The sequence below is a fragment of the Chloroflexota bacterium genome (assembly GCA_014360825.1).
In the GTDB taxonomy this organism is placed as follows: Bacteria; Chloroflexota; Anaerolineae; order UBA2200; family JACIWT01; genus JACIWT01.
Genome location: JACIWT010000009.1, coordinates 1 through 55,862 on the forward strand (window position 1 = coordinate 1; position 55,862 = coordinate 55,862).

Below are 55,862 nucleotides of genomic sequence, written 5' to 3' on the forward strand. Positions count from 1 at the left end.
CCCCATAAAGACCTACGCCGTGCCCGGGCCGCGGCCCTCAACATCATCCCCACCACCACTGGAGCTGCCGAGGCAGTGGCTCTGGTCATCCCGGAACTGAAGGGCAAGTTCACTGGTTTGGCGCTGCGTGTGCCCACCCCCACGGTGTCCATCGTGGATTTCGTGGGTGAGGTGCAGAAGAAAGTCACCGCGGCCGAGGTGAATGCGGCGTTCAGAGAAGCAGCGGAGGGCGAACTGAAAGGCATCCTGGGCTATACGGAGGAGCCGCTGGTATCTATGGACTTCAAAGGCGATACCCGTTCCTCTATTGTGGATGGTCGCACCACCGCTGTCATTGGTGAGACCATGGTGAAGGTAGTTGCCTGGTATGACAATGAGTGGGGCTATTCTTGTCGCGTCGCCGATCTAACCCACTACATGGCATCGAAGTTCTAGGTCGTATTGAAGAGCATTTAAGGGGGTGGGGTGCGTCTTCCCATCCCCTTTTAGTGTCTAATATCTTGGTCAACGGTAGGGACGAATGTATCGTATTGCTATGCTCAGTGTGCATACCTGTCCTCTGGCTGCACTGGGCGGCAAAGAAACCGGCGGGATGAACGTCTACGTGCGCGAACTTAGCCGCCACCTCGGTCCGCGTGGCTTCAGCGTGGATATTTACACGCGTTCGCAAAACCCGGATTTGCCCAAAGTAAGACAGTTATGGCCCAACGTCCGCGTCATTCATTTGCCGGCCGGACCAGAGAGGCCCTATGACCGGAGGCTTGTCTACGACCATCTACCCGAGTTTCTTCAGAACCTGCGCGATTTCGTGCGCAAGGAAAGCGTACAGTACGACTTGCTACACAGCCATTACTGGCTTTCGGGCTGGGTAGCGCGAGAATTGAGCAGGGAGTGGGTTAGCATTCCAATTATCCATATGTATCACACACTGGGGCGAATGAAAGATCTCGCTGCGCCTGCGGGGACTGAGCCCGAACCTAATATCCGCATTCAAGTTGAGGAGGAAATCGCCCATTTTGCCGACGTGATTGTGGCCGCGACGCCACTGGACAAAGAACAGATTATTAATTTATGTGGGGCTGACCCTCAAAAGGTGCGTGTCATCCCGCCGGGCGTGGATCTGGAGCTGTTTCGCCCCATCCCTTGTGCTCGGGCACGGATCGAACTAGGGCTGGAAGAGCCTAATCGACAGATGATCCTCTTTGTGGGGCGACTTGATCCAATGAAGGGCTTGGAGACACTGCTGGAAGCCATCTGTCTTTTGCGCGAGAGACACAGCGAGGAGGGACCGGCCAGCCCTTATCTCGCCATTATCGGTGGGGAGGAGGATGAGGGTGAGACACTGAGTGAGGCAATCGAATGTTTGGAGAAACTCAAGCGTGAGGTCGGTGCCGAGGATGTACTGTCGTTTCTGGGTTCCCGGGCGCAGGATACACTGCCGTACTATTACTCGGCCGCTGCAGTAACTGTGGTACCTTCCCGCTATGAGTCATTTGGGATGGTGGCGTTGGAGTCTATGGCCTGCGGCACACCCGTCATTGCCTCCCGGGTCGGCGGCTTGATGCACACAGTCATAGACGGGAAAACAGGATTCCTTGTGCCAGAGAACGACGCATCCGCTCTAGCGGATAAATTGCAACTTGTGCTCAATGACGCTGCTCTGCGCGAGCGTTTATCTGTGAATGCACTGCAGCATGCACAGGGGTTTGGCTGGCCTTTGGTGGCGGATCGGATTGCAGCCTTGTACAGGGATACATTGGTTTGAGGGCAGGTCATGGCACTCAAATATCATGAGCGCCCTTGCTTTTCGTCGGCACTCCGCCCAATTTTTCCAGAGCCGTGGATAAAGCCCGATTCGCTTCTTCCAGAGATTCAGCCGCAAGGTGCATATTCCTCGCGGCATCGCCTTGATTGACTCGCTGGGCGCGTTCGGCCCATTCCCGAAACTCAGCCGCGTGCTCGGCATTGTGCTCGATCCAATGGGGTAGCAACAGGCGCAACTTTTCTATTTCACCTAATCCAGCCACTTCACCCTCCGTGCTTTTCCAACGCTACCAGAGTGACTGTGTGTTTCAGAAAGTCAACCTGTTGTACCTGTGCAGGTAGCATCTTAGGTTCCTCGAAGAACGTGTGAAGCCGCACCCCATTTTCGGTGCGCTCCAGCAGGATCACGTCCCGCATAACCTCGCATTCCTGACTTTCTTGAATCAGGTAGACGGTTGCTTGACACATACCACGCTCCTTGTATTATAGAGCCAATCCTCATTGCCCCTTCTGCGAATCCCGGGCATCAGGGGAGGCGTCTCGACAGGCAGCACAGCGACCGAGGATGCTCAGGCGATCAACCGCTACTCGGAAGCCGTACGTAGCCTCCAGAAGAGATGCTAGGGGTTCGAAATCCGAACACGTGGCTCTCAACACCTTTCCACAAGACTGACAGACGAGATGAGGATGAGAGGGCTCGACTCCTACAAGTTCATAGCGTCGCTCCTTTGCTCCCGTCTCGATAGAATTGACGAATCCCATTTCCTGGAGCAGCTCCAAGGTACGGTATACCGTCGCGATATCTACACGTGTACTTATTGTGCGTACCTTCTCGTGGATCTCTTCCGCAGTCATATAATCGGGCATGTGATGCATGGCCTCGAGGATCATCTCCCGCTGGGGAGTAAATCGAAATCCTCGCGCACGTAGCTCTTTCACGAGGGCACTTTGGCAGGACATTGCTCTCCTCCATTTGTTGTTGCAACTATAAGCAACAATAATTTTAGCGCCGTTTCTTGTGCCGTCCAAATTCTGCCTTTGGGCCTCAACTGAAATGTAACAGCGTGCCTGCCGGGCAGGGCAAGACAGCGTCGCCAAAGGCTGTGGAAAGCGCAACGAAGGCTCGTTCGCCGGTGCAATGGTTTAAATAGAGCCGTGGGGAACCTAGTTCCTTTAGGATATGGATAACTCGAGCCAGGTGGGCATGATCGGCGGTTTCCAAATGAGTTCCCCCAACGATGGCAAAGACCTCGCCAATGAAGGTGCGGCGGACGTGCTCCAGGCTGTTCAATAACCCGGCATGGCAGCAGCCACACAGCACGACTAACCCTATGCTCGTGGATAATACCAGTGCCATATCGTCACGATAAGGGTCTGGAGTCCAATATTCTCCATCGCGGATTACATGCCGGGCACTGCGCCCTTCGGGCTCTGGGCGCTCGTAGATCTCCCCCGTAGTCCAAACGCTGGGAAGGACTTCTAGGGGCTGTGTCACCAATTCAAGGTGGGCCATGTTAGCTAGCCAGTTCCGAGAGAAAGGCATGCCAATGGAGCGCGCTTTCTCTCCATCCCGCGAGAAGCGCTCTTCGAATACGGCAGGGTGCGCAATCAGACGAACCTTGCGAGTGCGATCTAGAACTTCTCTCAGGCCCCCGGTATGGTCATAGTGGCCGTGGCTGAGGACGATGGCATCCAAGTTAGCCAGGGTTATGCCCATCACGGCCAGGTTATGGCTAAGAACATTGCCGCTTTGCCCGGCATCGAAGAGTATCTGACCGGCATCCGTTTCGATCAGGAAAGATAGCCCGTGCTCTGCCCAAAGACGGCTACCACGCAGGGATGCATTGTCCACCAAGCAGGTCACTTTCACTGGTTTTCCCCTACAACATTTTTGCGAATGTGCGAAGCCGCTTTTGAACAGCATAAGTCGCCTTTTGCAGGAGCGGCTCGCAAAGGTTATCCCCAATCGCACATGGAGACAACCTCTCCGGATATATCCCGTGGTATGTTTTTGTACGCAGAGATGTGGAATTAGCCGCGGCTGGCCGCCCTGGTTGTGCCAAGGTCGGTAGCCATTTCTTCTACCTCCTTAGCACCCTCTGCCAACCACTTCTCCTCATCCCCCGTCAGGATGGCAAGCAGGCGGCTGAATTCCCCAGCGTGGACTCGCTCTTCATTGGCGATATCTATCAACACCTTTTTGGCCAAGGGGTGGTCGGTGGCGTCCGCATGTGCCATATAGAGGTGAACTGCCTCATGCTCGGCAGCAAGGTCTAGTCGAATGGCCCGAATCAACTCCTCAGTTGTGAGTTTGCGGTCGGGCAACTTCCCACTGAAGGGATTGAGGAACTCGGGCATCTTTTCTGCTCCTTCCTGTAAGTCGTAGGTAGAGGGGTACTGTGCCAGTAGTTTCGAGGCGCAACCCCGCTAACTCATCCATCAGCCCTTTCGGGCATTTGTGCGTTTTTCCCCAAACTGGCGTTAGAGCAGCCCAATTTCTTTGGTGCTCTCCCATAGTCCGTGGATGTTGCAGAGAGCCAGGGCATGAAGCGTACCGGGTTTGCTGATCTTCATCGAGGATGTTACCTCGTGATGCGTGTACACTGGTCCCTCGTTCGGCCCTGCGGTAGACTCACCGTGAGCGGAGAACTCAAAGTGGCCCACGTGATAAATGAACTTCTCTCCCTCGGGCTGGTAGAACAGCGAGATCCAACGGATGTGATGTTCCGTTGTGTTCGGATGGGCGATCTCTTTTCCCAGGCTGACTTTCACTTCAAAAAACTCACCTGGTTTCACCTGGTCTGGGCACTCGATGACCGGAACGTGCTTCTCTTTCTTCCAGTCGGCGCTTTGAATTCGTTCCCCAAGTGTTGCCATTTCATTTGCCTCCCTTTCATTTTCATCATGGTTTTTGGAACTCATTGGACTGTCCCATTCGCAGGGGCGGGACTCCAGTGTGGGGCTATTTGATCGTGATGCTGACCTTTTTCGGTTTGATCTCGGGTACTTTGGGCAAGGTGATCTCCAGAATGCCATCGGCATAAGTGGCCTCAATTCTATCGGCATCTACCTCCGTGGGCAACTGGATAGCCCGGTAAAAACTGCCACGGAAGCGCTCGCAGCAGTAGTAATCTTCATCTCTGACATTTTCTTCGCCTTTGCGCTCTCCTTTGATAGTGAGGACACCACCCACTACCGAGACGTCTATATCCTCCCTCTTGACTCCGGGTAACTCAACTTTGACAATCACCTTGTCCTCGCGGTCAAACATATCTACCCGGGGCGTCCACTCCCGTGCCATCAAGGCGCGTCGGGACCAAGGGAATGGAGGTCGTCCACGGAAGGGCCATTCCTCGAAGAAGCGTTCCATCTCCTCTTCCATTTCTCGGAATGGTTCCCAAGCCCGCAGCGACCACCTGGGTCGCCATCGTTCAACAGCCATGGTTCTCACCTCCCTTTCCGTAGGATCACAATCCCGCTCCAAAGCCGCTCGATCTGCGTCGTTTCCTTGCAGAGAGTCCCGCCCCGAAATTCTTTCAGCCAGATGCGACCAGATCAAGGACCGGGAGCACGATCGTGAATATGCAGTCGAAGAAGGAACTATTTCACTCTTGCGTTCCTAACAATGCCAATTTATCTAGTCTGGATCAAGATTCCGCTACGCTGTTGTCCCCGACTGGCGATGGGGTGAGAAGAGCGCAGCGAGAAAAAACAAGACAGTGGCTGTCAGCACTATCGTCGCCCCAGAGGCTGTATTCAGCCAATAGGACAAGAAAAGACCCGCCACCGCCGATAAGTTGCCAATGAGTACGGATAGGCCCATCATTTGGCGAAAGTCCCGGGTTAGTTGGTGGGCAGCAGCTGCTGGAATGACAATGAGCGCTGAGACGAGAATGATGCCAACTACTTTGATGGAGAGTACGATGCTTAAGGCCATCAATGTCAGCAACAAGGTGTGCAAGGCGCCAGCGGGCAAGCCGCTCACCTGGGCCATCTCTGGGTCAAAGGTGATGAATAGGAGTTCTTTAAAGAATATCACCACCGTTGTCAGCACGCCTAAGCCCAGAAACCCGCTGATCCAAAGGTCGCTGGTTGTGACAGCCAGGACAGAGCCAAACAGATAGCCAAAGAGATCGACGTTGTATTCCCGCATGAGTCCGATTAGCAGAATCCCCAGAGCCATCGTCGCAGCGAAGAAGATGCCAACCGCTGTATCTTCTTTCACCCTGCTTCGCGAACTGACCCAGGCGATTCCCCAGGCAGTAGCCACGCAGAAGACCACAGCGGTCCACATTGGGTCAATGTCTAACAGGAACCCCAACGCGACTCCACCAAAACTGGCGTGGGAAATACCTGCGCCAATAAAGGATAGACCTCTCAAAACAACATAAACCCCGATGGTAGCACATACTGTGCCAATGAGCACCGAGGCCAGTAGGGCACGTTGCATAAAGGTGTAGGTCAGTATATCGAACACGATCTCTATTCTCCCCGCTGGTGGGGTGGTCGGGCCACTACCATATGGGGCACTTGGCCATGGCCCAAGAAGGCTGCCTGGGGGCCATACATGCATTCTAACACCTCTCCCCCCAGTACTTCTTCGGGCCTGCCATGGGCAACTAATTGGCGGTTGAGACAGGCCACCCGGTCTACGTACTGGGCCACAACCCCCACATCGTGCGAAGCCACTACTATCGTGAGGCCTTCTTTCTGCAGGGACATTAGGAATTCGTACAAACTCTCGGTGGTTGCCACGTCCACGCCAGTGGTTGGTTCATCCAGCAAAAGCAGTGCAGGCTCGGTAGCCAGCGCTCGGGCGATGAAAACCCGCTGTCGCTGGCCGCCTGACAGTTGTCCGATAGACCGACGCGCCAGGTGTCTTATTCCCACCCGCTCCAAGGCTCGCCAGGTGGCTTCCAGATCCTCTTTCGCCGGGCGACGCACCAGCCCGATCCGTCCATAACGCCCCATCAGCACTGCATCGAACACGCGAAGGGGAAAATGGAGATCGATCTGGTGGACTTGCGGCACATATCCGATCTGCCCGCGTTTATTGCCTAGTTCCCAGGGCGGTACGCCGAACACCCGGACCGTGCCCGAAATCGGGCGGATAAGCCCCACAATGGTCTTTAGGAGGGTCGTTTTGCCGGAGCCATTGGGTCCAAGTAATGCTAGGTGCTCCCCTGCGTAGACAGTCAGAGTGACGTTTTCTAACGCTGGCTGATCACCATAGGTTACGGTTACTTCCCTCAATTCGATGAGCGGTGCAGACGACATCATTTTCTCTTCATTCTTTCCGGCAAGCGCTGGCTCTAAATCCTGCTCTATTTCAGCGCCTGTTCCATCTGCTCTATATTATACCGCATCATGTCCAGATAAGAGACAAATTCTTTCTCCTCTCCCAGTGGGTTGAGGAAGAGCACCTGTGCTCCAGTCTCCTCGGCGATGGTTTGTGCAGCCTTGGCAGAGAACTGGGGTTCAGCGAAAATGGCTCTGGCTCCGATCTGCCGTGCTGTATTGATAATCTCTGCCAATTCCGCCGGCGATGGTTCGCGTCCGGGCGTCCGCTCGATGACTGCCACCTGTTTTAGACCGTAACGCTGGGCGAAGTAAATCCAGGCAGGGTGAAAGGCGATGAACTGCTTTTGCGACCAGCCGCTCACTCGTGCAGCCAATTCTGTGTCCAAGGCCTCCAACTGGGCAATGTAAGCCGCGGCACGGGCTTCATACTCGGTCTGGTGCGGGGGATCAGCCTGAATGAGGGCATCCCGAATATGTTCTACTTGAACGATGGCATTTCGCGGGTTCAGCCAGATATGAGGGTTGCCTGTGGGCTCATGCTCATCCCCCTCTAGGATGTCAATGCCCTGAGATGTGTCCACCACAATCAGGTTGGGATTGCTGGCACTCTGCACCACCTTGTCGGCCCAGAACTCCAATCCCACGCCGTTGAGCACCAATAACCGGGCCTGGGCAACCTCTTTTACTTGTGCGGGTGTGGGCTCGTAGGTGTGTGGGCTGGCCCCGGGTGGGATCAGCGTGGTCACTGTAACCCGATCACCTCCCACTTGGGCAACGAAGTCGGCCAAGGGGGCGATGCTCACAACTACGTGCAATTTATCGGTGCCCCTTGGCGATGATGGTGCGCAGCCCCCCAATGCACTGTTCAACAGGCATATGGCAAGACAGACAAGCACGCACGATCGAAAGCGTCCCATGTGTTCACTCAACTCACGCGTCATCTTGCTGCCGCATTTCGGACAAGACACTTTGTAACAGGGTTGACCAGCCTTATGGGGTACTTTTTCACCGCAATTCGGGCAAATACAGTAGCCGCCTGGGCCAGCCGCTTTGGGTCCACCCATGCGGCCAGGACCACGGCCGCCCCCTGTACCAGATGGTCTACGTGCCATTGTATTCACCTCCTTTGTTTCTTAATTGCAAGAATCCCTTGTGTTAGCCACGCTGACAACTTCCCTCTACGGAGCAGGGCGGTGTCACACAGCGTTCCTCTCGCCCACAACATGTTTTTCCTGCTTCTCGGTGCATCCGCCCACTTATGAGGTAGGGCGCGGAGAAGACTCTCGTAAGGCGAGAGCCGCCACAGTGTGGACAGATAGGTGTGGCCTCGCCTTGCTGACATCGAATTTCCACATGCTCCCCGCAGTTGTCACAGCGGTATTCGTAGATTGGCATTTTGCCTCCCATTATCTCTTCATTCGACGCGTGTACAATGATCGCCAGTCATGTAAATCAACCATCTGCCGCCGCCGATAGTCCTCAATCGCGCGGTGTAACACGGTGGCAGCCAGGTTAGAGCAGTGTAACTTCTCGAGGGGCAATCCGCCCAGTTCCGTTGAGATGTCATCATCGGTTAAGCGCATCGCTTCTTCCAATGTGAGCCCCTTCGCCAGTTCACTCAAAGCGCTGCAGGTAGCAATGGCAGCCCCGCAACCTTGTACCAGATATTTGATGTCCACCAGGCGATTGTCCTGTACTTTGATGAACATGATGAACACGTCACCACAGGATGCATCGCCCAACTGGCCTACACCATCAGCATCCTGTATGACACCTACATTACGAGGCTCTTGGAAGTGAGCCAACACTTTCTCGTTATACATACCTCGATCCCTCTCGATGTCTCGCTCGTGTTCAGACGTACTTCACTTGCCAGATTCGGGATCCCTGTCGCGCCGCTATCTGGTTCGCTGGGCGATGATACGGGATGACTTTATCTGCGCAGCGGGATAGCACACAGGAAACGCAATGTCTCTAGTCCGGCATTGCTGAACTGGTGCAATTCGTTAGGCAGTACCAGTGCGGTGTCGCCGACCGAGAGAGTTTGCTCTTGGTTCGCGCCTCGTAACTTAGCCTGCCCACTCAGGATGAACACCTGGTGCTCGTAAGGGTGAGCGTGATATGGCGTGGAAGCATTGGGCTGCACCTCGAACATGCGCAGAGCAAAAGTGGGTGCGCCATCGGCCTCAGCCCACAGCCAGCGAATTGTTACTCCTGGCACATTCTCGATTGGTTCGGCCAGGACGTCCATTGCGTGTTTGATTTGCATGCTTCGTCTCCTTAGAAGAATTTATGTACTGACATCTAGGACACCTTAATGAGTCACCGGCCTCGACGACGCAGGCGGAAACGGTGGCCCGTCTCCGTGGCCGATGGGGGGCCTCCTCCAACTCTGGGGCCTGGATGGCCTAACCGCCGGGCTAGGATATCGAGCAAGTAAGGACCCAGACGGGGCACGATCTCTCGCCTGACGAGGGAGGCCATTGCGCCCAGGGCGGGCACGATTTTGGCCTGCGGGGAGCGGGAAGTCGGATAGGATGTGATCTGGATTACCCCAGGGCCAGTCTGTGCCACCGGAAGATGGACCGGTTCAGTTATGACTTGGATGGCTCCCTCTGGACATGCAGTCACACAGGCTTGGCATTCAGTACACTTCTCCTGTTCGATGGTTGCCACGCCATCCACTAGGTGGATGGCCTCAACCGGGCAGACCTCTATGCAGGTGCTACAGCCAGCACATTTATCGGGCTGCACATATATCATTACACGCGTACCTCTCGTTTTGAGTAATTCATTTGGTGCCAAAGCCAAGAAGTAGCCGACATGAGCAATGACCCCTATCATTCGACCCTTTCCGCCGGTCGCCTCCGCCGCATTTCCCCCTCATCCAGGGGCATCACCGCCGGCCGCTCTGCTCGGTATACGTTCAGAACTGGCAATCCTGCAAAGGCCCTCTCAATCTGCTCCATCGCCGCCGGGCTTAAAGGCCGCTCTGGGCTGGGCCGCAGCGGCGTGTTCAGTTGCACCTCATCGGGTGAAAGCCCCCGCGCGATCTCAGCCATCTCCCTTGCTCGGGTACGGTTGGCTTCGATGAACATCATTTGTAAGGCCAGTTTTCCCCCGAATTCCTCCCGGAACCGTCTGATACCCAATAGGATATGGGCTAGGTTGTACGGAGCGAAGGGACGATTGATTTGGCGTAACAACGCGTCATCCGGTGCGTCCACTTTCGCGACCACAGTGTCAAAGAGGGCTAAATCCCGCCGCACGTCTCTCCGAGGCATTAGAGAGGCGTTCGTCAAGATAGCGATAGGACAGTCGGGCAGGGCCTCTCGCACTACCGCCACCAGATCCGCCAAGTTAGCAGCAAGAGTGGGCTCCCCTGTCCCCGAAAAGGTCACGTAATCTATAGGTAGGTCATGGATGGCGGATAGTTCCTCTGCCAATCGGGATGGTTCGACAAATGGCCGCCGCTCTGAGATCCCATGCTTGGTCCGTCCTAACTGGCAGTAGATGCAGTCGAATGAACAGGTCTTGCCCGAGGCGGAGATTGGGTCCACTCCCAATGAACGCCCCAGTCGCCAGGAAGGCACCGGCCCGTAAAGTAGGCTCACTGCTTAGACTCCCCTTCCAATTTCTTCAGCCGCTCCATGACCTCATCCAGTCGCTTTTGGAGGTCCGAGGCCATTTCTCGCAAGGCGGAGAGTTCTTCCTGGCGGAGGGATGTTGGGGATGAAGTGAGTGGTGCCGGCGGTGTCATGCCCCCCTCTGTCCCCGCACTCCATCTGCCTCCCATACCGCGTCTCCCGCCCCAGCCCATTCCCATACCCGCGTACGGACTGGCTGTGGCTCCACCCAGGGCCTGCAAGCGACCCTCTTTGTAGGCACTGATGGCCTCCTGCACAGTGCCTCCTGCGATCGGGTAAATGGAGACCCCTGCGGCCTGAAAAACCCCAAAGGCATTCGGTCCCACGTTGCCGGTCAAGACAGCCCGCGCGCCGCGACTGATGACAAATTGGGCTGCCTGGATGCCAGCACCCCCTGGGGCCGAGACAGTCGGGTTCTGCACAGCCTCGAACTGCATCGTATCTGTATCTACAAACAAGTAGTAGGGACAGCGACCGAACACTGGAGCAACTTCTGCCCCAAGGTCGGTGCCAGTAGCACTTACGGCGATTTTCATGAAACTCCTCCTTTCCATTGCATGACGGGTTTTCCCTACAGAATCCCCGAACTAGCAGACAATTTTCGAGTGGGTGTGGGGATGACGGCTGAACAATCACCGTCATCCCCGCCTCTATGGGGTTATGTGGCTTGTTTTTCTAATTCCTCGATGCGCTTTGTAATGGCATCCAGTTGTGCTTTCAGGGCTTCTGCTTGTGATTTCAGCATCTGGGCCTCTTGCTGTGGCGACATAGCGCCGGGCGCTGGGGCTGCGAAAGGCCACATCGGTGCCCCCCACGCAGCCATCGCTGGGGTGGGCCAACGACCGGTCATCAAGTACTCAGCGCAGGGTCCCAGGCCACTGGCGCTCCGTCCCACCCAGCCGGGGCTAAAGCCGAAGCGCATCCAGCCGGGCTGCCCTGTAGCGTAGTACAACCATCGGTGTCGCACGGGTATCCCTCCTTTCTCTTCTGTTTTTCATTTGCAAACCTATCGCTGGAGAGGCGGGTAACGGAGCGGAGGGTATGGCACTCCAGCATAAGGGCTCATTCCTATGGCCCACCATCGGCGCGGGAGCCATGGGAAGGAGCGGCAATAGGGATAGGGGTTGCCCATTCCTCGCCCTATGCCGAGCCCACGAGTAAGGCCTGCGCCAGGCCAATACCCTCTTCCGAACCCTCTGGCCCCTCGACCGAACCTTGCCATCTTCATCACCTCCTCTTCTCTCAGTGCAACAGTTCGGTATGATCCACGATCGTGCCATCTATGTAGGCTCGGACTGCTGTCTCGACATCCGGGATATCGGTAATGATCGGCGTGATTCCGTACTGCCTCATACTTTCATAGGCCCCCGCCCCCATCCCACGGGCCAGAAGCACTTGGCAATCGGCGATGGCGGCGGCCATCCGCGTGTGGCGGCTCTGCGCGGCTGCATCAAAGCCGTGACCACGCGGGTCGGCCCTGTGGGCCTCTTCGGCCTGTGGCTGACCAGCAAACTGGGCATGGCCCATCTTGTCGCGGGTTTCACGGGCAACGATTTTTCCGTCCTCGATGGTCAGGACGAGATAGAAAGGGGCGCGGCCAAAGTGCTGACTGATAGTCACCCCATCTTCCGTCACAGCGGCGATTTTCATAGTTCCCTCCTGTTTAGAATTTGCGTTTTCCACTGCTAACTGAAGAGCGGTGTTGTTTTCCGCTCCGGTATTACCTCGATCAATCGTGCGACGATGGGTGCGAAGGTTTCTGTTGGGTATGCCTCAATCGCCCCCTGGTCGCATAATTGCGAGAGGCGGGGTTCGATTGGCAACCGACCTAATAAAGGTACTCCCAGCCGCCTGGCGGTCTCTTCGGCGTGGCTGGGGCCGAAGATATCGTAAGGCTGGTCGTTGTCCGGGCACTGGAAGTAACTCATGTTCTCAATTAGGCCCAGGATAGGTACCTGTAGCTGCGAGGCCATTTGCGCGGCCTTGCGGACCACCATGCCCGCCAATTCCTGGGGTGAGGTAACTAACACTACCCCATTCAGCGGCAGGCTTTGCATCACGGTGAGAGGCGCGTCAGCCGTGCCTGGTGGTAGGTCTACCAGCAGGTAGTCCAGATCACCCCAGAAAACATCGCCCCAGAATTGTTTGATCGCCCCACTGATCAAGGGGCCGCGCCAGATCACGGCAGCGTCCTCGAAGGGGAGCAACAAGTTGATGGACATGATCCCGATGCCTAGTTTGCTTCGCACCGGGAGGATGCCCAAAGGGCTCTGACTTGGCCTGTCTGCCAAGCCGAACATTTTTGGAATACTGGGGCCGGTGATGTCGGCATCGAGAATGCCCACTCTATGTCCTTCGTGTCTTAGACCCACAGCCAACAGGGCAGTCACCAAAGATTTGCCTACGCCTCCCTTTCCACTCATTACGGCGATCGTGTGGCGAATGTCATTGAGATGTGCTGCCAACGGGGTCGCCTCTTGGGCAGAGACAACCTGTTCCCGCTCCTCAGCAGTCATTTCCGTCACTTCGACTTCTACTTCTTGCACACTCTCTAGGGCCAGTACCGCGGCCTTGGCATCCTGGACAATTTTGTCCTTAAGAGGGCAGGCCAGTGTGGTCAGTGCTAGGCGAAAGCGCACTTTCCCGTCCTTCACCACAATATCACGCACCATCCCCAACTCGACGATGCTTTTTCTTAGCTCAGGATCTATCACCCCTTTCAGCGCTTCACGAATTTTTTGCTCAGTGATCATGCATCCTCCTTTGTGGATCTTTCAGGTTTAGGAACTCGCTCCTTGATCGCAACGACAGCGAGTCCGGGTTGACTAAAAACACAAAACTAAACTCCCTCTCAAGGGATATAGCCATTGCTCAGGGTCTCTGCGCTCCTCACCAAAACATGGTCTTTCACTTGCTGCCATATTCGAATCAGTTCCTGTGTCACGGGTCCATCGGTGTATTCGCTTACTGGGACCCCATGCACCATTGCCTCAGTAACCACCATATCGTAAGGAAGGCACCCAGCCAGAGGGACGCCCCTTTCTGTGCAGAAGTGAGCCACTTCCTTGGCTCGTCTTGGGTTGATGTCGGCTTTGTTGATGCACACCAAGGCCTGTATCCTAAAATGCTCTGTCAATGCCAATATACGCGCCAGGTCATGTGCACCTGAGATGGTGGGTTCAGTTATTAGGAGAGCTAAATCAGCCCCCGTCGCAGCGGCGATGACCGGGCAGCCGATGCCTGGTGGGCCGTCCACGATGAGGAGGTCGCTGTGATCCTCCAGTGCTGCCAATCGTGCCCGTTGCTTGACCAAACTCACTAGTTTGCCTGAATTCTCGCGGGCCGCAATGAGATGGGCATGGAACAGCAGTCCAAAGCGGGTACGGGACTGGAACCAGCGGCCATCCACCGAGTTCTCCATAGAGATGGCATTGGCGGGACACTGGTAGAAACAGGCGGCACATCCCTCGCAGGGAATGCGGTCCACACGATAACCGTTTTCCTCTCGCACAACGGCCCCGAAACGACAGACCTCTGCGCAGACGCCACAGGCGATACATGTTTGCGGGTTGATCACCGCCACCTGCCCTCCAACAAAGTCTTGGCTCTCCTGCACCTCTGGAGCCAGCACCAGTTCCAGGTTGGCTGCGTCCACATCGGCATCGGCCAAGACGATGGACATCTCCCGGGATGCCAGATGAGCCAGGGCAGCAGCGATGGTGGTTTTCCCAGTCCCACCTTTTCCACTCAGGACAACGATTTGCTTCACCCCAATTGCACCCTCACAATCCAGTTGTAGAGATCTTGGAAATGCTCTCGATACGAAGGAAATGCCTCCACCAGGGGCACACCGTCTGAGCATGGGGCTGCGATACGCCTGTCGAGAGGAATGCGCATTAGGACAGGGATGCCCTCAGCGGTGCAATAATCTTCCACCCCGGTATTACCAACACCGTCACGGTTTATGACCACACCGACGGGCAAGCCCAACGTGTCGCGCGCCACCTCGACTGCCAGCCGCAGGTCGTGGAGGCCGAATGGCGTGGGCTCGGTGACAAGGAGGGCGAAATCGGCTCCGCGAAGACTTTCCACTACCGGGCAAGCAGTGCCGGGAGGCGCGTCCAAGATAGAGACAACCCCCGGTTGGCATTCTTGGAGGCGCTTCTTAAGTTGGCGTATAACGGGCGTGGCCATTGGTTCGCCCACATTTAGGATGCCTTGGGCGAAGGCAATCGGACCTGCCTGACCTTCCTCGATGATGCCAACTGGCCTTGGCTCTTCGTGCATCGCTTTTTGAGGACAGTTCAGGATGCAACTCCCACAGCCATGGCAGAGTTCCGGGAAGATCAGCAATTTCTGCCCGACCACTGCGATGGCGTGATAGGCACAGACCTCCGCACAGCGCCCGCAATAATCGCAGAGAGCAAAATCCACCACTGGGAGAGAGACACCCACCTCCTCTCTTCGCTGGATGGTTGGTCGCAGGTACAGGTGGGCGTTCGGGTCCTCTACATCGCAATCCAGAAACTGGACGGCCAGGTGCTCCTGCAAAGCGAGCGCCAGGCTGGTCGCCACAGTCGTCTTGCCAGTTCCTCCTTTGCCGCTGGCTACAGTGATGATCATTCTTCCCCCCGTATGGAACGTTCGCGAGTACAACTGCGAGTTCCTTCTGTCTTTCCTTTTAACATCGTCAACAGCCTGACCCCTGCTAACTGGGGAAAGGTGGCTCCCTGGCTGACGCATCTCAGCACAGCCTGATTGTCCATCACCACAGTACCCGCTATTGCGTGGACTCCGTACTCAAAGAGCAGCGGTGATAATGGCGTGCTGGCTCCGAGGACGACGACAAATGCGTCTGGACGGCAAAGTGCCATCAATTTGTCGAAGGTATGGTTGATCAGTGAAGTCCCCGTAATGGCAACCACGTCAGCCTGGGGCAATACAGCAGGCGCCTGTTCGGCCGGCAATTCATCGCCGCGCGGCTTCAGTTCCAGCACCCATAGTTGCCTGGCCCAATCGCGGATCCGCGGCGTGAATGGAAAATGACCTACAATAGCAACCTGTTTGCCCGTCCCACGCTCTCGGATTAATTCCTCAGCATTTAGTTCGATGCAGAGATTCTCGTCCACCTCCAGCAGTGAATTGATGGCTGCCATGCCGATACTAGCCTCTAGGAGGCTGTTCGAACGCACCATAGTTGACAATTCCAAAGCGCTTCGTTCCAGCAGATGGCCGGCTTCTCTGACAGGGCCGCGGTGGCAATGGTCGTCATCGCGCAGTGTCGAGGCCAAGCCACAGCGACTGCTTACCACCGCCGTCCAGAATGCCCCAATGCAGACGTCCTGCACTGGTCTATCTTCTCGTAAACTAGCAAGCAAGTCTTCAATGATAGGCACCTGCTCCCTCCTGCATGTGTTCGTCATGGGCGGTGAGGAAGGTGTGCAAGACTCGATCTATTATGCGTAGTTCTTCTATCCAACGCGCGAGGTGCCGATCGCCTTCCGCAGTAAGACAATACACTCGGCGAGGCGGGCCCTGGCTGTCATCATCCCACATCGAACTGACGAGACCTGCCTCCTCCATGGCTTGCAGCCGGCGGTACACCACGCTGGGATCCCATGGGCTTTCGCCAAACCCAAATTCGGCAAGCGCCCTCACGAGATCGTACCCATGGGTGCACCCTTGGTGCAATAGTAACAGGAGACAAGGCTCGACAAAACGATATATCCGACCGCGCTGGAAATGACCTCTTGGTCTGCCTCGCCTGCCATATGCTCTACCAGGCATAACTTTCTCCTAAGTGCCTTTGACTATTTGCATTGTGCATATAGTATACAACAGAAGTGCTATTTTGTCAAGTCCAAAAACACGCAGACGCCTGAGGGATGCAAGCGTTCGGAGAACATGGGGATAATCTCGTCCTTATTGGTGGTGGCTGTGTTGCGCTCTTTGCATTGCAGGAGGCTCAAGGAGGAATCAAAAGGCCCGGTGATTCACAAATCAAAGTACCGGGCCTTTTGATGCAAACAATCACGGGAGTGGATGGGAGTCGAACCCACCGAGGCTGCCTCAGCAGCACCCCCCAGACGGTTTTGAAGACCGCGGAGCCCACCGGGACTCAACCACTCCCACGCTCTCTATTATATCCCTTTTGTCTCGCTCGTCAAAGTTCCCCTGATTGCGCACGCATCCACGATGTCATCGGTACAATGATATACCCAAATTCCAAATCGCCGTAGACTTCGTATCCTTCGGGTCCCCAGTACCAGCAATAATAGGCGATGTAGGCACAGAAGGCAGCGTCCAGTGTATCCTCATAGGTTTTTAGGGCCCGGCCACGTAACCCCTCAATTGGCCGATCGATCAGATCCATGCCCAGATCTATGGCTGGTGTGGCCACTTGCAGCCTGCCCAAGTATTTTTGTAATTGCCGGAGCCCTTCGTAACGCCTGGTGTAGTCGCCGCGTTTGTACTTCAGCGTGCGCTCCAAGCGAAATATGGAGATCATGGCTGGATGGGGATAGACCTCAAATATACGCCGCGATTTTTCCCCGCGCGCCAGGTTCAGCGTCTGGACAAAGCCGTATTTGGCCAGAGCCTTGGCAATCCGCTCGCCGCGGACGGCACCACCACGTCGCTGTCGATTGGCAGGGTATGTTCCAGCCTGGAATCGTCCGAATTTCTGGGTGATGAGCCGGTCACAAGGGCGCGTGCCGGTCTGGTTCGGCACGATGAGGGGTGCATCTACCGCTACCCACGCAGGGCCGCTCCCTGCCATCGCTACCACCGCTGAGACTATTTCTGAGTTTCTTCCTGCTCGAGGAACCACTGCGGCCATGCGTCCCTCTTCGATGGCAACGATGCTTGACTCATTTCGTTCAGACCAAGCCAGATCAATCCCGATGAATCGCATTCCTAGTCCCTTAGTTCTCCATATGGAGGCAGCAGGCGAATGAGCTGCTGTGATTAATGCTCGTCGCTGGTGTAGATATTACATTGCTTATCCATGAATTGCTAAATCGTGGGGCGTGGAGTAGTATTAACTAAGACTGCGAGGTGGTATGCGGAGTGATTTGCAAGAGGGATGTACTGTACATTAGAAAAATAGCGACGGCTTCGTAAATGAACAAAGTGAATCGCTGTCTAAATCGAGTGGTTTATGTTATTGCCAGCCACTGGCTAGCGATGGTGAATATAGCGATAGGTCTACTCATTGGGTTGTCCTTTATCGCACCCTTAGCGATGGAATTGGGTCTCAGCCAGCTGGGGCGACTTCTCTACACGGCCTTCATTCCCTTCTGCCACCAGCAGCCGGAGCGATCCTTTTTCCTTTTTGGCCCACAGTTCACTTACTCTCTGAGAGAACTTGTCAGATTAGTCGGCCCTGATGTGCCCAGGCGCTATGTGGGCAACACAGCGATCGGGTTTCGGTTGGCCATTTGCGAACGGGATATCGGCATCTACGGAGGACTCCTCCTGGCAGGCTTGATCTTCGCTCTCCTAAGAGAGCGCTTGCGGCCTCTTTCTGTTCGATATTATCTGCTGCTTATCCTGCCAATGGTCATTGATGGATCTGCCCAGTTGCTTGGTCTGTATGAGAGCACTTGGTGGCTTCGTCTCCTGACGGGGGTTCTTTTCTCTATAGCCACCGTGTGGTTGGTGTACCCAATGGTGGAAGCGGGGATGAGAGCGGTCCAACGGACGGCGGGAAAATATCTAGCCGCAACTACTGCATATCGGTAGGAGGCTGCCACCCCAATGCAGTGGAAAGCCCCTCCTTATATGCTAAGGGAGGGGCATATGGACTGCTCCTATTATCAGGTAAACGCACTCGAATTTCCCGCGCCTGGGGATCAGCGCGGTACTTCCGCTTTCAAAATCGCGCGAGAGCGACCCACGTTGAGTCCCATTGACAACATCTCAGGCTCATCTGGGTTAGAGGGGTTGCTCTCAGTGCTGTAATCTTCGGCCTGGAGGGTCACTACTTGTGGCATTAGCATAGCCTTCGTTTCGTGATGGTCCACCGCAGCGAGTTCCTCTGTGTGATCGGTCATAGCCCAGGCTTCCCAGCCACAGCGTGCGACGTAGTCGTAGGAAAGGTAGGCGAAGCCTTTCGCTCCCCAGTAGGGCCCCCACGAATTTACGATTTTGAACGCTTGCAACGAATCGTCATAACCAACGACAAAGACAACATGGTATCCTAACACCTGTTCATTGGACTGAGGTGGACTAACCAGGGGGTTATTTCGGCTGGCGAAATAGAAAGATGGATATACAGAGATGGTAAGCACAAAACCATCCCCGCGAGCCAAGTGACGTTTCAGCACATCGATGTTCGCATTGCCTTTTCCTCGGAAGAGGTAACCGTAGCCATCGACTCGGTATTGCCAGGCCTGGGCCAAGTGCGTCTCAGTAGGACCTGTGCAGATATCGGTGGGCGTGTAAGGGAAGGCATCCAGCGTTGCTGCTCCTCGGGAGCGGATAATTTCCATGGCGTTGGGGACGGTCATGCCGGCATTGTATTTGCAGTTGCTCGTGGTCCGCTGGTTATATATAAAACTCGGGCTAAATTGATGTTCGGGCCGGGCGGGGTCCCAACCTCGTTCCTTGTTCTCTTGAAAACCCTTGTAGTAGTACGCCACAGCCCAGGCAGTGCAGTCGGCTCGGCTTCGCTGCCCGGCAACAGGTGGTAGGTATTTGCTCCAATCCACAGCAGAGGGGAGCATCTCCGTTGCTTGGGGAGCGGGCAAAGCCTCTCCTTCGTTCACAGAAGATAATAGAGACTCCGTCGGCAGCACATCCGGCCTTTCCGCATAGGCTGGTGAGGCAGGCAGTGCCAGCAGGAGCGTGCAAACTAAGAGTATTGCGAGCGCAATTCGGGTTTTCATCGTCTCACCATCCTGCACGAGAGCCTAATTTGTGTATTAAAATTATACAATAAGTTACATATTAGTAGCGTAATGGTAACGTAAAAGTTAAGTGAAAAGTATACGGCCGAATCTGGGGAGCACTCTCCAGTGTAACGAACAGGAGAGGCGAGAGATAAAGAGGGTTAGGAGACGCTGGGTGATTGTTGGGGGATGGCTTTGCGTAACGGTCAATTAGTGATATAATGTGAGGCAAGTGACTTGGCCCAGTGAAAACCGTATGGGAGGTTGTGATGATCAGGGTGGATTTTCAGAAACAACTCACCGAAATGCGAGACGACTTGCTCGCGATGGGAAGCCGGGTAGACAGTGCTATTGCGCAGGCAGTTCAGGCACTGGTGGACCGCAACGTGGACTTGGCCCACGAGGTTATAGCAGGCGATATGCAGATTAACCAGGCACACCGCAATCTGGAGGAGAAGTGCCTGGCACTCATTGCCACCCAGCAGCCGATGGCTGGCGATTTGCGTTTCATCCTGAGCGTGGTCATCATGGCCTATGAAATGGAGCGCATGGGCGATCACGCCGAGGGAATCGCGGAATTGGCCATTCGTTTAGCCGATCAGCCTCATATCAAACCGCTCATTGATATCCCGCGCATGGCAGAGAAAGCCCGTTGGATGCTCAAACAGGAATTGCAAGCCTTTGTGGACCGGGACATAACACGTGCCAAAGCCATTGCCGCCGAAGACGACGAGATGGATGCACTCTACGATCAAATATTTCGGGAACTCCTTGTTCTCATGATGGGCGACCCGCGCATCATCACTCGTGCGACTTACTTGCTTTGGGTGGCCCACAACCTGGAACGCATCGCGGATCGGGCTACGAATCTGGGAGAGCGGATCGTATTCTTGGTGACAGGCGATGTGGCAGAACTGAATCCAGAACGCCAGCGTCACGAAGCGGAAGGGCGAAAATGAACCTCGAAGAAGCCATCCGACTATTAAATTGGCTCGAGGAAGAGCGACGTAAGGATAAGGCTCTTCTATCCGAGTTGCAGGCCACAGTAAAAAGCCAGTCCATTGTCCTGGAGGAACAGACCCAGAGGCTCCAAAGCCTCCAAGGGGAAATGACGCGCTTGCAAGGAGAGTTGGCTCGCTATGCTCAGTTCGAGGCTGCGATCCAAAACCTGCGGGCGGAGTTGGCCAATCAGGTAGAAGGGCTGCGCGAGGAGAGACGCATCTCTGAGGAACAGAAAGCGCGAGAAGCAAAGGCTCTGAATGAGCAGTTCAAACGCACTTTGGCGACGCTTCAGCACAAGGTGGATGCGATGCCGGAATTCGAGCGCGCTATCGAACCCATCCGCCTTTCCAATGAGCGACTGATCAACGAGGTGGGACGATTGGCGGCGCAGGCTGAGGCCTTGGCAAGCCAAAACAGGGAGCAGAACGAACACATCGCGTTGCTATTGGAGTTCCAAGGATCTGTGAACCAGCGGCTCACGAACCTGGAGCAGCGAGTAGACACTCTGAGTCGTAAAGGCAGCAATCACGACGAGCGCCTGGCTTTCTTGATGGAGACCGTTGGGGGCGCCAACCAGCGACTGGGCGAAGTTCAAGAGGCGGTTAGGACTTTGCGCGCCAGGGCTGATGCTCTCGAGAGCCGTATGGATAGCCAGAGCACTCGCTATGATCAGCACATTGGGGCTCTTCGCGAGGCTTTTGATGTGAACAAGCGAGAGCAGGCCCAAGCGCTCGAGTCTATGCAACTTGCGCTCCAGCGGATGAAGACCATGATCACCGAGACGGACGCCACCGTGGCTGGCTGGCGTGATGAAATGGCGAACTGGCGCAAGCAGTACGAGATGTTCTTGGAACTTTACGAGCGGAACAAGAAGACCTTGTTTGATCTGCTTGAGATCGAGAAATCCATGCGCCAGCAACAAGATGAGATGCGCGAACTACAGCGCGTTGCCACAGAGCGCCAAAAGAACGAACTGCTCGAGTGGCAGGACAGGCAAGCGAAGCTCGATGGTGCACAGGACGAACGCCTCTCACGCTTGGAGCGGGGGTGGCAAGAGATATCAGCGAACCTTGATGGACTTCATGCTGATCTGAACGCGCGGGCTGTTGAGTTGTCCGAGGCGATTGCGAAGGTGTGGCAAGCGTGGAGGGGCACGCTCCAAGAGCAAATCGAGTTGTACAACCGATTAATGGAGGAGAACAGAGAACGTTAATATGCATGTCCTTGGTACTGCGGGCCATGTGGACCACGGCAAATCTACCTTGGTAAAGGCTCTGACGGGTATTGACCCGGACCGGCTCCGTGAAGAGAAGGAACGGGAGATGACCATTGACCTGGGCTTTGCATGGCTCACTCTGCCCAGCGGCTTGGAAGTCAGCATTGTGGATGTGCCCGGCCATGAGGATTTCATCAAGAATATGTTGGCTGGTGTGGGTGGAATAGATGTGGCACTATTTGTGATCGCTGCCGATGAGGGAGTGATGCCCCAGACACGTGAGCACCTGGCCATCCTGGATTTGCTGGGGGTGCACAATGGTGTAGTGGCCCTTACCAAAAGCGACCTTGTAAACGATCCTGAATGGCTGGCTTTAGTAGAAGCCGATATATCCGAATTGTTTGCGGGGACAACATTGGCAAACGCAGCCATCATCCCGGTTTCAGCGAAAACGGGCTATGGGCTGCCAGAGCTACTGGCTGAACTGGAACGCATCTTGAGCAATGTGCCGGAGCCTGCGGATTTGGGTCGCCCTCGGTTGCCCATTGACCGCGTTTTCACTGTAGCCGGCTTCGGGACAGTGGTCACCGGTACATTGCTGGATGGTCAGTTGCACATCGGGCAGGAAGTCGAGATCCTGCCGCCAGGTATTCATACTCGTATCCGGGGTCTGCAAAGCCACAAGACGAAAATTGATGTGGCCAAGCCATCCAGTCGTGTGGCTGTGAACCTGACAGGCGTCTCCACTGAGCAGTTGGCACGGGGGCAGGTACTGACTCTACCTGGCTTGTTTGAGCCGACTCAGTTGGTGGATGCCCGCTTACGGCTGCTCCCGAGTGCTCCGAAGCCGCTGCGCCACGATGCATCTGTGGATCTGTTTCTCGATGCGGCTGTTGTGTCAGCAAGGGTGCGATTATTAGAGCACCGAGAACTCCTTCCCGGAGAGGAGGGCTGGGTCCAATTGCGCACTGAGGAGCCTATCGTGGCCGCCCGTCAGGGCCGATTCATTGTTCGTCAAGCCTCGCCCAGCCTAACCCTTGGGGGTGGCACCATTGTCGATCCTCATCCTTCACGACGATACCGACGCTTTCGTCCGGAGGTGATCGCCCGGCTGGAACAGTTGGTTCATGGGACGCCGCAGGAAATATTGCTTAGCACGCTGGAACGCTTGGGGCCAGTGGAGGTCGCAGAACTAATGGAGGCGAGTGGGCTGAATCCCGCGGAGGCTGAAGGTGCACTCTCTGCTCTACACCAGAGCGGGCAGATCATCGTCTTTGGGAATGGCCTGTCCAGTGCCAGCTATGTGGTCACCACGGCCGGTTGGTCAGTGCTGGAGGAACGGCTGAGCGCGGTGTTGGCCAATTATCATCGTCAGTATCCTTTGCGGGTGGGGATGCCGCGCGAAGAACTCAAAAGCCGGTTAGGCCTGGCTACGCGGCTGTTCCAAGATGTATTGGCAATGGCAGTCTCCAAAGGGATAATAGTCGAGGGCCAAGGGACAGTGCGTTTGGCCGATCACCGGGTGCAGTTGAGCCAGGAGCAACAGGCCAGGGTGAACGATTTGTTGGCCGCATTTGACCGGGAGCCGTACGCCCCACCTTCTTATGCCGAGTGCGAGCAGGCAGTCGGGCCGGATGTACTGGCCACATTGTTCGAAAACAAGACCTTGATCCGATTGAGCGATTCTGTGGTTTTCCGCACCGAAGTCTATGAAAGGATGGTCGAGGCCGTTGTGCGTCGCATTCGCACCGAGGGCAAGATCACTTTGGCTCAGGTGCGCGATATGTTCGGCACGAGCCGGAAATACGCTCAGGCGCTATTAGAATATTTGGACGAGCAGCGGGTTACCCGGCGGGTAGGTGACGAACGGGTGTTGCGATGAGGGGTGAACGGTGCCGCTGAAGTTGGGGGAAATCAGTCAGAGCATTTTGGAAATGGCGCGACAGGCTACCACTCCTGAGCGCCAGGCCTACATAGAGCGGGCACTGGAACTGTTGCACGCAATAGACCCCGAACTCCTACGTCACAAAATAGACGAACAGAAAGGGACCGCGGAACGCACCCCTTGGCTAGTCGCCCGGCCTATCGGCACTCTCAATGGCAAGTTCGCTGCTCCTAAGCCGCCACAGGATTTCAGTGTGGTCGCTGCAGATGGCTCTGCTATCCCACCTCAACGTTATGGTCTAATGCCCTTCTTTGTTATTAACACCGGCTGCGCGGCACTCACTTATGGCGCGCATCCCGGCGCGGTGCTTGATTCTGAGACAAGGCTGTATTTTCGTGATGAGGAGCTCTACGCGTTGCCTGAAAGCCGTGACGGACCCATTGAGGCCGCAAGGTTGGGGGCAAAGATGGCGGTTGAAGAATTAGGCTATCTGCTAAGGGTAGTCCAAGGTGTGGAAAAACCTGCGATCGCACTGTACGACGGCTCCCTGATCCTGTGGCCGATTCAGAACGAGGTGCGAGAGGTACGGCAAAAGTTCGTGGGAGATTTTCTTGATAGCCTAGATGGGTTCCGAAGTTTGGGCGTCCCAATTGCCAGTTATATCAGTCACACCGATGCCCAAGACTTGGTGAATGCCCTGCGCATTTGGCTGTGCGGGCGTCGACCGAGGAACTGCAAGGCTTGTGCGCAAGCCCCAACGGGGGCTCAAGAACTTTGTATGGGCTTGGCGAGCATCCGCGATTATGCTCTATTAGCGAACCTGTTGGACCCGGGCGAGCGCACAGACTTGTTCGAGAGCCAGTCGGCGATCTTGCAAGGCTATCGACAACACAGAGTGCGGTTTTTCTATCTGAATGTGGGGGGAGAGATATCACGGGTAGAAGTGCCTGCCTGGGTGGCTGGCGATGAAGAGATGCTGGATCTCGTGCACGCGCTGATTGTAGACCAGTGTCGACGCAGCCCAGATCACCCGCCTTATCCACCGGCATTACAGGAGGCTCACGAGCAAGCAGTGATCCACACCGCCGAGCACCGTTTACTGGAGGAGATGATCGAACGGGCGCTGGCAGAACGGAATATCATACACGCGCGAGGGGCCAAAGATATCAGCAAAAGGAGAAGGGGAGTATGAGAGTCGGTGAAATCATCGAGACGAGTTCCACCGGCTTGTGGGCTGAAAGTTTTGAGTTGAACCGCCCTCCCGCATTGGGTAGCCTGGTTTCGGTTCGGTTGCCAGGCGAATCTATAGATATCTATGCCGTTGTGTCACACGGTAGGACAGCGGGTCTAGACCCAAGCCGTCATGCGGTGCGACGAGGAACCGAGGATCTACAAGACGAGCGCATTTACGCTGCACACCCGGAATTGGAGCACATCTTACGCACAGAATTCGCCGCTGTTTTCGTGGGCTATCGCCGTGAAGGACATGTGTATCAGCATTTGCCCCCCCAACCCCCACCGCTCCACTTCTCCGTACACGCATGTGAAGCCGAAGAGGTCAAGCGATTCAGCGCAAATCTCCGTTACCTTCGGTTGCTGCTTACTGCCACAGGTGAAGTGCCGGTAGAGCAGTTACTTGCCGCCCACATCCGCCAGGTTTACGAGTTGCGAGGGCGCGATAGAAATTGGCTGGAAGTGGCGGCGCGCGAGGTGGCCGCGTTGCTTAAAACGAATTCCGAATCGCTTATGACCGTTCTATATGCTATTGAGCCAGAGGGTGAAATATGAAAGGTACAAGATTGGGCGTGGTAACTTCAGGGGCCTATAATACCGGGTTAACGGTGCGACTGGACCCCGATGTATCCACCGAAAACCTGCGCATTGGCGATTTCGTCGTTGTGGAAGGTGAGCAGAATCTGTATTTCAGCCTGGTAGAAGACATGGAATTGGCCACTTCCGATCCGCGACTGTTGGTAGACCCACCGCGCGATGCGTCCTCTCTCGTCAGGAGGGCGTTGGCTGGCACGAATGCCTATGGTACCGTCGTCGTGCGCCCTCTACTAATGATGGAGAAGGTTGATTACGAGAGTTTGACATTGCAGCAGGAAGAGACGAGGCCACAGCCTGTGCGTACTATACCGATGCACTTCGCTATTCTGCGCGAGGCAAATGAGGTGGATTTCGCCACAGTTTTCGGCAATGAGAGCCAGCGCAACTACTTCGCCATGGGAACGCCACTGACTATGGATATCCCGATCTGCCTCCGGCTCGACCGCTTTGCTGAGCGCTCCAGTGGCATTTTCGGCCAATCGGGCACAGGTAAGAGTTTCCTGGCCAGGCTCCTGCTTTGTGGCATTATCCAATCTGGCGTGGCGGTTAACCTTATCTTTGATATGCACGACGAGTACGCTTTCGATAAGCAGACCGAGGACAAGAGGTGGGTGAAAGGCTTACGGCAACTCTTTGGTTCGCGAGTACGAGTTTATTCGCTGGATGAGAGGGACCAGGCCCAGCGCGGTCGCAATGTAGATGTGGTGCTGAAGATAGGCTTAAACCAAATTGAGGCTCAGGATGTGGTGCTCCTGGCCGAAGAGTTGAATCTGCGTCAGACCACAGAAGCCACAATAGGCTTGCTCTCCGATCAGTATAAGGAGTCGTGGCTCCAGCGGTTGCTGAGCATGGAACCTGTGGAGTTGGAGGAATTCTGCGCGACGAGTGGCGCCCATCCTGGCTCTGTGGCTGCTCTTCAGCGCAATCTGAAACGCATTGGTCGCCAACCGTACATTGTGCCGGAGGCACCTTTCTCGGTGATAGATGACATGGTGAATACCCTGGATACTGGCCAGCATATTATCCTGACTTTCGGGCGGCATAACAGCGTTCTGGACTACATCTTGGTGGCGAATCTCATCACTCGCCGGGTACGCAAATTGTACGAAGAGAAGATGCGTAGGTTTGAAGAGACGCGAGACGAAGCCGACCGCCCACGTCAACTGATGATCACTATCGAAGAGGCACACAAGTTTTTGAACCCGGCAGTATCACGACAAACCATTTTTGGTACCATCGCCCGTGAAATGCGCAAATATAACGTCACCCTCCTGGTAATTGACCAACGTCCGAGCGGGATTGATACTGAGGTAATGTCACAATTGGGCACCCGCGTCAGCGGAAAACTCACTGAACAGCGGGATATTGATGCCGTATTGACAGGGGTGGCTAGTCGTGAGACCGTTCGTAGTGCCTTGGCGAGTTTGGATACAAGGCAGGAAGTTGTGATGATCGGCCATGCAGTGCCGATGCCCGTGGTGGTGCGCACCAGAAACTATGATGAGAACTTTTATGCCACCCTCACAGCCCGCCGTGATGTGAAAGAAGACGTAATGGACCTCTATGGACCACAAAAGTGATGAAAAGGAGCTAGCAATATGGGAGCAGCACGAGGAAAGGGTAGCAAAGCAGATTATCATCGCTTACTGATCTCGGTGGAAAGGGAGCAGTTCCGCCGTTTCAAAGCCCGGGCGGCGTTTGAGAACCTCTCCATGAGTGAACTCTCACGCCGATTCATTGACCAATGGCTGGGTGATTGGGGTGAACGTCTTGTTCCCTACACTGTGCAAGAAGGCGACACCATGGCCAGTATCGCGCGCAAATTCTATGGTGATGCCAAGCGACTCTGGGGCATCCTCTACTTCAATGGTCTGGACGAGCCCGATGATATCGTCCCGGGCCAGGAACTTCTTATCCCCGAACCAAAGATACAGCCGTAGATCGCTTTCACCGGACATAAGCGCGGCAAAAAGGAGGTCTAACTCCAAACAGCCTTGCTGGTCTCTAGTTGTGCATAGAGGGGGTACACAGTTACATACATCTCAAAGGCTTCAAAACCCCATCTTGGGGGTAATTGTAGGCGTGTAAAATCAGAACTGGGGGTATCAATTAATGACGACCCCCAGTTTTCCTTCTCAATCACAGCCCCAGCGTTCTCAGCAGGCCAATTAGGCATCCAGGGCCGGGCGGCGTTGGCCCAGGGGGTGGACTCTCGTCCTTATAGGCTAGATACGCATCAGTGCGGCCAGCTCCTTGGCTGTTAGGGTCCAGACCCAGGTCTACTGCCGCTTTCTTGAGGCGAGCCTTGATATCCGTGGGGCTCAGGGTGGGGTATGCCTGTAATAGTAGTGCTGCGATCCCGGTGGCGTGGGGGGTTGCCATGCTCGTGCCCGCGGCCTGGGTGTAATTCGCATCTATGGGTGTGCCCATCGTCGTCCCTTTGGCACGGCATGAAATAATAGCAACACCGGGTAGGACGATGTCTGGCTTCAAGCGGCCATCACTGGTTGGACCACGGCTGGAAAAACTGGCTAGATTGTCGTTATCATCTGTAGCGCCTACTGTGATCACATTCTCTGCGGCTCCGGGTGCTCCTATCGTGGAGGCGCCGGGCCCGAAATTGCCTGCCGCCACACAGACGACGATTCCCCTGTTGACCAATTCGTTGCAGGCAGTGGACAGAGCGTCTGTGCCATCCGAGGGGCCTGGGCTGCCCAGCGAAAGATTGACGACCTTTACACCCTGCTGCCATGCCCAATCGAGCCCTTGTATCACTTGGCTCATATAGCCTGTGCCGTCGGCAGCCAGTACCTTTGCCGCATAGATGCTTGCTCCAGGTGCGACGCCGCGGTATTTTGCTCCCGCCCCTGCCGCAATGCCTGCTACGTGGGTGCCGTGGCCGTTGTCGTCATCAGGACTGGGCCCCGCGAAACTGATTTTACCGGCGATGCGCCCAGCGAAATCCGGGTGCAGTGGGTCAATGCCCGTGTCCACGATAGCAATGGGAATACCGGTACCAGTGAAGCCCGCGGCCCACACCTTCGGCACTTGGATATGGGGCACAGAAACGTCCAGGCAGGTGTACACAATAAGGTCTTCCCAAATGTATTCGACTGTGGGGTCAGCGGCAATTCGCCTGATCTGTTCGTCTGAGGCCTTCATCGCTGCCGCTGGGATCAGCTGAAGGTGTTGCACTGCAGCGATGCCTGCTACAAACCTAGCCTGGACTCCCACCTCCGGTCTATATTTCACGATGATGCGTTTCTTTTCAATGGCCCTGCTGGGTTCCGCCATTGCGGCTACGAGGCCCGGTGAGATTTTCTCATTCATAATCGTTCCCTATTCCCCACTCCTGAGCACTGACCACTGAGTCCGGCTCAATTCGCTCGACCCAAGGCTCCTCGGCGAGACGAAGTGCCTGGGCGGAAGTACATTCCATTGCCACGGCGTTGATAAGCCACAGGCGGCTGAGTACATGGCAACCCATTGCTTCTAAACGGGCTGCCTGCTCTTCTATATCCCCCTTGACGCGCACGATAAGCCTCACCGGAAAAGTCCCACCCTCTTCCAGTTTGCGCACCAGGTTTAGCTCTATTACACCCATGTATCTCAACTCCCCATGGCGACGACCATCGCTACTGCATTCTCGCAGGAATGGGAAAGGCTGACGTCAAGTTCTGTCAATCCCAGGTATTCGGCGCGCGCCTGCGCTTGTCCATGCAAGCGTACTAGTGGCTTGCCGCGTTCATCACCAAGAATTTCCATCTCGCGCCAGGAGATGCCTTGCATCCCTGTGCCCAGGGCTTTGGATACGGCCTCTTTGGCAGCAAAACGTGCTGCCAACTCGGGCACGTGCCCCCGGCTGTACGCTACCTCCGCGGGTGTGTAAACTCGTTTCAAAAAACGATCTCCCCAGCGGGCGATCACTCGCTCAATGCGCTCTATCTCGATGATGTCCACGCCTACACGGACCATTGCGAACCTATTTCTGCACTTGTTTACAAAGGTCGCCCATTGGGGTCGTAGCCGCGTCCGATGCAGCGGTAGATGAAGCCCATCTCGCGCATTCTTTCTGGTTCGTATACATTGCGCGCGTCGAAAAACACCGGTTGTTTCATGCTGTCACGGATGCGTACCAGATCCAGTTGTTTGAACTCATTCCACTCGGTAACTAAGATCACTGCATCCGCATTCTCAGCGACCTCATAGGGGTCCTCGCAATAGACCACGTCCTTGAGATAGTGTTTGGCTGTACCCATGGCCTGAGGGTCGTAGGCCTTGACTGTGCCGCCCTCGTTTTGGATGAGGTGTATTACTTCGATGGATGGGGCATCACGCATATCATCGGTGTTGGGCTTAAAAGCCAAGCCCCAGATCCCGATGGTTTTACCTCGATAGCCCCCCAAGATGTCGCGCAGTTTGGCGATGACCCGCTTACGTTGATCGTAATTGATGTCCATAACGGCACGCAACATCTGCGGGTGGCAACCATGGGTGGCGGCAATATGGACCAGCGCCCGCACATCCTTGGGGAAACAACTTCCACCCCAGCCGATTCCTGCGCCCAGGAAAGCTGGCCCGATGCGCTTGTCAGCGCCCATCCCTCGGGCTACCTCGCGCACATCAGCGCCCACTGCTTCACAGATGTTCGCCATTTCGTTGATGAAGGAGATCTTGGTAGCCAGGAAGGCATTGGAAGCGTATTTGATCATCTCCGCTGTTCTCAGGTCGGTGATAATAACCTCGGCATTCAGCGGAGCATAGAGTTCCGCCACCCTTTTTGCCGCTTGGGGGTTCGTTGAGCCCAGAACAATGCGGTCTGGGTTCATGAAATCGTACACCGCCGAACCCTCTCGCAAAAACTCGGGATTGGAGACCACAGCGAACTCAACGTCGTTCTGTTTGTGCTCGTTGATGATATCGGATACCAAGTCACCTGTGCCAATGGGGACGGTGCTCTTGTTGATGATAATAATGGGTCGGGTGAGGCGCTTGGCGATCTCCTGGGCCGAGAAAGCGACATTGGTCAGGTCAGCCTCGCCCTCGCTGCCCGATGGCGTGCCCACGGCGATGAAAACGAACTCTGCGTCTTTCATCCCTTCGTCCCAGGAGGTGGTGAAGTCCAAGCGTCTGGCCTCATTGTTGCGGCGGACAATTTCTTCTAAGCCAGGCTCATAGATGGGCAATATGCCCTTCTTGAGATTGTCGGCCTTCTCCTTGTTGCGGTTCAGGCAAATGACCTTGTTGCCCAAGTCGGCTAGGCATGCGCCGGTTACCAGTCCCACATAGCCTACGCCGATCACACAGATATTGCTCATTGAATGTGCCTCCGAGTTGAATGTAGTGTACTGCCAAATTAGGCGTTAAGACCAGCGAGTGAAGAGCAAACCAACTAACTCCTGCAGGTAGAAATCAAATGCCAAGACTGCGTGTTGGGCTGCCATACTTATTTGGGTAATCCTTGCAGGCCCCCACAAGCAATTGATATTCTACAAACAAAAATTTTATCACAGAGTGGGGTCAGGGCAAAATGAGAGCACAAAAATCGTCGCGATAGCCAATTTCTCAAAAGGGACATTTCATCGGTGACGAATCGCGTCTTCGTGTAATAAACGCGCCACCTCTTGGCCAAGTTCTACAGCGTAATTGCTGCCCCGGTCCCATGGGTATACCTGGCTCATGGTGGCTAAGTAGAGGCCAGGGATGGGTGTGCGTATTGAGGGGATCTGCTGCGAGTAGTTCACTGGTACCACAGGCTGAGCATAGGGCTCCCGGCAGAGCCAACTATCGCGAATCCAATCGGGAGTGAAAGAAGGGTTGAAGCGCCGCAAGGCTGGGAGATAGAGGTTCAGCAAATCCTCTTTCGTCATTTGGTAGCGCGGGTCGTCCCGCGACGGGTAATCGCCCAGATAGATGATGTGGTCTCCGCCGTAGTACTCTGAATCTATGTAGTTCGTGTGCTCTACCAAGGCCAAGAAGGGAAATTCGCCCAAGGGTAGGTTCAGCCAGTAGAACCCTTCTGTCAGAGGATATTTGAGGGCGAGGATGAGCACCTGGGCGCCTACTGTCTCCATGCTGCACACTTTAGTCATATAGTCAGCGGGCAAATCAGGCGCTAAGTCTGCCATCACCGCTGCCGGCACGGTGGCGATCACGCGATCGAAGCGCATCTCACTGCCGTCTGTTTGGAGGACAATACCGTTTTCCTGCGCCGTGATGCGATGCACAGGTGTGCGCAGGTGGATTTCACCTCCTCGATTGCGGACATGCTCGGCTATCTTCTCCATCAGCGCTTGGAAACCACCCACGTAGTATCCCAAAGCCGTGCTGCGTTTATGTACCCGTGCCCAAAACCAGGCCATGTTCACTCGCTGCCAATCTTTGGGGAATTTGCCCGTCAAAAGGGGTTGCCAGATGATCTCATATATTTCCGGGCCTAGGGCGCGTAATAGCCACTCGTGGGCCGTCGTTCGCTCCAGCGGTGACCAATTGCGCAGAAGCCGCAGATACAACGTTACCAAGCCGAAACGGAATTTCTGCATCCAGGTGAGGTGGGGGAATCTTAAGATAGCGGTCGGGCGATCGAAGGGGTAGAGATGGCCTTGATACCAAAGCGCAGTGACGGGGGTGCGGAAGAAGAACTTTGCTCCGACCTCTCTGCTCAGGTGCTGCACTGCCCAATCCGACTGAAAAAGGTGGTGATAGAAGCGATCCAAATGCCAATCCCAGCCGCTGGCTTTGAAACCCGAGCCCAGCCCACCTAGTTGGTCGCTCGCTTCGTACACAGTGACGCGATACCTCAGTTTGGTGAGTTCATAAGCAGCGGTCAGTCCCGTCAATCCGCCACCGATAATACCCACTCGTGGGGCATGACCCTCATCCATGGCTTCACCTTCTCGGTATCAAGAGGAAAACGGAGAGCACTGAGCGCGCAACAGAGGAAATCATTTGGCTCAACAGTATTTTTGGATGATGCTTCAACGTGTCGTTTGGTTCTCTGTAATCCCCGTGGCTGGCACAGGTGCTGATTTCAACATCTTCTCCAGCACTTTCTCCAAAGCCATCGTGTGGCTGCATACTCCTCGCTGTGAGAAGAAGCGGCAAGTGCAATTCCAATTTCCGCGGCGATATGTGATGCGGTGAGTATCGTGCTCACCTCGGAAGGTCACTGCGAATTCCTCGAACTGTATGCGATCCCGCTGTTCGGCGTAAAGTCTGGCTTTCTGAATTTTGCTGATCATCCCGGAGTCCATTTCTACAGCCTCCTTGTGCTGATCTATATCCACGGGTCGGCGATCCGTGACCCGGATCTCTCGTAAATAAAAGAGACACCTCGCCGCGGTGGCCTAGTGTCTCCTGCAACCACACTGCCATATTTCGTGCACTATCGTCCACCAAGTGCCCTCCTGGGTCTGCCAAAAAGGTCATTCTCCAGTATCCCCAGTATAACCGGTTTGACTCCATTTGTCAATGACGCGTGGCGCGCGGAGTTTCCTAAATGTTCGTCTTAGCGCGACCTTTTCTTCACGCCTGCGTATAGCCAAATGACAGATGCTCTATTTGCCAAAACTAGAATCTCGTGTAGAATGCCTATAAGCGAGACGCGGTCATTGCCTTCAGGAGACGCTACTATGCTTGGACAAGGTCGCGCTATCGGTCTTATTCTTATGGCCTTAGGGTTGGTTATCGGGCTGGCGATCACGGGGTGGCTTTTTTCTGGCCTGGCAGAGGGGCGACTCTACCGCTCTGGTTTCTTGCTGGGCCTGATTTTGGCGATGGTTATAGCCCTTCCCCTCATAGGTGCGGGGATCTTCCTTTTTGTGCAAGGTCGCTCAGAGGCCCGAGAACTGGCTGAAGTCGCTAAAGAGAAGAAGTTGCTGAACATGGTGCAGACTCAAGGTAAAATCAGCGTCTCTGAGGCAGCCATTGAACTTGGTCTATCTCGCGATGCAGTGCAAAATTATATCTACGATTTAGTGGGGAAAGGGCTTTTTACTGGATACATCAACTGGAACGACGGCATTCTCTACGCCAAATCGGCGGCCGAGATGCGTACCACGAAGTGTCCCAACTGCGGCGGAGAACGGGAATTGGTGGGTCAGGGCATTGTGAAGTGCCCCTATTGCGGTTCAGAGTTGTTCTTGTAAGATGCATATTATCTTGCTACCAAGGGAGGAAAATTGAATATGAAGGGCAATCTGCGAGAGAAAATGGAATCGGGGCGCAATGCTCTGGAAAAATTAGTGGCCAATCTGCCAGGATACCAGGGTTACAAAGAGAAAGAGTTACGCCGTGAGGCAGATAAACTACTGCGCAACCAACTGGCCGCGGGGTTCGACAAACAACGTCGCCGTCTAAGCAGCATCCAATACACATTGACCACCACGGGGCGGTTGGCAGCAGTAGTTATGCTAGAGCGGGCAATGCTGAAGCTCCAATTGCTCACTGACCGCCTGAAGGTGGCCGCTTATGGCTATGCCGGTTTTTTCGATGCTGTGAAAGTCGAAGAGGCAGAACTGGATGCGTTATACAACTTCGACCTGGGTTTGTGGGACGGAGTGAAGCAGGTGGAAGATCTGATCAATGAATTGGAGGAAGCGGCATCGAAAGAAGAGGATGTCAGCCAATCTGCCAATGCTTTGATCAAGTTGCTGGAAGAGCTGAATGAGACGTTTAACCGTCGCCAAGATGTGATATTGGAAACTAGCAAAACATAGTGGGAGGTGCTTAGGAGCGCCTTTCCGCCATTACCGAGGAGGGAGCAAATGGCACGTGTATTTGATGTTGTGGAATGGCCTGACACTGGCGGTCGTGATATGGTGTACCGCTGGCCGCCTACAGGCTCTGGTGATATCCGTATTGGCTCGCAACTCGTTGTGCGCGAGAGCCAAGCGGCAGTGTTTTTCCGTGATGGCAAGGCCCTGGATACCTTTGGCCCCGGTCGCCATACCCTGACCACTGCGAATATCCCGCTCTTGATTGGCCTGCTGGGCAAACTGTTTAGCGACAAATCCCCCTTCACCACCGAGGTCTATTTTGTGAACCTGCGGGAATTCGTTGATATGAAGTGGGGTACGCCGGAACCGATCGCTCTGCGGGATAGCGAGCTGGGTATGGTGCGGCTCGGCGCTTTCGGCACATATTCACTGCAGATCAGCGATCCGCAACTTTTCGTGAACAAGATCGTCGGCGTGCGAGGTATCTACCAGACTGGCCAGATCGAAAGTTACCTGCGCAGCATCATCGTTACTAGGCTCACCGACCTCTTGGGTGAGATCAACAAATCGCTGTTTGACCTGCCGCGCCTATACGAGGAAATCGGTGCGGGCGTGCGGGCCAAACTGGCGGATGACTTCGCGGCGCTGGGCATTGATCTCAAAGCGTTCTTCGTCAATTCTATCAATGCCACAGAAGAGACGGTAAAGGCCATTGACGAGCGTGCGGCCATGGGTGCAATTGGTGATATGCAGAAGTACCTGCAGTTCAAGGCAGCCCAGGCCATGGGCACGGCGGCGGCTGCTGGCGGTGCAGGCGACTTGACTAGCGCGGGTGTGGGGCTTGGCGCAGGCGTAGGTATGGGAGCGGCAATGGCCAGCGCCATCAGTTCCGCCATTCAGGCAGGAAAGCAGGAAGCCGCAGCGCCAGGTGCTTTGACCAAGGCTCAAGTTCAGGCCACGCTCGACAATCTGGATATGCGCCTGGCAGCGGGCGAAATATCGGAAGCCACCTACAAAGAACTACGTGCCAAGTGGGAGAAGAAACTGGCTGAACTGGGATGAATCAACCAGACCCTACTTGGGGTAAGGACAAAGTTCTTGCTTGGAGAGACGCCCTTCGGCGGCGCTCCTAAGGCGAGGGATAGTATACGCTTTTTGAGACGAGAGTGACATCATGTCTGTCCGATTCTTCCGCTATGTCACGAAAGATAAGATCCTGGCCCTGAGCGATCATCTCTCGCTGGATCCTAAGCGCAACAAAATCGCCATCACATTGTTGGAATATGGGCCAGACAACAAAGCCCGGACCACCCTGCGTCATTTTGTGGACCCTGACGCCTTCAAGGTCGTCTGCTGGGACATTTTGCTTGGTACGTTCACGGAGTGGAAGGATTACAAGGGCAGTCCCGATAAAGAAGGCAACCTCGTGGCCCGTGTTCTCTCATTAGTGAAGGATAAGAACTACCGCAATCCCTATGTGCTGCGTCTGGAACAGGGGCCGGGAGAACGTATGGGAGCGGGGGCGGTGAGAATGGTGGGAAAGCCTGCGGCAGAATTGGCACTGCTCCTGCCGGAATTCGATGCCAGGCGGCTGGCGATCGCAACGCTGGATTACATTCGGGCTTGGGAAATCATTCACTTCCGCGAGCGGGAGAAGGTCTCGGAGCAAGAGCGAGCCGAGCGTTTGCAAGACCAGGCTCGCTCATGAGCAATGACGAGGCAGGGGTACAGTTCGTAGATTCGTAGTCATGAGAGGTGAGCGAAGCGTGGAAGTCATTCTACTTAAAGATATCAAACGCTTAGGCGAAGCCGGAGAGGTCAAGAAAGTCGCTGACGGATATGCTCGCAACTATTTGATACCACGCGGGCTGGCCGTGATTGCGACTGAGGGGGTGCTCAAAGACCTGCGGGTGAAGCGGCAAATCGAGGAAGCCAAGGAGGAGCGCATCCGCAGCGACGCGACAGCACTGGCAGCGAAATTGGCGGGTATCATGCTAACGTTCAAAGTGAAAGCCGGGGAAACAGGGCGTCTGTATGGCTCGATCACGCGGGGCGATATCGCTGCTGAGTTAGAGGCGAAAACCGGCCTACCGTTCGATAAACGCAAGATCATGCTGGAGGAGCCCATCCGACAATTGGGCACACATAAAGTGCCGATTCGTTTGCTTTCCACACTGGTTCCCGAGATCACCGTGGTAGTAGAGCAAGAAAGCAGCGAGGCGTAATCTCCTTGCGTTTCCTAACGAGTTGGAGTATAATAACTGCTGAAAGGTGTATCGGCCAAAGTTTGCGGGAGAAGGTAGCATGAGTAAAGAGCAGGAACCTATCCCACCCCTGCTAATCAAATATCTCATCACCAACCTCCAATGTGCCAACTGTGGCCAACACTATTCTCTTAACGACGTGCACATTCTTGGACATCGCAACGATGTGTGGTTCTCGCGGGTGACATGTAGTAATTGTAATACGCAAGGGTTCATCCTGCTTGCGTTGCGTGAGAGGGATGCGAGCCCGGAAATCATTGCAGACGTTACAGCCGAAGAATGGGCAGCGTTCCAGGAACGGGCTCCCGTGAGCGCTGACGACGTGTTAGACGTGCACAATTTCTTGGAACAGTTCAACGGTGATTTCGCTTCCCTATGGTCTAGGGAGGGACCCGATAGTCTATTTGGTTGAGCCTTGGCTTGCCAGCTGTATTCGCCGATAGTGTCTCCAATCTTATCCCTGATCCCTTGCTGAGCCCCTGAGCGGGGCTTTTTCTTGCTAGCGCTCTCCGGACTGGCGGAAGGACAAGTGTTCGCAAAGAGTGGCAGAATCCCCATTATTACTTGACATCTCTAGGAATGCACTTTACCATATCCGCTGAGTAGAAATGATCGGAAGCACAGATGCAGAAATTTGATCTAGCGTTCGCCTGGACTTGGGAATACGACGCAGCCTTCGCCACTTTCCTTGAAGTAGCCTGTCAGAAGCGAGGGCTGTCCATTTATCAGGTCCGACCGGATAATTTGGGCCTCGTCATGGAGGCCTTAAAAGCAGGTGAACTGGGATTCCATTGTTTTTTCGATCGATCCTCAGATGCAGACCCGGCTTTCTTGCCTTTAGTGGCGTGGGCCGCCTCACATATCCCGCATCGCTTCAATGACTTTCCCTTTGCCAGGCGAGCCTGGGACAAAGTGAACATGCACACTGCGTTCCTGGCAGCGGGGTTGCACACGCCCTATACTATTATCTTACCGCCCTTTGTCCATGCTCCCGCGTTGCCGGAGCCCGATTTGTCGCCGTTAGGGGAGACGTTCGTGATCAAGCCTGCCCATGGTGGCGGTGGTGTGGGCGTGCTGACGGAGGCGCACACGTGGGCTGAGGTCCTTGCTGCACGGATGCTGTTCCCCGAAGATGCTTATCTAGTTCAGACGCGGATTACACCCGTGCTCCTGGAGGGGCAACCGGCTTGGTTTCGCGTCATTCATGTTGTTGACAATGCTCACCCATGTTGGTGGAACCAGCAGACCCACATCTACCGTGAGGTAACAGAGGAAGAGGAGTATCGTCTTGGGCTGGGGCCATTGCGAGTTATGACGGAGGTTATTGCTCGGATTTGCCAACTGGACCTTTTCTCTACCGAGATTGCGTGCACTCGGGATGGGCACTTTTTAGCGGTGGATTATGTAAATGACCCTATTGACCTGCGCCCCCAATCTCTCGCTGTCGAGGGGGTACCAGATTCATTGGTGGCGCAAATCGCAGCGCGGGTGGCAGACTGGGTGTCAATTCGCATCGGTTGACTTGTCAAAATGCTCCTTCTGTGCTATAATCGCGTTGCAAAGAGAACATACCAAAGCGATGATTAGGACGAGTACCTGTATGTGCGATGACAGAGAGTGGGGGTCATGGGCTGAAAGCCCTCACCGTACGGCAACAGGGAAAACCGCCTAGGAGCGAGCACCTCAAAGGCCTTGAAGCCGAGTATGGTGCTCCGGAAGCCATCCGTTAACGGCTGCGATGAGGGGTCCTAGGCTTTGAGCCTCTGGACAACTTGGGTGGAACCGCGTGAGTAAGCCTCTCGCCCCATGGGGTGAGAGGCTTTTTCTTTCCGTAGAGATCTGGTGGATGGAGGTACAAACAATGGCACAAATGAGCAGCGAGCTGGAGAATATGCGACACTCGACAGCGCACGTCATGGCAGAGGCAGTGCTGGAGATATTTCCCGACGCCAAGTTGGCGATCGGTCCTGCTATTGAGGATGGGTTTTACTATGACTTTGACCTGCCACGTCCGCTCACACCGGAGGATTTAGTGGAGATCGAAGCACGAATGCGGCGGATTATCGGCGAGAAACAACCCTTCATTCGGCAGGAAATTTCGCGCCAAGAGGCCGAACGACTCTTCGCGAACCAGCCCTACAAATTGGAACTCATTGCCGAGATGCCGAGCGATGAAATCATTTCTATTTACAAAAACGGGTCTTTTACAGACCTGTGCCGGGGCCCACATGTGGAACACACCGGGCAAATCCCAGCCGATGGTTTCCGGCTGCTCAACATCGCGGGAGCCTATTGGCGTGGGGATGAGAAACGTCCCATGCTACAACGCATCTACGGCACAGTGTGGCCCAGCAAATCGGAATTGGATGCTTACCTCCACCGACTTGAGGAAATCGAAAGACGCGACCATCGAAAATTGGGCAGAGAGCTCGATCTTTTCAGCACGCACGAAGAGGCCGGGGCTGGGTTGATCTACTGGCACCCCAAGGGGGGGCGGATCAGAGCCATCGTGGAGGATTTCTGGCGCCGGGAACACTTCGCTAACGGCTATGATATCCTCTATACACCGCACATCGGGCGCGCATGGCTGTGGCGCACATCCGGGCACTTAGAATTCTATCGGGAGAGCATGTATTCGCCAATGGACATTGACAATGTCGATTACTACATCAAGCCGATGAACTGCCCCTTTCACATCATGATTTACAAGACGAGAACGCGTTCCTATCGCGATCTCCCTCTACGGTGGGCGGAACTGGGCACGGTGTACCGCTACGAACGCAGTGGCGTGCTGCACGGTCTCCTACGCGTGCGCGGCTTCACTCAAGACGACGCGCATATCTTCTGCACTCCCGCCCAAATTGAGGACGAAATACTTCGTGTGCTACGTTTCTCGCTGCACCTGTGGCGCGCTTTTGGATTTACAGATGTGAAAGCATACCTGGCTACGCGACCAGAGCGGGCGGTAGGCGAGCCGGCGCGCTGGGAGCAAGCTACACAGTCCTTGCGCAAGGCACTGGAAGTGGAAGGTCTGCCTTACCAGGTGGATGAAGGCGGTGGTGCCTTTTATGGACCCAAAATTGACTTGAAGATTAAGGATGCACTCGGGCGCGAGTGGCAGATGACAACGATCCAGTTCGATTTCAACCTGCCGGAGCGTTTCGATATGACCTTCGCTGGTGAAGACGGACAATTATATCGGCCCTATATGGTGCATCGCGCTCTGCTGGGCTCTCTCGAGCGCTTCTTCGGTGTGCTGATCGAGCATTACGCGGGCGCCTTCCCGCCGTGGCTTGCGCCAGTGCAGGTGAAAGTCATTCCCATCGCTGACCGGCACACGGAATACGCCCACCAGATCAAGCAACGACTGGAAAAAGCAGACCTGCGTGTTGAGGTAGATGACACCAGCGAGCGGATGAACGCCAAAGTGCGTAATGCCCAGCTCCAGAAGATACCGTACATGTTGGTCGTCGGCGACCGTGAAGCGAAAGCAGGGACAGTCTCCGTGCGACTGCGCACAGGAGATAACCTGGGCCCACAATCGCTGGACGAGTTCATTGCCATGGTACAGGAGATCGTGGAGAAAAGGGCAAACGTGTAACGGTTTTTCCGCAGTGCTGTAGTTTTTCGTATACTTCATCTGCCAAAAGAGTGACTCTCTATCCATTATTAGCCTGTTTGCATGCTAGGCCGATAAAGTTTCTGCATGCCTTTGGCGAATTATCTCGCCTGATAGTGTTTTACGTTGTGGTTGGAGTCGAATTTCCGAACGGGGAATCCCTATGTCTAACTGGCACCGCTTAGATGTCGCTGACGTGCTAACGGAATTGAGGAGTGACCCAGATGGCGGACTGAGCCAGGTCGAGGCACAACGCCGGTTGGCCGAGCACGGCGCTAATGAATTGATCGAGCGGGGCCTCAAGAGCCCCTGGCGCATCCTATGGGAGCAACTGACTGGCACGATGGTAGTCATTCTCATCATCGCTGCCACGATCTCGGTTGCTCTGGGCGACCATAAAGACGCTGCGGCCATCATAGCCATCGTTGTGCTCAATGCCATTCTTGGCTTCACCCAGGAGTACAGAGCTGAAAGAGCGATAGCAGCCCTCAAAAAACTGGCTGTGCCCACGGTCAGAGTGCGTCGTGACGGCAAGGTGCTGGAGATCTCAGCGCGGGAGTTAGTGCCCGGGGATGTTATTTTCTTGGAGGCTGGAAATCTCGTGCCAGCCGATGGGCGGGTGCTGGAAAGCGTGAATTTACGCACCCTGGAAGCAACACTGACTGGTGAGTCTGTGCCGGTGGAAAAGACCCCTCAGGCCATAGAAGAGGAAGAGATCCCCCTTGGCGAACGGCATAACATGGTTTACATGGGCACAGTAGTTACTTATGGACGGGGGCTGGCTGTAGTTACTGAAACCGGGATGAACACTGAACTCGGTAGCATTGCTGAAATGATCCAAGTGGTGGGACAAGAACCCACGCCTCTGCAGCGGCGTTTGGAGCAGTTAGGGCGGGGCTTGGCAGTGGCTGCCCTGGCTATCGTGACCGTAGTCTTTGTCTTGGGCCTGGCACGCGGCGAGGATATGCGGCTAATGCTTTTGACCGCCATCGGCATGGCTGTGGCCGCTGTGCCCGAGGGGTTGCCAGCTGTGGTTACCATCGCCTTGGCTTTGGGTGCCCAGCGGATGCTGCGACGGAACGCGCTCATTCGTAAATTGCCGGCTGTGGAAACACTTGGTTCTGTTACGGTCATTTGCTCCGACAAGACCGGCACCTTGACGGAAAATCGCATGACCGTCACTGTGCTGGATGTGGCCGGACACCCGGCGGTGAACCTGGACGAGCAACTGTACCGGGGACAGCCGGTGTTGCGCCCAGAAAGTCCACTAACCCTTGTGGGTACTCGCAGCCTTGGTTCGTCCGAAGGTACAGAACCAACCTCCCAGTGTCTGGATCCCACCCTGACTCTGCTGCTAATCGGTGGTGCTCTATGCAACGATGCGATGTTAGAGCAAGATGTGAACTCCCCGGGACAATTTCGCGCCATAGGAGATCCCACCGAGGGAGCGCTGGTGGTGGCTGCCGCCCAATTTGGATTGTGGAAAGCCCACTTAGAGCAGATCCTGCCCCGTGTGGCCGAGGTGCCTTTCACGTCGGAGCGCAAGCGGATGACTACAGTTCATCAGATCCTTGCTTCAGATAACTCGATTCTGAATGTCTCAATGGATCTTGGACAATGGTCGTTTCTTGCTCTCAGTAAGGGTGCTGTGGATAGCCTATTGGAAATATCGAACCAGGTGTGGGTTGATTGCCGTGCCGAACCTATGACTAACGGCTGGCGTGGGCGGATCATCACTGCCAATAATCGACTGGCCCAGAACGGTATGCGAGTGTTAGGGGTTGCCTTCCGGCTTTTGCCAACAATTCCTCGAGAGAACTCTGAGGCTGAACTGGAGCGCGGTATGGTTTTCGTGGGCCTCATCGGCATGATTGACCCACCACGACCTGAAGTGAAAACAGCCATCGCCACCTGCAAAGAGGCCGGCATCCGAGCCATGATGATCACCGGCGATCACCCTTTAACAGCGCTGCACATCGCCCAAGAACTAAAGATCGCTGATGGCACCCAGCGCGTGGTCACAGGGGCAGAGTTGAGTCGCATGTCAGTGGAGGACCTGGAGAAGATCGTCGAGGGGGTGGCCGTCTACGCTAGGGTCTCGCCAGAGCACAAATTGAAGATAGTACAGGCTTTGCAAAACAGGGGGCATATTACCGCCATGACAGGCGATGGGGTCAACGACGCCCCAGCGCTCAAAAAGGCCGATATCGGCGTGGCTATGGGCATCACCGGCACCGATGTCTCCAAAGAGGCAGCGGACATGGTGCTACTAGATGATAATTTTGCCACTATAGTGGCTGCGGTGAAAGAGGGCCGCGTCGTCTATGACAATATCCGCAAGTTCATAAAGTACACTATGACTTCCAACTCTGGCGAGATTTGGACGATGCTATTAGCGCCCTTCTTGGGCATGCCGTTACCTTTGTTGCCACTACAGATCTTGTGGATCAATCTCGTTACCGACGGCCTGCCCGGACTGGCCTTAACCGTTGAACCAGCCGAGCGGGACACCATGCGTCGGCCACCCTATCACCCTCAGGAGAATATCTTCGGCCGCGGTATGGGCCGGCATATCCTCTGGGTTGGCTTTCTCATGGGGTTAGTATCCTTGGGCTTGGGCTTCTGGGCGTGGCATACGGCGCGTCCCACGTGGCAGACTATGGTCTTCGTCACCCTCACCCTATCGCAGATGGGACACGTTTTGGCTATCCGCTCAGCGCAAGATTCCCTGTTTCGTATTGGTCTACGATCCAACAAAGCGCTGTTGGGGGCAGTACTGTTGACGTTCGTCTTGCAACTGCTGGTGGTATATGTGCCCCTTCTTCAAGGTGTGTTCAAAACAGTGGCCCTGCCACTTAGAGACCTGGCCATCAGCCTGATCCTAAGCATGGTAGTCTTCTGGGCAGTGGAATTGGAGAAGTTCATCTTGCGACGCGCCGGGGGCCGCCAAACTGCCAAATAACTTCAGGAGTGGATCTTGGCTTACGTAGAATTTGGCTGATCGCGGCCTTGGAATAACAGTAGTGTAAATATAATCGGACACGTTAAGCAGACGGCAAGTGGGTCGCAGGCTCTGATGTATTAGCCGAACCTGCCGGTTACGTAATCCTCCGTTCTTCGATCCCGGGGCCGGATGAAAATCCCCTCGCTATCTCCGCATTCTACCAGTTCCCCACTCAGCAGGAAGGCCGCTCGGTCGGCCATACGCGCTCCCTGTTGCACACTATGTGGCACGAGGATAATAGTATAGTCGCGCTTCAACTGGCGCAGCGACTCTTCCACTTTGGCGGTAGAAATAGGATCGAGGCCCGAAGTGGGGTTGTCCAGAAGGATTACTTCGGGCCGGACTGCAAGGACCCTTGCCAGGCATAACCGTTGCTGCTGTCCACCTGATAATTCAGCGGCGGGGGCATCCAGTCGGTCTTTGACCTCATCCCACAGGGCGGCTGCCTCGAGAGCGGAGCGCAGGCGCAGTTCCAACTCTACCCGATCATGCACACCACTTAACTTGGGCCCATAGATTATGTTGGCCCGGATGGAGCCCGGCAGCGGGATAGGCAAAGCGAATACCATACCCACGCGGCGGCGCAATCCCACTACGTCGAAGCCTGGGGCATAAATGTCCTCGTCATCCAGCAAGATTTGACCCGACATCTGGGTGCCATATTCTAAATCATTCAGCCTGTTCAACAAGCGCAATAAGGTGGACTTGCCCGCCTGGGCAGGACCGAACAGGACTGTGATCTGCCGCGGGTAGATATCCAGATTGATGTTCTTTAAGACCAACCCGTTGCCGTACGAATAGGAGAGGTTTTCGATATGAATCTTAGGTTTTGGCGTGATAACGTCCGTCACCGAGTTGCCTCTACTACCACTGACGTCGTCTACGGAAGTAACTGCGTACCAGAGTGGCCACTAGGTTCAGAGATAAAACCAAGGCGAGTAGTACCAAAGCAGTCCCATATTGGATCTGCAAGGGCATACCAGGCACCTGCGTTGCGATCACGTACAGATGGTAGGGTAGAGCCATCGTTTGATCGAAAAGGGAATGAGGTAGGCGCGGGAGGTAGAAGGCCGCCACTGTGAATAGGATAGGCGCTGTCTCGCCGGCTGCGCGCTCTAAGCCCAGGATAACCCCTGTTATAATGCCGGGGAGGGCATGTGGTAAGACCTGGTAGCGGATGGTTTGCCAGCGGGTGCCTCCCAAAGAAATGCTGACCACGCGAAAAGCCTGGGGCACCGAGAGAATTGCTTCCTCCGCCGTACTCACTACTACGGGTACGGTCATCAATCCCAAAGTCAATGAGCCAGCGATGATAGAAGTGCCCAGGTTCATGAAAAGTACGAAGAGACCTAAACCAAAGAGACCATAGACAATGGAAGGGATGCCAGCCAAGTTGATGATGGAGAGGCGAATCAGTCGAGTGAGCCAGTTGTCACGGGCGTATTCAGCCAGATAAATCGCTGTGGCGATGCCCAGGGGGATGGCGGCGATAGCCGTGCCAAAGGTGAGTATTACTGTGCCTACAATCGCTGGCAAGATGCCGCCTTCCCTCATTCCTGCGCGAGGCATCGAGGTCAGAAATTCCCAATTAATGGCTGTTGCGCCGTGATAGAAAATGACGCCGATTACCAAGACGATGGGGACGACCACGATTATCGCGGTCAGGGTCAGCAAAGCAAAAGCAATTTTTTGTGTAGTGTATCGAGATACCATGTTTCCCCTAACGCATCAAACGCCCGCCGCGACGCTCCCGCGCACCGATGGTCAAGAGCGATGCGATGGCATTGACAATGAATGTGAGCACAAACAAAACCAGTCCGATGACGAAGAGCACGTGGTAATGAGTACTACCTCGGGCCACTTCCCCCATTTCGGCAGCGATGGTGGCCGTCATCGTGCGCACTGGGCGCAGGATGGCATCCAGTTCCATTGGCATGCGAGCGGCGTTGCCGGTGACCATCATGACGGCCATGGTCTCACCCACCACGCGTCCAATACCCAACATAATGGCGACCAAGATGCCAGAACGCGCTGCTGGCACAATCACTCGCCAGATAGTTTGCCACTGTGTAGCGCCCAATGCGTAGGCACCATCGCGATAAGTCGTGGGTACGGCGTCCAGAGCATCCTCTGCTATCGTAATGATGGTAGGTAGTGCCATGTACGCCAGCATCAAAGAGCCAGTCAGGGCAGTCAGGCCTGTGGGTATACCAAGTTCTTGTCTTATCAAGGGGGCGACCGCCACCATACCCAGGAAGCCCAGCACCACAGACGGCACTCCCGCTATCACTTCGATGAGCGGCTTGAGTATCTCACGGAGCCAGCGGGGCGCGATCTCTGCGACAAAGATAGCAGTTGCTAAACCTAAGGGCACGGCGATGACTACTGCCCCAGCGGTTACTAAGAGCGAACCGAGAACCAGTGGCAAGATGCCGTAGATGCCAAAGATGGGGTACCAACGCTGGCCCAGGAGTACACGCCACGAGGTTTGCCAAAATGCTGGAGCCCCCTCAAGAAGTAAGAATGCCAGGATCAAGGCAACGAAGCCGATCGTGGAGACACCTGCCACGCGAATCAGCGACTCAATGGCAAATTCGCGCCAGTGAACGGGTAACTGTTTGGCCAAGCGCTGGTTTGGAATATTGCTGTCTGGTTCCAGATGCACGGTCATTCCTTCTCTTCTGCGAGAGGGACAAAGCCCAGTTCTGCTACAATCGCTTGCCCTTCTGGACCACGAATCCAATCCAAATAGTCCCGGATAGCGCCAGTTGGTTCGCCCGCCGTATACATATACAAGAAACGGGCGATGGGATAGGACCCATCCTTCACTGTAGTTGCGTTAGGCAGGACGAATGGTCCAGCCGCTGATACGCCGACGGCAATGACTTTCTGGTCTGGGGTAACATAGCCGAGCCCATCGTAGCCAATAGCGTTGGGGTTTTGACGTATCTCATTGCTGATACCTTCGGAAGAGGGCATCAGTAGTGTATCGGGCGAGAACAGGGCATTGTTATCCGGTTGTCCCTTGCGGATCACCGTCTCCAAGAAATAGACGTGTGTGCCGGAATTCGATTCCCGAGATAGTAGCACGATGGGCCGATTTTCCCCACCTACCTGACTCCAATTGGTGATAGCTCCAGTGAAGATATCGGAGATCTGATCAATGGTGAGCCGATCCACAGGATTACTGGGGTGAACAACTACCGCAATGGCATCGCCTGCTACGGTATGTTCCACAGGCTCGATGCCATTGGCCCGCGCCTCCGCCTTTTCCTCGGGTTTCATCTCTCGGGAAGCGTTGGCGATATCCGCCGTTCGGTTGATGAGTGCTGCAATCCCAGTACCTGACCCGCCGCCGGTGACGGCGATACGTATCTCAGGGTGTTTGGCAGTGTACGCCTCTGCCCAGGCCAGTGCCAAATTCACCATCGTATCGGAGCCTTTGTTTTGGATGGTTTGAGCAGCTCCTGGGGTGGGGCTAGTTCCCTCAGGAACACGACAGGCGGAGAGAGCCAGACAAAAGATCATGCAGGCCCATATCCCTCGTATCGGGGTGGATTTCATACGCTGAGATGGCCTCCGTTGGCTCTGTGGAACTAATACCATTATACCACGCCCCTCCGTTGACGGTCAAAGTAGCGGCTGCGCTGCGGAGCCCAGTTCGCAATGTTGCCGATTAAGATGAGCGAGGCTATAATTAAAGGCCCAGAACACTGATGAACCGACAGCCTATGATTGAGAAAATCCAAGTGTGCCATCTAAACTTTTATTATGGCAGTTTCCAGGCACTGCGAGATATCAGCATGCCGATTTTGGAACGCCAGATCACTGCTCTGATCGGCCCCTCTGGGTGTGGCAAGTCCACATTTCTGCGCTGTCTCAACCGGATGAACGATACGATTCCGGGGACGAGAGTCGAGGGCGAGGTTCTCTTAGATGGCAAAAATGTTTATGCCCCCGATGTCGATGTAGTGCAATTGCGCCAACGGCTGGGAATGGTATTCCAGCGCCCGAATCCTTTCCCGCAGTCGGTGTTTGATAACGTCGCGTTTGGTCCGCGGGTGTTGGGCCTGGATCGCCAGGAGAGTTTGGAGGACATCGTGGAGCGTAGCCTGCGAGGGGCGTCCCTCTGGGACGAGGTGAAGGATAACCTTCGCCGCTCGGCTCTGTCGCTGACCGGCGGGCAACAACAGCGCCTCTGCATCGCCCGGGTTTTGGCAGTAAAGCCCGAGGTAATTTTGATGGACGAGCCTTGCTCGGCCTTGGACCCCGTTGCCACGTTGCGCATTGAGGAATTGATGCGCGAGTTGGCCCGCGATTACACCATCGTTATCGTTACTCATAATATGCAACAAGCAGCGCGGGTTTCCGATTGGACTGGTTTCTTCTGGCTGGGGGAACTGGTAGAATACGGACCCACGAAACGGATCTTCACCAATCCCGAAAGGCAGATGACCAGCGATTACATCACGGGCAGACATGGCTGAGTCGCCTTGGCAGTAGGCTGAAAAAGGCGGACTCCTGAGTCGTGGGGTTTCATTCGTTGCTCAACCAATGCCGAAAACGTTCGGCCAGGAGTCCTATTTGGCGCAATGCTTTCCACATTGCCTCGTCCCAGATATTGCCGTGCGTCAACTCGCTGATCTCCCGGGCCTGCATCAATCGCTCCCAGTGGGTAACAATAAAAGTGATGCGCCGCCATTTATCGCTGACAATCGGGTGAGGGAGGCGGCGCAATTCCCCGAGATGCACTTTGTAATACAGATTGTGAGCCCGGGGATGGCTTAGTTCATCCGGGAACAGATCGAGCCTTTTAACGGTTTCCCACATTTGGGCTTCCGCGCAGTAATGAATGGCCCACTTTTCGTCCTGAAAGGCGCGGGTGTGGTAGAAAGCAATGATTGGCGCACCTATGGCCCGCCGGGGTACACGCTGTACCGGTATGCGATACCAGTGTTCATTGCAGAGGATAGCGAAATCCCGCCAATTGTTCACGACGGCTACGAGAACGGTGTCATACTTGTCGTGTGCATCTGGCGAGATCACCGGGGCATCTTCCCGCATATTTTAGCCGCCCACATTCTTAGCCAGTGATTGCTCGCTCACGTCTATTCTAACTTCGGTACCGTCACTTGTCAATGTGGCGAGGTGTTGTGCTATAATCTATTTACTCCCAGAATATAGCCTCGGATTGAGGGGTACATTTTGTCTGTCCTGGTGGCCAACAATCTAGCGAAATACTTTGGTGGTCAGGATGTTTTCTCTGGACTCAGTTTCCAGATCAGCCGTGGCGACAGAATCGCCTTGGTTGGCACGAATGGTGTTGGTAAGACGACGCTTCTGCGGATTCTAGCCGGCCTGGAGATGCCCACAGCGGGTACGGTAAGCGTTGCGAGGGGTGTGCGCATAGGTTATTTGTCCCAGCATCCTGAGACCTCCGATACGCGCACGCTCTGGGACGATATGCTCACCGTTTTCGAAGACCTGCGGGCCCAACAGGCGGAATTGCATCGCTTAGAGCAAGACATGGCTGACCCGCAACGCCGTGAGACCGCCATGAAGCGTTATGCGAGCCTCCTCACGCAGTTTGAATTAGCGGGCGGATATACGTATGAGGAGCGTATCCAACGCGTGCTCATGGGCTTGGGTTTTGGTAGAAACGATTGGAACAAACCACTCTCCAATCTCAGTGGCGGGCAACTTACACGAGCTCAACTTGGCAGACTGCTCCTCGCTAACCCAGACCTTCTGCTCCTTGACGAGCCCACCAATCACCTCGATTTAGCGGCCACTGAGTGGCTGGAGAACTATTTAGCCCAATGGCCTGCGAGTCTGCTCGTCGTGGCCCACGATCGTTACTTTTTGGATAAAGTTGCTAACCGCGTGTGGGAGTTGGGCTTTGGGCAACTGGATCAGTATACGGGCAACTACACCGCGTATGTACGCCAGCGGGCGGAGCGCATCGCACGCAGAGAATCGGAGTATGAAGCGCAGCAAAAGCACATCGCCCGCACTGAAGAGTTTATCCGTCGTTATCAGGCTGGCCAGCGCTCAAGAGAGGCAAGAGGGCGGCAGAAACGCCTCGAGCAGATGCAGCGCGTGGAACGGCCCCAACGTGCTAAGACCATGGCTCTGCGGTTGGAAACCAGACGACGTGCAGGCGATAATGTGCTCCGCCTATCTGGATTGGTTGTAGGCTACGACAAGCCGCTTTTCTCCTGTCCCGACTTGTTGCTCTCGCGCGGGGAGCGTGTCGCGCTACTAGGTCCAAATGGCTGTGGCAAGACAACGTTCCTGAAAACGATCTTGGGTGAGGTACCTCCATTGAAGGGCAAGGTGACCCTGGGCGCAAACGTCCTTGTCGGCTATTTTGCTCAGGGACATGAGGATCTACACCCAGAGCGGACTATCCTCAGCGAACTTCTCGAGGTGAAAAATCTGTCCATCGGTGAGGCGCGTCATCTGTTGGGCCATTTTCTTTTCTCCGGAGACGAGGTGTTCAAGCCTATTTTTGCTCTCAGTGGAGGGGAGCGCGGTCGTGTGGCTCTGGCCAAACTAGCGGTACTGGGTGCGAATTTCCTTTTGCTGGACGAACCTACCAATCATTTGGACATTCCTTCTCAGGAGGTATTGGAAGAGGTATTAAAGGGCTTCAGTGGCACTATCCTTTTTGTCTCGCATGATCGTTACTTTATCAACGGGATTGCCACGCAGGTATGGCTTATTGAGGATAACCGTTTGACTGCTTATGAAGGGGATTATTCCGCTTTTTTAGAGCGCCGGACGGCATCTGTCGAGACTCAAACTGGCGCTACTGAGCGCTGTACGCCGCGCACTCGCGTATCCTCTGCAAAAGGTATTGAGAGAAAAGAGATCGTCACCAGACGGAAGCGCATCACAGAGTTAGAGTCCGAGATCCTTGCTCTGGAAGAGAGGTTGAATGCGTTATCGGAGATGTTGTCGGCAGCCAGCGCAGCCCGGGACGTGGATAGCCTGCGAGAGTTAGGCATGACGTATCAGGCGGTCGAAGCAGAGTTGGCGCGACGATTAGAAGAGTGGAGCATTGAGGAGACAGGCAGCGACTAAGTGCAAAGGTCCTTATATTATCGGGCTTACCGGTAATATTGCTACAGGAAAAAGCCTGGTTGCGGGAATACTGAACGAACTCGGTGCGGAAATCATTGATGCTGACAAACTGGCTCACGAGGTCGTGCAGCCTGGCACGGAGGTTTATAGACAGGTCGTTTCCATTTTTGGCAAATGTGTCATCCGGTCTGATGGCGAAATTGACAGGGTGAAACTGGGGCAGATCGTCTTTGCGGACCCGGAGGCCATGCGTCGGCTGGAAAAGGTCATCCACCCCGCAGTCATCGCTCGGGTGCAGGAGATCTTGGCTACTACAAAGGCAACGGTAGTGGTCATTGAAGCCATCAAGTTACTCGAAACCGGGATGGACAGCATCTGCGACGCCATCTGGGTCGTCACTAGCCCGCGGGAAGTGCAAGTGCAGCGCTTAATGGAAGAGCGAGGTCTGACACAGCAGGAAGCCAAGTTGCGCATTGATGCACAACCATCCCAGGAAGAGAAGATCCTCCGTGCCGATGTAGTCATTGACAATGGAGGCACTATCGCTGCGACCCGTGACCAGGTATCGCGGTTGTGGGCTCAAATTCCGGTTTTCGAGCGCACGAGGGAGCGAAGGAGGTAATATGGCACGTTGGCGTGAGTTCTGGGAAAAGTATCCCATCCTCTCGATGTGGGCTATTCTCGCTGTGGGTATGGTGCTCATCTTCCTATGGGCATCGCGGGATGTGGAGTTGACCGCTACGCAGCGCCTATTCCTCGCTTTGAGTTGCGTAGGCTTGGCTGGAATTTGCTCATGGATTATTTCGTGGGAGTAGGGAATGGGTGATATCCGGGGCATCATCTTTGATCTAGGCGGCACTCTGATGTACCTCGATAGCACCTGGGATGTCATCACGTCCTCCAATGCCGCCAGCCTGGAAGCCTATCTGAGGTCGCTGGGTTACTCTATCAACGAGCGGTTTATTGAGGCATTCCTGCGCCGTAAGCGCGACTACTTTGATCGGGCGCGTGCCGAAGGCGTCGAGTATCTCACTTCCCGCGCCCTGGACGAGACCTTGGCCGAATTCGATATCACCTTGGATGAGTTCACGAAAAGACGGGCGGTTGAGGCCTGGTTTGAGCCCGAAAAAGCAGCCTGGAAACCTTTCCCCGAGTCTCTTCCCACTCTGCGCGCACTCCACTCTATGGGCTACCGCCTAGGGCTCATCTCCAATGCCACAGATGACGTGTTCATCGAGGAATTGGTGGACCGCTTTGGATTTCGCCCATACTTGGCCCCTGTCCTGAACTCGGCGGCGGTGGGCATCCGCAAGCCGCGACGCGAGATTTTCGAAATGGTCCTCAAGCCTTGGGGGATGTCCTCTCACCAGGTTGTCATGGTGGGCGATGATCTGGAAATGGACGTCCAGGGAGCGAAGAATGTTGGGATGCGCAGCATTCTCGTCACGTGGTGTGAGGCTCCGCGTAACGAGCAGTTCCGCTCAGTTATTGTACCAGATATCGCAATCGGCTCGTTGGCAGAATTGCCGGAATTGATTGTCCAACTCTGATCGCTTGCTAACCCAATGACTTGCGCTACGGTTGATGTTGGTCTGGACTGGCTGTCATAAGGAGTTCCGCTAAATGACTCCAAACGAATCACTGAAAATCCTGTTCCTCTCCGCCGAAGTCGTCCCCTTTGTTAAGACAGGTGGTCTTGCAGACGTCGCGGGATCGCTTCCAAAGGCTATTAAGGCATTGGGCCATGACATCCGCCTTTGTATGCCCCGCTATGGGCGTATAAATAGACAGAAGTTCGGGCTGCGGGAGGTTCTCAAAACGTTCCCCGTGCCCATGGATGACCGGACCGAGCCGGCTGCTGTCTGGCAAACCAGTCTGGATGGCGGTGTGCCCGTGTATATGATTGAAAATGCCAAGTATTACGATCGTGATGGCATCTATATGTATCCTGACGACGCCGAAAGGTTCATCTTTTGGTGCCGTGCCAGCCTGGAGATGCTCAAACAACTACCCTGGCAACCGGATATCATTCACTGCAACGATTGGCACACGGCTATCATTCCGAACTGGATGAGGACCATTTATAAAACTGACCCGTTCTTTGCCAATACGGCTACGGTATATACCATCCACAATCTAGCCTATCAAGGTATCTTTGGGTATCGCGTCCTGGAAATCGCTGGGATTGCAGAATACGGCTTTATGTATCACCCTGAAATGATGGATCTGGCAGAAGTGGTGGATCTAATGGCGCGGGGCATTTTCTTCTCGGATGTGATTAGTACAGTGAGTGAGACCTATGCTCAGGAAATACTAACACCTGAATATGGCGAACGACTGGATCCTCTTCTGCGAGATCGCCGGGATCACCTATATGGCATCTTGAATGGCATAGACTACGAGGTCATGGATCCAGCCACAGATCCATACATCGCTGTCAATTTCGATGTGAAGACTTTAGAGAAACGTGCTCAGAACAAAGCCGCGCTTCAGAAAGAGGCCAACTTAACAGCGAACCCGGATGTGCCGCTCATCGGCATTATTTCACGGCTCACGGACCAAAAGGGTTTCGATATTCTGAGCGATGTCATTGACCATATTCTGGATATGGATGTGCAGTTTGTCCTTTTAGGTACGGGTGACCAGCACTATCACGAAGTGTTTACCAAAGTAGCCCGCTCCTATGCTGGCAAAGCGGCTGTCTTTCTTACCTTTAACGCTGAATTGGCACAGAAAATCTATGCCGGGACGGATATGTTTCTTATGCCCTCGCGCCTGGAACCCTGCGGTCTGGGGCAGATGGTCGCCATGCACTATGGTAGCGTGCCCATCGTGCACAAGACCGGCGGCTTGGCTGACACAGTGCAAGATTTCGAGCCTCGCACAGGCCAAGGGAATGGCTTTGTCTTCGAGCGCTACGATCGTTGGGCGCTTTTTGCCGCTATCGTTCGAGCAGTCGAGAATTACAAATACCCGGAGTCGTGGCGCAGACTCCAAATCCGGGGCATGACTGCCGATTTCTCCTGGAACGCTTCTGCGAAGAAGTATGTGGAACTATATCACCGGGCCTTGGCTGCTCACATGCGAGAGAGCAAGCCTGGGCTGGAAGAATATAACGTTATTAAACACTGAGTGAACACATATAAGCCTTTATGGAGATTGAGAAGTGAGTGGAGGACGCAGAAAGTCCGACCGGGAGATAGCAATAGAGCGGAAGTGGCGTGATATTCTGCTTGAGAGGCCAGATGCCAAAGATTTTCAGCGTGCCTACGATGAACTGCATGCCTTGTTTCTGGAGGAGCAGGGCGGTGTGGGGGAGATTTATGGTGAGGTCAACCCTCGCAAGCAGGACGCTGGTCGCCAGGCTGTGCTACGCCTGGTCGGCCAGGGCCATCGAGTTTTAGAGTTAGGCTGTGGGGATGGTATGACGTCCTACCTGTTGGCCAAGGCAGGCAATTCGGTAGTCTCGATTGACATTTCTCAGATTGCATTAGAGCATGCCCGTGCTCGGGTCACCCCAAACTCGACCCTCGACCTTCGCTACGAATATGGCGATGCCCGGAAATTGGATTTCTCCGACGCCAGTTTCGACTTTGTGATCAGCGAACATCTTATAGAGCACCTTCCACCACAAGATATAGTTCAGCACTTTCGGGAAGTGTGGCGTGTACTAATGCCGGGAGGGTGTTACCTGGCCCTAACACCTTCACGTCTGGCTGGCGGGCGGCAGTCGGTAGGGTTTCATCTGCGGGTGTACGTGTTAGAAGAGTTGTGCCATCTCTTAGAGGGTGTAGGCTTTGAAGTGACATGGGTAGAGCCGAAGTTTTTGCCCAAGTACGGGTTCATGTTTCAGGTGCGCCGACCATTTCTGGTGGGGGTTTTCTTATATGATCGGGTGATGGAAGCGCTGCGTTTGTGGACCTGGCCCAGTGCGATCAAGTGGCGGATGATGCCGACACTGATGGTAAGCGCACGGAAAGTTGAGGAAAGCAACTCATTGCATTGAGAAGCCAGTGAGTGAGAAGCCCCCTCGAGACGAAACGTGTGGCAGGGAAAATTGTGCAGGAAGGAGAAGACGAAAGATGAACAAGTTCGGCATTCACTTACCCAACGGTGGCCAGTATCCCGCCTTCAATCAGATGCTTTCCATGGGTGGCGACAACTACACGCTCTTGGATGACCCCGGTTGGGTGGACGCCATCAAGCGCATCAAAGAAACCCGACCCAACGCTGTGATATTGGTGCGCTATTATCATCCTGCCTGGTGGACAGTGCCAGCGGACGAATGGGCGACAATGTGCGCGGCGAAATATGACCAGCACAGAGTTTTCACTCGGCACTGCACTTGGGCTAACGAGCAGAATATCGAGCGGGAAGCAGGCATAAACGAAAACGACAGCGCCTCCTTCCGTGCCTGGTATCAGCGCATCAACGAGTGGAATCTGGCCTTTATTCGGAACTTTCGCCAACTTCGGCCTGACGCCATTCTCCATTACCCGGCTTTCGCCTGCGGAAACCAAGACGATTACGACGACAAACGCTGGGGATGGATAGGATTGGAGATATGCCGTCCTTCGATTGAGGCCAGCGATGTACTGGACTACCATCCCTACTGGCGGGGCGGGGGTTTTGGTTTGTGGGATGACAATGAGATGTGGTATGCCTTTCGCTTTACCCTTGGCCATGCCCTGTTCCCCGACAAGCCGATCTATATTTCAGAAACAGGCAATTTCTCGCCCCGAGACTATAACTTCGCGGAACAAATGACCCATTTCTTCAACAGGCTCTATGAATATCCCTACGTCATTGGGGCAACGCCTTTTATCTGGGCCGACCCTACTGGCCAGCACAAAGTCAACGATTGGCAACAAAACCCCAATTTGGGGGAGGTGGTACGCAAAATCAAAGATGCTCCCAAGCCCGATGTGCCTTTCCCCCAACCACCATTTAAAGAGGGCGAAGTATTAGTGATGGACAGGCCCTCCATGCACTATCAGGATCGCCGAGGGTACCCACTGTTAAAAGTGGTATTACATGACACGTACTCCCCGGTGAACACCACGCCTGAGGACACGCTGAACTATTTGGTGAAAAACAGTGAGGAAGTCTCAACCCACGAGTATATCATGCCTCCCAAAGCGGGCGTGGTGAGGGTAGTGCGTATGGTGGACCCCAGCCTGGCTTCTAATGCAGTGGGCTGGTCCGTGATACCGGGTTACAATAGCCAACCTTCTCCTGGAGCCAAGCCCACGCCTAATGCCAATTGGTGTACTTTCAATATCGAAATGTTCAAATCTCAGGCAGATAGCGGTCCGTTCCCCGAAGCACAATACAAGGCCATGCTTGATCGCATCGTGAAAATATGTCGAGATTACAAATTGGGTGCCAAAGATGTGCTCCTACATCGCGAGATTGATACACGGGGCAAAATAGATCCGCGAGGGATACTTGCGGAGAAGGTGCGAGCGGATGTTGCTGCGCTTCTGGGCGAGCCAGTGGGTGGCTACACCAGCCATTACGTGCTCATGGCCCAGAACATCCCCGTTTCTTGGCGGCGGGCGCTGGAAAAATATTTCGATACTTTCAAATGCACGAACGGCCAGAGTCATGATGATGCAATGGCCTATCGGGGTAAG

Annotated in this window: 63 protein-coding genes, 1 tRNA gene and 1 other annotated feature (1 of these 65 running past the window's edge); of the genes, 27 read left to right on the top strand and 37 right to left on the bottom strand. The window is 54.9% G+C overall.

What is annotated here, in order from left to right:
• Window positions 1–435 (top strand): type I glyceraldehyde-3-phosphate dehydrogenase (locus H5T64_07335; protein ID MBC7264160.1); only part of this gene is annotated, 435 nt, incomplete at its 5' end.
• Window positions 436–520: 85 nt separating this feature from the next.
• Window positions 521–1,765 (top strand): glycosyltransferase, encoded by a 1,245-nt coding sequence (locus H5T64_07340; protein ID MBC7264161.1) that lies wholly within the window; start codon window positions 521–523, stop codon window positions 1,763–1,765.
• A 16-nt stretch (window positions 1,766–1,781) separates the two neighbouring features.
• On the opposite strand, the gene H5T64_07345 is transcribed toward H5T64_07340, so the two are convergent.
• From H5T64_07345 to H5T64_07465, 25 genes are all read right to left on the bottom strand, one after another.
• Window positions 1,782–2,027, bottom strand: coding sequence for a hypothetical protein (locus H5T64_07345; GenBank protein ID MBC7264162.1), 246 nt, complete (start codon window positions 2,025–2,027; stop codon window positions 1,782–1,784).
• 1 nt (window position 2,028) lies between these two features.
• Window positions 2,029–2,232, bottom strand: coding sequence for a CooT family nickel-binding protein (locus tag H5T64_07350; protein ID MBC7264163.1), 204 nt, complete (start codon window positions 2,230–2,232; stop codon window positions 2,029–2,031).
• A 30-nt stretch (window positions 2,233–2,262) separates the two neighbouring features.
• Window positions 2,263–2,724 carry a transcriptional repressor gene (locus H5T64_07355; protein ID MBC7264164.1) on the bottom strand — a complete coding sequence of 154 codons (462 nt, stop codon included), beginning with the start codon at window positions 2,722–2,724 and terminating at the stop codon, window positions 2,263–2,265.
• An 85-nt stretch (window positions 2,725–2,809) separates the two neighbouring features.
• The gene (locus tag H5T64_07360) at window positions 2,810–3,634 is read right to left on the bottom strand and encodes an MBL fold metallo-hydrolase (protein ID MBC7264165.1); all 825 of its coding nucleotides are present in this window, start codon (window positions 3,632–3,634) and stop codon (window positions 2,810–2,812) included.
• A gap of 161 nt (window positions 3,635–3,795) precedes the next feature.
• Complete coding sequence (locus tag H5T64_07365) at window positions 3,796–4,122, bottom strand: Rubrerythrin (protein MBC7264166.1); 327 nt, start codon at window positions 4,120–4,122, stop codon at window positions 3,796–3,798.
• Between the two features lie 123 nt (window positions 4,123–4,245).
• Window positions 4,246–4,641, bottom strand: coding sequence for a Neelaredoxin (locus H5T64_07370; GenBank protein MBC7264167.1), 396 nt, complete (start codon window positions 4,639–4,641; stop codon window positions 4,246–4,248).
• Between the two features lie 85 nt (window positions 4,642–4,726).
• The gene (locus H5T64_07375; protein MBC7264168.1) at window positions 4,727–5,206 is read right to left on the bottom strand and encodes an Hsp20/alpha crystallin family protein; all 480 of its coding nucleotides are present in this window, start codon (window positions 5,204–5,206) and stop codon (window positions 4,727–4,729) included.
• Window positions 5,207–5,422: 216 nt separating this feature from the next.
• Window positions 5,423–6,337 carry a metal ABC transporter permease gene (locus H5T64_07380; GenBank protein MBC7264169.1) on the bottom strand — a complete coding sequence of 305 codons (915 nt, stop codon included), beginning with the start codon at window positions 6,335–6,337 and terminating at the stop codon, window positions 5,423–5,425.
• On the bottom strand, window positions 6,247–7,041 hold the full coding sequence (locus H5T64_07385) for a metal ABC transporter ATP-binding protein (protein ID MBC7264170.1): 795 nt from the start codon (window positions 7,039–7,041) through the stop codon (window positions 6,247–6,249). The genes H5T64_07380 and H5T64_07385 overlap by 91 nt, the downstream gene beginning before the upstream one ends.
• Before the next feature lie 47 nt (window positions 7,042–7,088).
• On the bottom strand, window positions 7,089–7,880 hold the full coding sequence (locus H5T64_07390; protein ID MBC7264171.1) for a zinc ABC transporter substrate-binding protein: 792 nt from the start codon (window positions 7,878–7,880) through the stop codon (window positions 7,089–7,091).
• A gap of 340 nt (window positions 7,881–8,220) precedes the next feature.
• Window positions 8,221–8,460, bottom strand: a complete 240-nt coding sequence (locus tag H5T64_07395) for a zinc ribbon domain-containing protein (protein MBC7264172.1) — start codon at window positions 8,458–8,460, stop codon at window positions 8,221–8,223.
• An 11-nt stretch (window positions 8,461–8,471) separates the two neighbouring features.
• Window positions 8,472–8,888 carry an iron-sulfur cluster assembly scaffold protein gene (locus H5T64_07400; GenBank protein MBC7264173.1) on the bottom strand — a complete coding sequence of 139 codons (417 nt, stop codon included), beginning with the start codon at window positions 8,886–8,888 and terminating at the stop codon, window positions 8,472–8,474.
• 110 nt (window positions 8,889–8,998) lie between these two features.
• Complete coding sequence (locus H5T64_07405; protein MBC7264174.1) at window positions 8,999–9,334, bottom strand: cupin domain-containing protein; 336 nt, start codon at window positions 9,332–9,334, stop codon at window positions 8,999–9,001.
• Window positions 9,335–9,387: 53 nt separating this feature from the next.
• On the bottom strand, window positions 9,388–9,909 hold the full coding sequence (locus H5T64_07410) for a 4Fe-4S binding protein (protein ID MBC7264175.1): 522 nt from the start codon (window positions 9,907–9,909) through the stop codon (window positions 9,388–9,390).
• Window positions 9,906–10,679 carry a radical SAM protein gene (locus tag H5T64_07415; protein MBC7264176.1) on the bottom strand — a complete coding sequence of 258 codons (774 nt, stop codon included), beginning with the start codon at window positions 10,677–10,679 and terminating at the stop codon, window positions 9,906–9,908. The genes H5T64_07410 and H5T64_07415 overlap by 4 nt, the downstream gene beginning before the upstream one ends.
• A complete protein-coding gene (locus tag H5T64_07420; GenBank protein MBC7264177.1) occupies window positions 10,676–11,248 on the bottom strand; it encodes a DUF5320 family protein in 573 nt (190 codons plus the stop codon). Before H5T64_07420 ends, H5T64_07415 begins: the two co-directional genes overlap by 4 nt.
• A 122-nt stretch (window positions 11,249–11,370) precedes the next feature.
• Window positions 11,371–11,679 carry a DUF5320 domain-containing protein gene (locus tag H5T64_07425; protein ID MBC7264178.1) on the bottom strand — a complete coding sequence of 103 codons (309 nt, stop codon included), beginning with the start codon at window positions 11,677–11,679 and terminating at the stop codon, window positions 11,371–11,373.
• Window positions 11,680–11,954: 275 nt separating this feature from the next.
• Complete coding sequence (locus tag H5T64_07430) at window positions 11,955–12,362, bottom strand: dinitrogenase iron-molybdenum cofactor biosynthesis protein (GenBank protein ID MBC7264179.1); 408 nt, start codon at window positions 12,360–12,362, stop codon at window positions 11,955–11,957.
• A gap of 35 nt (window positions 12,363–12,397) precedes the next feature.
• The gene (locus H5T64_07435; GenBank protein MBC7264180.1) at window positions 12,398–13,465 is read right to left on the bottom strand and encodes an Mrp/NBP35 family ATP-binding protein; all 1,068 of its coding nucleotides are present in this window, start codon (window positions 13,463–13,465) and stop codon (window positions 12,398–12,400) included.
• A 98-nt stretch (window positions 13,466–13,563) separates the two neighbouring features.
• Window positions 13,564–14,481, bottom strand: a complete 918-nt coding sequence (locus tag H5T64_07440) for an ATP-binding protein (protein ID MBC7264181.1) — start codon at window positions 14,479–14,481, stop codon at window positions 13,564–13,566.
• Window positions 14,478–15,335 carry an ATP-binding protein gene (locus H5T64_07445; GenBank protein MBC7264182.1) on the bottom strand — a complete coding sequence of 286 codons (858 nt, stop codon included), beginning with the start codon at window positions 15,333–15,335 and terminating at the stop codon, window positions 14,478–14,480. Before H5T64_07445 ends, H5T64_07440 begins: the two co-directional genes overlap by 4 nt.
• Entirely contained in the window at window positions 15,332–16,108 is a 777-nt protein-coding gene (locus H5T64_07450; GenBank protein ID MBC7264183.1) for a DUF364 domain-containing protein, read from the bottom strand. Before H5T64_07450 ends, H5T64_07445 begins: the two co-directional genes overlap by 4 nt.
• The gene (locus H5T64_07455) at window positions 16,095–16,499 is read right to left on the bottom strand and encodes a helix-turn-helix transcriptional regulator (GenBank protein MBC7264184.1); all 405 of its coding nucleotides are present in this window, start codon (window positions 16,497–16,499) and stop codon (window positions 16,095–16,097) included. Before H5T64_07455 ends, H5T64_07450 begins: the two co-directional genes overlap by 14 nt.
• Window positions 16,500–16,745: 246 nt before the next feature.
• Window positions 16,746–16,842 (bottom strand) — tRNA-Sec (locus tag H5T64_07460).
• A 33-nt stretch (window positions 16,843–16,875) separates the two neighbouring features.
• A complete protein-coding gene (locus tag H5T64_07465; GenBank protein ID MBC7264185.1) occupies window positions 16,876–17,625 on the bottom strand; it encodes a DUF429 domain-containing protein in 750 nt (249 codons plus the stop codon).
• A 209-nt stretch (window positions 17,626–17,834) separates the two neighbouring features.
• Between H5T64_07465 and H5T64_07470 the strand changes: the two genes are divergently transcribed.
• Window positions 17,835–18,455, top strand: a complete 621-nt coding sequence (locus tag H5T64_07470) for a DUF2085 domain-containing protein (protein MBC7264186.1) — start codon at window positions 17,835–17,837, stop codon at window positions 18,453–18,455.
• Window positions 18,456–18,565: 110 nt separating this feature from the next.
• Here H5T64_07470 and H5T64_07475 read toward each other — a convergent pair whose 3' ends face one another.
• Window positions 18,566–19,600: a C1 family peptidase gene (locus tag H5T64_07475; GenBank protein ID MBC7264187.1), complete on the bottom strand. Its 1,035-nt coding sequence runs from the start codon at window positions 19,598–19,600 to the stop codon at window positions 18,566–18,568.
• A 272-nt stretch (window positions 19,601–19,872) separates the two neighbouring features.
• On the opposite strand from H5T64_07475, the gene phoU reads away from it, so the two are divergent.
• From phoU to H5T64_07510, 7 genes are read left to right on the top strand one after another with little or no spacing between them, the layout of a single operon-like run.
• Entirely contained in the window at window positions 19,873–20,562 is a 690-nt protein-coding gene (gene phoU / locus H5T64_07480) for a phosphate signaling complex protein PhoU (GenBank protein MBC7264188.1), read from the top strand.
• Window positions 20,559–21,818, top strand: coding sequence for a hypothetical protein (locus H5T64_07485; GenBank protein MBC7264189.1), 1,260 nt, complete (start codon window positions 20,559–20,561; stop codon window positions 21,816–21,818). Before phoU ends, H5T64_07485 begins: the two co-directional genes overlap by 4 nt.
• A 1-nt stretch (window position 21,819) precedes the next feature.
• A complete protein-coding gene (gene selB, locus H5T64_07490; protein MBC7264190.1) occupies window positions 21,820–23,703 on the top strand; it encodes a selenocysteine-specific translation elongation factor in 1,884 nt (627 codons plus the stop codon).
• A 10-nt stretch (window positions 23,704–23,713) separates the two neighbouring features.
• Entirely contained in the window at window positions 23,714–24,898 is a 1,185-nt protein-coding gene (locus H5T64_07495; GenBank protein ID MBC7264191.1) for a DNA double-strand break repair nuclease NurA, read from the top strand.
• Complete coding sequence (locus H5T64_07500; GenBank protein ID MBC7264192.1) at window positions 24,895–25,494, top strand: hypothetical protein; 600 nt, start codon at window positions 24,895–24,897, stop codon at window positions 25,492–25,494. The genes H5T64_07495 and H5T64_07500 overlap by 4 nt, the downstream gene beginning before the upstream one ends.
• Entirely contained in the window at window positions 25,491–27,116 is a 1,626-nt protein-coding gene (locus H5T64_07505) for an ATP-binding protein (GenBank protein ID MBC7264193.1), read from the top strand. The genes H5T64_07500 and H5T64_07505 overlap by 4 nt, the downstream gene beginning before the upstream one ends.
• Window positions 27,117–27,134: 18 nt before the next feature.
• Window positions 27,135–27,476 (top strand): LysM peptidoglycan-binding domain-containing protein, encoded by a 342-nt coding sequence (locus H5T64_07510; GenBank protein ID MBC7264194.1) that lies wholly within the window; start codon window positions 27,135–27,137, stop codon window positions 27,474–27,476.
• 199 nt (window positions 27,477–27,675) lie between these two features.
• Here the strand turns inward: H5T64_07510 and H5T64_07515 are convergent, their stop codons facing one another.
• The 6 genes from H5T64_07515 to H5T64_07540 form a co-directional block, all read right to left on the bottom strand.
• Window positions 27,676–28,866: a S8 family peptidase gene (locus H5T64_07515; GenBank protein MBC7264195.1), complete on the bottom strand. Its 1,191-nt coding sequence runs from the start codon at window positions 28,864–28,866 to the stop codon at window positions 27,676–27,678.
• Window positions 28,859–29,140: a hypothetical protein gene (locus tag H5T64_07520; protein ID MBC7264196.1), complete on the bottom strand. Its 282-nt coding sequence runs from the start codon at window positions 29,138–29,140 to the stop codon at window positions 28,859–28,861. Before H5T64_07520 ends, H5T64_07515 begins: the two co-directional genes overlap by 8 nt.
• A gap of 5 nt (window positions 29,141–29,145) precedes the next feature.
• The gene (acpS, locus tag H5T64_07525) at window positions 29,146–29,511 is read right to left on the bottom strand and encodes a holo-ACP synthase (GenBank protein ID MBC7264197.1); all 366 of its coding nucleotides are present in this window, start codon (window positions 29,509–29,511) and stop codon (window positions 29,146–29,148) included.
• 23 nt (window positions 29,512–29,534) lie between these two features.
• Entirely contained in the window at window positions 29,535–30,854 is a 1,320-nt protein-coding gene (locus H5T64_07530) for a UDP-glucose/GDP-mannose dehydrogenase family protein (GenBank protein MBC7264198.1), read from the bottom strand.
• Window positions 30,855–31,115: 261 nt separating this feature from the next.
• A complete protein-coding gene (locus tag H5T64_07535) occupies window positions 31,116–32,420 on the bottom strand; it encodes an NAD(P)/FAD-dependent oxidoreductase (protein MBC7264199.1) in 1,305 nt (434 codons plus the stop codon).
• Window positions 32,421–32,513: 93 nt separating this feature from the next.
• Window positions 32,514–32,789, bottom strand: coding sequence for a hypothetical protein (locus H5T64_07540; protein MBC7264200.1), 276 nt, complete (start codon window positions 32,787–32,789; stop codon window positions 32,514–32,516).
• Between the two features lie 378 nt (window positions 32,790–33,167).
• Between H5T64_07540 and H5T64_07545 the strand changes: the two genes are divergently transcribed.
• The 9 genes from H5T64_07545 (at window position 33,168) to H5T64_07585 (ending at window position 43,098) form a co-directional block, all read left to right on the top strand.
• Complete coding sequence (locus H5T64_07545) at window positions 33,168–33,683, top strand: PCI domain-containing protein (GenBank protein ID MBC7264201.1); 516 nt, start codon at window positions 33,168–33,170, stop codon at window positions 33,681–33,683.
• Window positions 33,684–33,722: 39 nt separating this feature from the next.
• Entirely contained in the window at window positions 33,723–34,253 is a 531-nt protein-coding gene (locus tag H5T64_07550) for a hypothetical protein (GenBank protein MBC7264202.1), read from the top strand.
• A 48-nt stretch (window positions 34,254–34,301) separates the two neighbouring features.
• Complete coding sequence (locus H5T64_07555) at window positions 34,302–35,315, top strand: SPFH domain-containing protein (GenBank protein ID MBC7264203.1); 1,014 nt, start codon at window positions 34,302–34,304, stop codon at window positions 35,313–35,315.
• 112 nt (window positions 35,316–35,427) lie between these two features.
• Window positions 35,428–35,961, top strand: a complete 534-nt coding sequence (locus H5T64_07560; GenBank protein ID MBC7264204.1) for a hypothetical protein — start codon at window positions 35,428–35,430, stop codon at window positions 35,959–35,961.
• A gap of 58 nt (window positions 35,962–36,019) precedes the next feature.
• Entirely contained in the window at window positions 36,020–36,478 is a 459-nt protein-coding gene (locus H5T64_07565; protein MBC7264205.1) for a 50S ribosomal protein L9, read from the top strand.
• A 79-nt stretch (window positions 36,479–36,557) separates the two neighbouring features.
• Complete coding sequence (locus H5T64_07570; GenBank protein MBC7264206.1) at window positions 36,558–36,929, top strand: hypothetical protein; 372 nt, start codon at window positions 36,558–36,560, stop codon at window positions 36,927–36,929.
• Between the two features lie 212 nt (window positions 36,930–37,141).
• Entirely contained in the window at window positions 37,142–38,038 is an 897-nt protein-coding gene (locus H5T64_07575) for a hypothetical protein (protein ID MBC7264207.1), read from the top strand.
• A 49-nt stretch (window positions 38,039–38,087) separates the two neighbouring features.
• Window positions 38,088–38,327 (top strand) — a binding site (T-box leader).
• A gap of 60 nt (window positions 38,328–38,387) precedes the next feature.
• Window positions 38,388–40,118, top strand: coding sequence for a threonine--tRNA ligase (locus H5T64_07580; GenBank protein ID MBC7264208.1), 1,731 nt, complete (start codon window positions 38,388–38,390; stop codon window positions 40,116–40,118).
• Window positions 40,119–40,299: 181 nt separating this feature from the next.
• The gene (locus H5T64_07585) at window positions 40,300–43,098 is read left to right on the top strand and encodes a cation-translocating P-type ATPase (GenBank protein ID MBC7264209.1); all 2,799 of its coding nucleotides are present in this window, start codon (window positions 40,300–40,302) and stop codon (window positions 43,096–43,098) included.
• 119 nt (window positions 43,099–43,217) lie between these two features.
• Here the strand turns inward: H5T64_07585 and H5T64_07590 are convergent, their stop codons facing one another.
• From H5T64_07590 to H5T64_07605, 4 genes are read right to left on the bottom strand one after another with little or no spacing between them, the layout of a single operon-like run.
• A complete protein-coding gene (locus H5T64_07590) occupies window positions 43,218–43,979 on the bottom strand; it encodes a phosphate ABC transporter ATP-binding protein (GenBank protein ID MBC7264210.1) in 762 nt (253 codons plus the stop codon).
• 25 nt (window positions 43,980–44,004) lie between these two features.
• Window positions 44,005–44,853, bottom strand: a complete 849-nt coding sequence (pstA, locus tag H5T64_07595) for a phosphate ABC transporter permease PstA (protein ID MBC7264211.1) — start codon at window positions 44,851–44,853, stop codon at window positions 44,005–44,007.
• Between the two features lie 7 nt (window positions 44,854–44,860).
• The gene (pstC, locus tag H5T64_07600) at window positions 44,861–45,811 is read right to left on the bottom strand and encodes a phosphate ABC transporter permease subunit PstC (GenBank protein ID MBC7264212.1); all 951 of its coding nucleotides are present in this window, start codon (window positions 45,809–45,811) and stop codon (window positions 44,861–44,863) included.
• Window positions 45,808–46,746: a phosphate ABC transporter substrate-binding protein gene (locus H5T64_07605; protein ID MBC7264213.1), complete on the bottom strand. Its 939-nt coding sequence runs from the start codon at window positions 46,744–46,746 to the stop codon at window positions 45,808–45,810. The genes pstC and H5T64_07605 overlap by 4 nt, the downstream gene beginning before the upstream one ends.
• A gap of 125 nt (window positions 46,747–46,871) precedes the next feature.
• Here H5T64_07605 and H5T64_07610 point away from each other — a divergent pair, with 125 nt between their 5' ends.
• Window positions 46,872–47,627 carry a phosphate ABC transporter ATP-binding protein gene (locus H5T64_07610; protein ID MBC7264214.1) on the top strand — a complete coding sequence of 252 codons (756 nt, stop codon included), beginning with the start codon at window positions 46,872–46,874 and terminating at the stop codon, window positions 47,625–47,627.
• Between the two features lie 49 nt (window positions 47,628–47,676).
• Here the strand turns inward: H5T64_07610 and H5T64_07615 are convergent, their stop codons facing one another.
• Window positions 47,677–48,204 (bottom strand): hypothetical protein, encoded by a 528-nt coding sequence (locus tag H5T64_07615; GenBank protein MBC7264215.1) that lies wholly within the window; start codon window positions 48,202–48,204, stop codon window positions 47,677–47,679.
• A 141-nt stretch (window positions 48,205–48,345) separates the two neighbouring features.
• Between H5T64_07615 and H5T64_07620 the strand changes: the two genes are divergently transcribed.
• The 7 genes from H5T64_07620 to H5T64_07650 all read left to right on the top strand — a co-directional run.
• Complete coding sequence (locus H5T64_07620; GenBank protein MBC7264216.1) at window positions 48,346–50,226, top strand: ABC-F family ATP-binding cassette domain-containing protein; 1,881 nt, start codon at window positions 48,346–48,348, stop codon at window positions 50,224–50,226.
• Complete coding sequence (locus tag H5T64_07625) at window positions 50,204–50,848, top strand: dephospho-CoA kinase (protein MBC7264217.1); 645 nt, start codon at window positions 50,204–50,206, stop codon at window positions 50,846–50,848. The genes H5T64_07620 and H5T64_07625 overlap by 23 nt, the downstream gene beginning before the upstream one ends.
• A gap of 1 nt (window position 50,849) precedes the next feature.
• Entirely contained in the window at window positions 50,850–51,041 is a 192-nt protein-coding gene (locus tag H5T64_07630; GenBank protein MBC7264218.1) for a hypothetical protein, read from the top strand.
• A gap of 3 nt (window positions 51,042–51,044) precedes the next feature.
• A complete protein-coding gene (locus H5T64_07635; GenBank protein MBC7264219.1) occupies window positions 51,045–51,776 on the top strand; it encodes an HAD family hydrolase in 732 nt (243 codons plus the stop codon).
• 73 nt (window positions 51,777–51,849) lie between these two features.
• Window positions 51,850–53,358, top strand: coding sequence for a glycogen synthase (locus tag H5T64_07640; protein ID MBC7264220.1), 1,509 nt, complete (start codon window positions 51,850–51,852; stop codon window positions 53,356–53,358).
• 34 nt (window positions 53,359–53,392) lie between these two features.
• Window positions 53,393–54,232, top strand: a complete 840-nt coding sequence (locus H5T64_07645) for a class I SAM-dependent methyltransferase (GenBank protein MBC7264221.1) — start codon at window positions 53,393–53,395, stop codon at window positions 54,230–54,232.
• 76 nt (window positions 54,233–54,308) lie between these two features.
• Window positions 54,309–55,862: the 5' portion of an N-acetylmuramoyl-L-alanine amidase gene (locus H5T64_07650; protein ID MBC7264222.1), read on the top strand. Its footprint extends 180 nt past the window's final position; 1,554 of the gene's 1,734 nt are visible here — the first part of the coding sequence; it begins with the start codon at window positions 54,309–54,311; its stop codon lies beyond the right edge, outside the window.

What these genes read in the sequence shown, in the direction of transcription:
- H5T64_07510 (MBC7264194.1), top strand. Translation starts at nt 27,135, where the DNA reads ATGGGAGCAGCACGAGGAAAGGGTAGCAAAGCAGATTATCATCGCTTA.
- H5T64_07475 (MBC7264187.1), bottom strand. Translation starts at nt 19,600, where the DNA reads ATGAAAACCCGAATTGCGCTCGCAATACTCTTAGTTTGCACGCTCCTG.
- H5T64_07535 (MBC7264199.1), bottom strand. Translation starts at nt 32,420, where the DNA reads ATGGATGAGGGTCATGCCCCACGAGTGGGTATTATCGGTGGCGGATTG.
- pstA (MBC7264211.1), bottom strand. Translation starts at nt 44,853, where the DNA reads ATGGTATCTCGATACACTACACAAAAAATTGCTTTTGCTTTGCTGACC.
- H5T64_07455 (MBC7264184.1), bottom strand. Translation starts at nt 16,499, where the DNA reads ATGCCTGGTAGAGCATATGGCAGGCGAGGCAGACCAAGAGGTCATTTC.
- H5T64_07395 (MBC7264172.1), bottom strand. Translation starts at nt 8,460, where the DNA reads ATGCCAATCTACGAATACCGCTGTGACAACTGCGGGGAGCATGTGGAA.
- H5T64_07635 (MBC7264219.1), top strand. Translation starts at nt 51,045, where the DNA reads ATGGGTGATATCCGGGGCATCATCTTTGATCTAGGCGGCACTCTGATG.
- H5T64_07550 (MBC7264202.1), top strand. Translation starts at nt 33,723, where the DNA reads ATGAAGGGCAATCTGCGAGAGAAAATGGAATCGGGGCGCAATGCTCTG.
- H5T64_07410 (MBC7264175.1), bottom strand. Translation starts at nt 9,909, where the DNA reads ATGATAGGGGTCATTGCTCATGTCGGCTACTTCTTGGCTTTGGCACCA.
- H5T64_07350 (MBC7264163.1), bottom strand. Translation starts at nt 2,232, where the DNA reads ATGTGTCAAGCAACCGTCTACCTGATTCAAGAAAGTCAGGAATGCGAG.
- H5T64_07340 (MBC7264161.1), top strand. Translation starts at nt 521, where the DNA reads ATGTATCGTATTGCTATGCTCAGTGTGCATACCTGTCCTCTGGCTGCA.
- H5T64_07485 (MBC7264189.1), top strand. Translation starts at nt 20,559, where the DNA reads ATGAACCTCGAAGAAGCCATCCGACTATTAAATTGGCTCGAGGAAGAG.
- H5T64_07605 (MBC7264213.1), bottom strand. Translation starts at nt 46,746, where the DNA reads ATGGTATTAGTTCCACAGAGCCAACGGAGGCCATCTCAGCGTATGAAA.
- H5T64_07585 (MBC7264209.1), top strand. Translation starts at nt 40,300, where the DNA reads ATGTCTAACTGGCACCGCTTAGATGTCGCTGACGTGCTAACGGAATTG.
- H5T64_07405 (MBC7264174.1), bottom strand. Translation starts at nt 9,334, where the DNA reads ATGCAAATCAAACACGCAATGGACGTCCTGGCCGAACCAATCGAGAAT.
- H5T64_07430 (MBC7264179.1), bottom strand. Translation starts at nt 12,362, where the DNA reads ATGAAAATCGCCGCTGTGACGGAAGATGGGGTGACTATCAGTCAGCAC.
- H5T64_07615 (MBC7264215.1), bottom strand. Translation starts at nt 48,204, where the DNA reads ATGCGGGAAGATGCCCCGGTGATCTCGCCAGATGCACACGACAAGTAT.
- pstC (MBC7264212.1), bottom strand. Translation starts at nt 45,811, where the DNA reads ATGACCGTGCATCTGGAACCAGACAGCAATATTCCAAACCAGCGCTTG.
- H5T64_07540 (MBC7264200.1), bottom strand. Translation starts at nt 32,789, where the DNA reads ATGGACTCCGGGATGATCAGCAAAATTCAGAAAGCCAGACTTTACGCC.
- H5T64_07375 (MBC7264168.1), bottom strand. Translation starts at nt 5,206, where the DNA reads ATGGCTGTTGAACGATGGCGACCCAGGTGGTCGCTGCGGGCTTGGGAA.
- H5T64_07435 (MBC7264180.1), bottom strand. Translation starts at nt 13,465, where the DNA reads ATGATCACTGAGCAAAAAATTCGTGAAGCGCTGAAAGGGGTGATAGAT.
- H5T64_07520 (MBC7264196.1), bottom strand. Translation starts at nt 29,140, where the DNA reads ATGGGTGTAATAGAGCTAAACCTGGTGCGCAAACTGGAAGAGGGTGGG.
- H5T64_07380 (MBC7264169.1), bottom strand. Translation starts at nt 6,337, where the DNA reads ATGCATGTATGGCCCCCAGGCAGCCTTCTTGGGCCATGGCCAAGTGCC.
- H5T64_07515 (MBC7264195.1), bottom strand. Translation starts at nt 28,866, where the DNA reads ATGAATGAGAAAATCTCACCGGGCCTCGTAGCCGCAATGGCGGAACCC.
- H5T64_07640 (MBC7264220.1), top strand. Translation starts at nt 51,850, where the DNA reads ATGACTCCAAACGAATCACTGAAAATCCTGTTCCTCTCCGCCGAAGTC.
- H5T64_07630 (MBC7264218.1), top strand. Translation starts at nt 50,850, where the DNA reads ATGGCACGTTGGCGTGAGTTCTGGGAAAAGTATCCCATCCTCTCGATG.
- H5T64_07370 (MBC7264167.1), bottom strand. Translation starts at nt 4,641, where the DNA reads ATGGCAACACTTGGGGAACGAATTCAAAGCGCCGACTGGAAGAAAGAG.
- selB (MBC7264190.1), top strand. Translation starts at nt 21,820, where the DNA reads ATGCATGTCCTTGGTACTGCGGGCCATGTGGACCACGGCAAATCTACC.
- H5T64_07610 (MBC7264214.1), top strand. Translation starts at nt 46,872, where the DNA reads ATGATTGAGAAAATCCAAGTGTGCCATCTAAACTTTTATTATGGCAGT.
- H5T64_07385 (MBC7264170.1), bottom strand. Translation starts at nt 7,041, where the DNA reads ATGTCGTCTGCACCGCTCATCGAATTGAGGGAAGTAACCGTAACCTAT.
- H5T64_07530 (MBC7264198.1), bottom strand. Translation starts at nt 30,854, where the DNA reads ATGAGCAATATCTGTGTGATCGGCGTAGGCTATGTGGGACTGGTAACC.
- H5T64_07365 (MBC7264166.1), bottom strand. Translation starts at nt 4,122, where the DNA reads ATGCCCGAGTTCCTCAATCCCTTCAGTGGGAAGTTGCCCGACCGCAAA.
- H5T64_07465 (MBC7264185.1), bottom strand. Translation starts at nt 17,625, where the DNA reads ATGCGATTCATCGGGATTGATCTGGCTTGGTCTGAACGAAATGAGTCA.
- H5T64_07570 (MBC7264206.1), top strand. Translation starts at nt 36,558, where the DNA reads ATGAGTAAAGAGCAGGAACCTATCCCACCCCTGCTAATCAAATATCTC.
- H5T64_07400 (MBC7264173.1), bottom strand. Translation starts at nt 8,888, where the DNA reads ATGTATAACGAGAAAGTGTTGGCTCACTTCCAAGAGCCTCGTAATGTA.
- H5T64_07555 (MBC7264203.1), top strand. Translation starts at nt 34,302, where the DNA reads ATGGCACGTGTATTTGATGTTGTGGAATGGCCTGACACTGGCGGTCGT.
- acpS (MBC7264197.1), bottom strand. Translation starts at nt 29,511, where the DNA reads ATGGTCCGTGTAGGCGTGGACATCATCGAGATAGAGCGCATTGAGCGA.
- H5T64_07575 (MBC7264207.1), top strand. Translation starts at nt 37,142, where the DNA reads ATGCAGAAATTTGATCTAGCGTTCGCCTGGACTTGGGAATACGACGCA.
- H5T64_07445 (MBC7264182.1), bottom strand. Translation starts at nt 15,335, where the DNA reads ATGATCATCACTGTAGCCAGCGGCAAAGGAGGAACTGGCAAGACGACT.
- H5T64_07545 (MBC7264201.1), top strand. Translation starts at nt 33,168, where the DNA reads ATGCTTGGACAAGGTCGCGCTATCGGTCTTATTCTTATGGCCTTAGGG.
- H5T64_07500 (MBC7264192.1), top strand. Translation starts at nt 24,895, where the DNA reads ATGAGAGTCGGTGAAATCATCGAGACGAGTTCCACCGGCTTGTGGGCT.
- H5T64_07420 (MBC7264177.1), bottom strand. Translation starts at nt 11,248, where the DNA reads ATGAAAATCGCCGTAAGTGCTACTGGCACCGACCTTGGGGCAGAAGTT.
- H5T64_07470 (MBC7264186.1), top strand. Translation starts at nt 17,835, where the DNA reads ATGAACAAAGTGAATCGCTGTCTAAATCGAGTGGTTTATGTTATTGCC.
- H5T64_07560 (MBC7264204.1), top strand. Translation starts at nt 35,428, where the DNA reads ATGTCTGTCCGATTCTTCCGCTATGTCACGAAAGATAAGATCCTGGCC.
- H5T64_07505 (MBC7264193.1), top strand. Translation starts at nt 25,491, where the DNA reads ATGAAAGGTACAAGATTGGGCGTGGTAACTTCAGGGGCCTATAATACC.
- H5T64_07580 (MBC7264208.1), top strand. Translation starts at nt 38,388, where the DNA reads ATGAGCAGCGAGCTGGAGAATATGCGACACTCGACAGCGCACGTCATG.
- H5T64_07355 (MBC7264164.1), bottom strand. Translation starts at nt 2,724, where the DNA reads ATGTCCTGCCAAAGTGCCCTCGTGAAAGAGCTACGTGCGCGAGGATTT.
- phoU (MBC7264188.1), top strand. Translation starts at nt 19,873, where the DNA reads ATGATCAGGGTGGATTTTCAGAAACAACTCACCGAAATGCGAGACGAC.